Origin of the sequence: Arthrobacter sp. zg.Y820 (assembly GCF_030125555.1) — a bacterium.
Taxonomy (GTDB): Bacteria; Actinomycetota; Actinomycetes; order Actinomycetales; family Micrococcaceae; genus Arthrobacter_B.
In genome coordinates this window covers 1-57,493 of record NZ_JASKLX010000003.1, presented here as the reverse complement: position 1 = coordinate 57,493, position 57,493 = coordinate 1, and the positions used below count along the sequence as shown (strand labels likewise).

48 protein-coding genes, 1 tRNA gene and 1 pseudogene (1 of these 50 cut by a window edge) are annotated in these 57,493 nt (G+C 66.6%); 19 read left to right on the top strand and 31 right to left on the bottom strand.

Going from position 1 to position 57,493, the window contains the following annotated elements:
- From atpA to QNN99_RS04330, 9 genes are all read right to left on the bottom strand, one after another.
- Positions 1-1,394, bottom strand: partial view of a F0F1 ATP synthase subunit alpha gene (gene atpA, locus QNN99_RS04370; protein ID WP_229965212.1) — the 5' portion only. 244 nt of this gene lie to the left of the window's left edge; the window shows 1,394 of its 1,638 coding nt (coding positions 1-1,394); it begins with the start codon at positions 1,392-1,394; its stop codon lies off the left edge, out of view.
- A gap of 101 nt (positions 1,395-1,495) precedes the next feature.
- Positions 1,496-2,311, bottom strand: coding sequence for a F0F1 ATP synthase subunit delta (locus QNN99_RS04365; RefSeq protein ID WP_229965211.1), 816 nt, complete (start codon positions 2,309-2,311; stop codon positions 1,496-1,498).
- Positions 2,311-2,859, bottom strand: coding sequence for a F0F1 ATP synthase subunit B (locus tag QNN99_RS04360; protein ID WP_229965210.1), 549 nt, complete (start codon positions 2,857-2,859; stop codon positions 2,311-2,313). Before QNN99_RS04360 ends, QNN99_RS04365 begins: the two co-directional genes overlap by 1 nt.
- Positions 2,860-2,901: 42 nt before the next feature.
- Positions 2,902-3,111, bottom strand: coding sequence for an ATP synthase subunit C-like protein (locus QNN99_RS04355; protein ID WP_152219239.1), 210 nt, complete (start codon positions 3,109-3,111; stop codon positions 2,902-2,904).
- An 84-nt stretch (positions 3,112-3,195) separates the two neighbouring features.
- Entirely contained in the window at positions 3,196-4,002 is an 807-nt protein-coding gene (gene atpB, locus QNN99_RS04350; RefSeq protein ID WP_229965209.1) for a F0F1 ATP synthase subunit A, read from the bottom strand.
- Positions 4,003-4,081: 79 nt separating this feature from the next.
- Positions 4,082-4,351, bottom strand: a complete 270-nt coding sequence (locus QNN99_RS04345) for an AtpZ/AtpI family protein (protein WP_229965208.1) — start codon at positions 4,349-4,351, stop codon at positions 4,082-4,084.
- A complete protein-coding gene (locus tag QNN99_RS04340) occupies positions 4,344-4,853 on the bottom strand; it encodes a Cg1360 family ATP-synthase-associated protein (protein ID WP_502858644.1) in 510 nt (169 codons plus the stop codon). Before QNN99_RS04340 ends, QNN99_RS04345 begins: the two co-directional genes overlap by 8 nt.
- Before the next feature lie 115 nt (positions 4,854-4,968).
- On the bottom strand, positions 4,969-5,967 hold the full coding sequence (locus QNN99_RS04335; protein ID WP_229965206.1) for an MraY family glycosyltransferase: 999 nt from the start codon (positions 5,965-5,967) through the stop codon (positions 4,969-4,971).
- On the bottom strand, positions 5,967-7,892 hold the full coding sequence (locus QNN99_RS04330; RefSeq protein ID WP_229965205.1) for a polysaccharide biosynthesis protein: 1,926 nt from the start codon (positions 7,890-7,892) through the stop codon (positions 5,967-5,969). The genes QNN99_RS04335 and QNN99_RS04330 overlap by 1 nt, the downstream gene beginning before the upstream one ends.
- A 157-nt stretch (positions 7,893-8,049) precedes the next feature.
- Here QNN99_RS04330 and QNN99_RS04325 point away from each other — a divergent pair, with 157 nt between their 5' ends.
- Genes QNN99_RS04325 through QNN99_RS04315 form a run of 3 tightly spaced genes read left to right on the top strand, consistent with a single transcriptional unit; the run spans position 8,050 to position 10,981 of the window.
- A complete protein-coding gene (locus QNN99_RS04325; protein WP_229965204.1) occupies positions 8,050-8,946 on the top strand; it encodes a glycosyltransferase in 897 nt (298 codons plus the stop codon).
- On the top strand, positions 8,946-9,938 hold the full coding sequence (locus tag QNN99_RS04320; RefSeq protein WP_229965203.1) for a glycosyltransferase: 993 nt from the start codon (positions 8,946-8,948) through the stop codon (positions 9,936-9,938). Before QNN99_RS04325 ends, QNN99_RS04320 begins: the two co-directional genes overlap by 1 nt.
- On the top strand, positions 9,935-10,981 hold the full coding sequence (locus QNN99_RS04315) for an NAD-dependent epimerase/dehydratase family protein (protein ID WP_229965202.1): 1,047 nt from the start codon (positions 9,935-9,937) through the stop codon (positions 10,979-10,981). The genes QNN99_RS04320 and QNN99_RS04315 overlap by 4 nt, the downstream gene beginning before the upstream one ends.
- On the opposite strand, the gene QNN99_RS04310 is transcribed toward QNN99_RS04315, so the two are convergent.
- The 9 genes from QNN99_RS04310 to argS all read right to left on the bottom strand — a co-directional run bounded on the left by QNN99_RS04310 (position 10,978) and on the right by argS (position 23,008).
- Positions 10,978-11,649 carry an L-threonylcarbamoyladenylate synthase gene (locus QNN99_RS04310; protein ID WP_442860475.1) on the bottom strand — a complete coding sequence of 224 codons (672 nt, stop codon included), beginning with the start codon at positions 11,647-11,649 and terminating at the stop codon, positions 10,978-10,980. The two genes, QNN99_RS04315 and QNN99_RS04310, sit on opposite strands and share 4 nt — an antisense overlap.
- A gap of 21 nt (positions 11,650-11,670) precedes the next feature.
- Complete coding sequence (gene prmC / locus QNN99_RS04305; RefSeq protein WP_229965201.1) at positions 11,671-12,543, bottom strand: peptide chain release factor N(5)-glutamine methyltransferase; 873 nt, start codon at positions 12,541-12,543, stop codon at positions 11,671-11,673.
- Positions 12,544-12,551: 8 nt separating this feature from the next.
- Complete coding sequence (gene prfA, locus QNN99_RS04300) at positions 12,552-13,631, bottom strand: peptide chain release factor 1 (RefSeq protein WP_229965200.1); 1,080 nt, start codon at positions 13,629-13,631, stop codon at positions 12,552-12,554.
- 201 nt (positions 13,632-13,832) lie between these two features.
- A complete protein-coding gene (gene rho, locus QNN99_RS04295) occupies positions 13,833-16,088 on the bottom strand; it encodes a transcription termination factor Rho (protein WP_229965199.1) in 2,256 nt (751 codons plus the stop codon).
- 397 nt (positions 16,089-16,485) lie between these two features.
- The gene (gene thrB / locus QNN99_RS04290; protein WP_442860474.1) at positions 16,486-17,463 is read right to left on the bottom strand and encodes a homoserine kinase; all 978 of its coding nucleotides are present in this window, start codon (positions 17,461-17,463) and stop codon (positions 16,486-16,488) included.
- A gap of 6 nt (positions 17,464-17,469) precedes the next feature.
- Positions 17,470-18,585, bottom strand: coding sequence for a threonine synthase (thrC, locus tag QNN99_RS04285; protein ID WP_229965197.1), 1,116 nt, complete (start codon positions 18,583-18,585; stop codon positions 17,470-17,472).
- Between the two features lie 4 nt (positions 18,586-18,589).
- The gene (locus QNN99_RS04280) at positions 18,590-19,888 is read right to left on the bottom strand and encodes a homoserine dehydrogenase (RefSeq protein ID WP_229965196.1); all 1,299 of its coding nucleotides are present in this window, start codon (positions 19,886-19,888) and stop codon (positions 18,590-18,592) included.
- 9 nt (positions 19,889-19,897) lie between these two features.
- On the bottom strand, positions 19,898-21,355 hold the full coding sequence (lysA, locus tag QNN99_RS04275; protein WP_229965195.1) for a diaminopimelate decarboxylase: 1,458 nt from the start codon (positions 21,353-21,355) through the stop codon (positions 19,898-19,900).
- Positions 21,356-21,358: 3 nt separating this feature from the next.
- Complete coding sequence (argS, locus tag QNN99_RS04270) at positions 21,359-23,008, bottom strand: arginine--tRNA ligase (protein ID WP_229965194.1); 1,650 nt, start codon at positions 23,006-23,008, stop codon at positions 21,359-21,361.
- Positions 23,009-23,242: 234 nt separating this feature from the next.
- Here argS and QNN99_RS04265 point away from each other — a divergent pair, with 234 nt between their 5' ends.
- From QNN99_RS04265 to QNN99_RS04245, 5 genes and pseudogenes are all read left to right on the top strand, one after another.
- Positions 23,243-23,722, top strand: a complete 480-nt coding sequence (locus QNN99_RS04265) for an FMN-binding protein (RefSeq protein ID WP_229965193.1) — start codon at positions 23,243-23,245, stop codon at positions 23,720-23,722.
- Positions 23,723-23,734: 12 nt separating this feature from the next.
- Complete coding sequence (locus QNN99_RS04260) at positions 23,735-24,601, top strand: FAD:protein FMN transferase (RefSeq protein WP_229965192.1); 867 nt, start codon at positions 23,735-23,737, stop codon at positions 24,599-24,601.
- On the top strand, positions 24,598-26,124 hold the full coding sequence (locus QNN99_RS04255; protein WP_229965191.1) for a ferredoxin--NADP reductase: 1,527 nt from the start codon (positions 24,598-24,600) through the stop codon (positions 26,122-26,124). The genes QNN99_RS04260 and QNN99_RS04255 overlap by 4 nt, the downstream gene beginning before the upstream one ends.
- A gap of 131 nt (positions 26,125-26,255) precedes the next feature.
- Positions 26,256-26,328, top strand: a tRNA-Arg gene (locus QNN99_RS04250).
- Between the two features lie 136 nt (positions 26,329-26,464).
- Positions 26,465-28,212 (top strand): annotated as a pseudogene (locus QNN99_RS04245) (pyruvate dehydrogenase).
- 4 nt (positions 28,213-28,216) lie between these two features.
- Here the strand turns inward: QNN99_RS04245 and QNN99_RS04240 are convergent.
- From QNN99_RS04240 to QNN99_RS04230, 3 genes are read right to left on the bottom strand one after another with little or no spacing between them, the layout of a single operon-like run.
- Positions 28,217-29,410: an ABC transporter permease gene (locus QNN99_RS04240; protein ID WP_229965190.1), complete on the bottom strand. Its 1,194-nt coding sequence runs from the start codon at positions 29,408-29,410 to the stop codon at positions 28,217-28,219.
- Positions 29,407-30,240, bottom strand: coding sequence for an ABC transporter ATP-binding protein (locus QNN99_RS04235; RefSeq protein WP_331461758.1), 834 nt, complete (start codon positions 30,238-30,240; stop codon positions 29,407-29,409). The genes QNN99_RS04240 and QNN99_RS04235 overlap by 4 nt, the downstream gene beginning before the upstream one ends.
- Entirely contained in the window at positions 30,237-31,391 is a 1,155-nt protein-coding gene (locus QNN99_RS04230; RefSeq protein ID WP_229965189.1) for an efflux RND transporter periplasmic adaptor subunit, read from the bottom strand. The genes QNN99_RS04235 and QNN99_RS04230 overlap by 4 nt, the downstream gene beginning before the upstream one ends.
- Before the next feature lie 360 nt (positions 31,392-31,751).
- On the opposite strand from QNN99_RS04230, the gene QNN99_RS04225 reads away from it, so the two are divergent.
- The 7 genes from QNN99_RS04225 to QNN99_RS04195 all read left to right on the top strand — a co-directional run bounded on the left by QNN99_RS04225 (position 31,752) and on the right by QNN99_RS04195 (position 38,305).
- The gene (locus QNN99_RS04225; RefSeq protein ID WP_229965188.1) at positions 31,752-32,351 is read left to right on the top strand and encodes a TetR/AcrR family transcriptional regulator; all 600 of its coding nucleotides are present in this window, start codon (positions 31,752-31,754) and stop codon (positions 32,349-32,351) included.
- On the top strand, positions 32,348-33,322 hold the full coding sequence (locus tag QNN99_RS04220; protein ID WP_229965187.1) for an NADPH:quinone oxidoreductase family protein: 975 nt from the start codon (positions 32,348-32,350) through the stop codon (positions 33,320-33,322). The genes QNN99_RS04225 and QNN99_RS04220 overlap by 4 nt, the downstream gene beginning before the upstream one ends.
- Positions 33,323-33,446: 124 nt before the next feature.
- On the top strand, positions 33,447-34,241 hold the full coding sequence (locus QNN99_RS04215) for an ABC transporter ATP-binding protein (RefSeq protein ID WP_229965186.1): 795 nt from the start codon (positions 33,447-33,449) through the stop codon (positions 34,239-34,241).
- A complete protein-coding gene (locus QNN99_RS04210) occupies positions 34,238-34,954 on the top strand; it encodes an ABC transporter ATP-binding protein (RefSeq protein ID WP_229965185.1) in 717 nt (238 codons plus the stop codon). The genes QNN99_RS04215 and QNN99_RS04210 overlap by 4 nt, the downstream gene beginning before the upstream one ends.
- On the top strand, positions 34,954-35,832 hold the full coding sequence (locus QNN99_RS04205) for a branched-chain amino acid ABC transporter permease (protein WP_229965184.1): 879 nt from the start codon (positions 34,954-34,956) through the stop codon (positions 35,830-35,832). Before QNN99_RS04210 ends, QNN99_RS04205 begins: the two co-directional genes overlap by 1 nt.
- Entirely contained in the window at positions 35,829-37,034 is a 1,206-nt protein-coding gene (locus tag QNN99_RS04200; RefSeq protein WP_229965183.1) for a branched-chain amino acid ABC transporter permease, read from the top strand. Before QNN99_RS04205 ends, QNN99_RS04200 begins: the two co-directional genes overlap by 4 nt.
- A complete protein-coding gene (locus QNN99_RS04195) occupies positions 37,031-38,305 on the top strand; it encodes an ABC transporter substrate-binding protein (protein WP_229965182.1) in 1,275 nt (424 codons plus the stop codon). Before QNN99_RS04200 ends, QNN99_RS04195 begins: the two co-directional genes overlap by 4 nt.
- A 130-nt stretch (positions 38,306-38,435) precedes the next feature.
- Here the strand turns inward: QNN99_RS04195 and QNN99_RS04190 are convergent, their stop codons facing one another.
- Together QNN99_RS04190 and fabG are read right to left on the bottom strand one after the other, a co-directional pair.
- A complete protein-coding gene (locus QNN99_RS04190) occupies positions 38,436-38,888 on the bottom strand; it encodes a MaoC family dehydratase (RefSeq protein ID WP_229965181.1) in 453 nt (150 codons plus the stop codon).
- 2 nt (positions 38,889-38,890) lie between these two features.
- Positions 38,891-39,664 carry a 3-oxoacyl-ACP reductase FabG gene (gene fabG / locus QNN99_RS04185; RefSeq protein WP_229965180.1) on the bottom strand — a complete coding sequence of 258 codons (774 nt, stop codon included), beginning with the start codon at positions 39,662-39,664 and terminating at the stop codon, positions 38,891-38,893.
- Positions 39,665-39,939: 275 nt separating this feature from the next.
- Between fabG and QNN99_RS04180 the strand changes: the two genes are divergently transcribed.
- The gene (locus tag QNN99_RS04180) at positions 39,940-40,938 is read left to right on the top strand and encodes a helix-turn-helix transcriptional regulator (RefSeq protein ID WP_229965179.1); all 999 of its coding nucleotides are present in this window, start codon (positions 39,940-39,942) and stop codon (positions 40,936-40,938) included.
- A 13-nt stretch (positions 40,939-40,951) separates the two neighbouring features.
- Positions 40,952-44,875, top strand: coding sequence for an ATP-dependent RNA helicase HrpA (gene hrpA / locus QNN99_RS04175; protein WP_229965178.1), 3,924 nt, complete (start codon positions 40,952-40,954; stop codon positions 44,873-44,875).
- A 21-nt stretch (positions 44,876-44,896) separates the two neighbouring features.
- On the opposite strand, the gene QNN99_RS04170 is transcribed toward hrpA, so the two are convergent.
- From QNN99_RS04170 to QNN99_RS04160, 3 genes are all read right to left on the bottom strand, one after another.
- Positions 44,897-45,325: an HIT family protein gene (locus QNN99_RS04170; RefSeq protein WP_229965177.1), complete on the bottom strand. Its 429-nt coding sequence runs from the start codon at positions 45,323-45,325 to the stop codon at positions 44,897-44,899.
- A gap of 114 nt (positions 45,326-45,439) precedes the next feature.
- On the bottom strand, positions 45,440-46,312 hold the full coding sequence (locus tag QNN99_RS04165) for a sulfurtransferase (protein WP_229965176.1): 873 nt from the start codon (positions 46,310-46,312) through the stop codon (positions 45,440-45,442).
- Positions 46,309-46,998, bottom strand: coding sequence for an MBL fold metallo-hydrolase (locus tag QNN99_RS04160; RefSeq protein ID WP_229965175.1), 690 nt, complete (start codon positions 46,996-46,998; stop codon positions 46,309-46,311). The genes QNN99_RS04165 and QNN99_RS04160 overlap by 4 nt, the downstream gene beginning before the upstream one ends.
- Before the next feature lie 207 nt (positions 46,999-47,205).
- On the opposite strand from QNN99_RS04160, the gene QNN99_RS04155 reads away from it, so the two are divergent.
- Positions 47,206-47,640 (top strand): Fur family transcriptional regulator, encoded by a 435-nt coding sequence (locus tag QNN99_RS04155; RefSeq protein ID WP_229965174.1) that lies wholly within the window; start codon positions 47,206-47,208, stop codon positions 47,638-47,640.
- A 23-nt stretch (positions 47,641-47,663) separates the two neighbouring features.
- Here the strand turns inward: QNN99_RS04155 and QNN99_RS04150 are convergent, their stop codons facing one another.
- The 5 genes from QNN99_RS04150 to QNN99_RS04130 form a co-directional block, all read right to left on the bottom strand.
- Complete coding sequence (locus QNN99_RS04150; protein WP_229965173.1) at positions 47,664-48,536, bottom strand: metal ABC transporter permease; 873 nt, start codon at positions 48,534-48,536, stop codon at positions 47,664-47,666.
- On the bottom strand, positions 48,523-49,338 hold the full coding sequence (locus QNN99_RS04145) for a metal ABC transporter ATP-binding protein (protein ID WP_229965172.1): 816 nt from the start codon (positions 49,336-49,338) through the stop codon (positions 48,523-48,525). Before QNN99_RS04145 ends, QNN99_RS04150 begins: the two co-directional genes overlap by 14 nt.
- Positions 49,335-50,339 (bottom strand): metal ABC transporter substrate-binding protein, encoded by a 1,005-nt coding sequence (locus QNN99_RS04140; RefSeq protein ID WP_229965171.1) that lies wholly within the window; start codon positions 50,337-50,339, stop codon positions 49,335-49,337. The genes QNN99_RS04145 and QNN99_RS04140 overlap by 4 nt, the downstream gene beginning before the upstream one ends.
- Positions 50,340-50,485: 146 nt before the next feature.
- The gene (locus tag QNN99_RS04135) at positions 50,486-51,556 is read right to left on the bottom strand and encodes a hemolysin family protein (protein WP_229965170.1); all 1,071 of its coding nucleotides are present in this window, start codon (positions 51,554-51,556) and stop codon (positions 50,486-50,488) included.
- Positions 51,553-53,013: a hemolysin family protein gene (locus tag QNN99_RS04130; protein ID WP_229965169.1), complete on the bottom strand. Its 1,461-nt coding sequence runs from the start codon at positions 53,011-53,013 to the stop codon at positions 51,553-51,555. Before QNN99_RS04130 ends, QNN99_RS04135 begins: the two co-directional genes overlap by 4 nt.
- 557 nt (positions 53,014-53,570) lie before the next feature.
- Between QNN99_RS04130 and QNN99_RS04125 the strand changes: the two genes are divergently transcribed.
- Complete coding sequence (locus QNN99_RS04125; RefSeq protein ID WP_229965168.1) at positions 53,571-57,407, top strand: multifunctional oxoglutarate decarboxylase/oxoglutarate dehydrogenase thiamine pyrophosphate-binding subunit/dihydrolipoyllysine-residue succinyltransferase subunit; 3,837 nt, start codon at positions 53,571-53,573, stop codon at positions 57,405-57,407.
- The last annotated feature ends 86 nt before the right edge of the window (positions 57,408-57,493 follow it).

Genomic DNA, 57,493 nt, shown 5'->3' with positions numbered 1-57,493 from the left:
ACATCTTCCACGGGAACATCGTCCAGGTAGCCGTTGGTGCCGGCCCAGATCGAAACAACCTGCTCTTCAACGGGGTACGGAGCGTACTGACCCTGCTTGAGGAGTTCCATCAGACGCGCACCGCGGGTGAGCTGCTGGCGGGTGGCTGCATCGAGGTCCGAAGCAAACATGGAGAATGCCTGCATGTCGCGGTACTGGGCCAGTTCCAGCTTCAAAGTACCGGAGACCTTCTTCATGGCCTTCTGCTGAGCAGCTCCACCGACGCGCGAGACGGAAATACCGACGTCGACGGCGGGGCGCTGGTTGGCGTTGAAGAGGTCCGACTGCAGGAAGATCTGACCATCGGTGATGGAGATGACGTTGGTCGGGATGTACGCCGACACGTCATTTGCCTTGGTCTCGATGATGGGCAGGCCCGTCATCGAACCGGCACCGAGCTCATCGGAGAGCTTCGCGCAGCGTTCCAGCAGGCGGGAGTGCAAGTAGAACACATCGCCCGGGTAAGCTTCGCGTCCCGGCGGGCGCCGGAGCAGCAGGGATACGGCGCGGTAGGCTTCGGCCTGCTTGGACAGGTCATCAAAGATGATCAGTACATGCTTGCCGCCGTACATCCAGTGCTGGCCAATGGCCGAACCGGCGTAGGGAGCCAGGTACTTGAAACCGGCGGGGTCCGAAGCGGGGGAAGCAACAATGGTGGTGTACTCCATTGCGCCCTTGTCTTCGAGGGTGCGCTTGATTTCAGCAACGGTCGATGCCTTCTGGCCGATGGCTACATAAATGCAGCGCACCTGCTTCTGAACATCTCCGGAGTCCCAGTTCGCCTTCTGGTTAAGGATGGCGTCAACGGCAATGGCGGTCTTACCCGTCTTGCGGTCACCGATGATCAGCTGGCGCTGTCCGCGGCCAATCGGAATCATGGCGTCGATAGCCTTGAGACCGGTCTGAAGCGGTTCGTGTACCGACTTGCGCTGGGTTACGCCCGGCGCCTGAAGTTCCAGTGCGCGGCGTCCCTCGGCCTCGATCGGGCCCAGGTCATCCATCGGCTCGCCCAGCGGGTCGACAACGCGGCCGAGGAAGTTGTCCCCGACAGGTACGGACAGGACTTCACCGGTGCGGTGAACTTCCTGGCCTTCTTCGATCCCGGCGAAGTCGCCGAGTACAACGACACCGATTTCACGGGTGTCAAGGTTCTGGGCGAGGCCCAGTGTGCCGTCCTCGAACCGAAGCAGCTCGTTCGCCATGACGGAGGGCAGGCCCTCCACACGGGCAATGCCGTCGCTGGCGGTTGTTACGCGGCCAACTTCAACGCGCTCTGCGTTTCCGGGTTCGTAGGACGCCGCAAATTCGTTCAACGCATTACGGACGTCGTCGGCGTTGATGGTCAATTCGGCCATCTGCAGTCCCTGCTCTCCTGTGTTGTGATCATCGCTTGGTGCCGATGACCGTGATTAATTCTCAAATGATCTGAACTGGTCTCAACCGTCCCGCGGGACGGCTAGACCGCGAGCTTCCGACGGAGGTCGGACAGACGGGAAACTACTGATGAATCCAGTATCTCGTCTCCCACTGCGATCCGCACGCCGCCGATCAGTGACGGTTCAACGTCGGCGTTGATCTTCAACTCACGGCCGTAGAGTCCATTAAGAGAGGACTGCAGACGCGAAAGCTGCTCTTGGGTCAACGGACGGGCGGCCCGAACCTCGGCAATCCAGCGCTTCTGGCGCCCGGCAACGAGATCCAGGAAGCGTGCCACGAGGGCACTGGGCTTCAGGCCGCGCGGATGCGTGACTGCCTGGCGGATCAGTACCAGTGCTTCGGGGCTTGCCCCGGGCACCAGCTTCTGCGCCAGAATGACCTTTGCCTCAGGCGATGCCTGCGGCTCGGACAAAGCCCGCTGAAGTTCGTGGCTGGAAGCGACTGCCCGGCGGAACCGGATCAGGTCGTCTTCCAAGGCGTCTAGGCCTGCAAGACCCGATCCGCGGTTTTCTGCCGTTGCTGAAACAACAGTGGCAGCCAGTTCCTCGAGCGCATCACCCAAGTCACGCGGAGACCGCCAACGCGAGGAGACCAGATCAGCAACAATGGCCTCGGCGTCTGCCGAAACCTTGCCGCGTACCAGCTGTGCAACCAGCGCCGCCTTGGCATCGCTTTGACGGGCGGGATCGGTCAGCGCACGCCGGATACCGGCGCTGCTGTCGAGAACGCCCAGGATTCCAAAGAGTTCCTCTGCCAGTGACAGCGAAGCAAACGGAAGCTTGGCTTCCAGCTGCTTCTGCGCCACGGCCAGTGATTCGCTCGATACTCCTGCCATTACCTAGCTGCACCTGCGTTCTCGTTTTCCAGTTCCCCAAGGAAACGGTCCACCACGCGTGCGGCGCGGGCGTCATCCTCAAGCGTCTCGCCGATGATGCGTCCGGCCAGCTCGGTTGCCAGTGTGCCGACCTCAGCGCGGAGCGACGTAACAGCCGCCTGCCGCTCTGCAGCGATCTGCACCTGTGCCTGCTCGGTGATCCGTGCGGACTCAGCAGCGGCCTTGGCCTTCAGCTCCGCGAGGATCTGGGCGCCTTCAGCGCGTGCTTCTTCGCGGATGGCGTTGGCTTCTGCCCGGGCATCGGAAAGCTGTGCCTTGTATTCGACCAGCGCTGCGCTGGCTTCTGCCTGGGCCTTTTCGGCCTTGGCAATGTTGCCTTCGATGGCTTCCGTGCGCTCCGCAAACGTCTTCTCGAAGGCCGGCACCACAAACTTGACGACGATGAACATCAGTATGGCGAAACTGATTCCCGTCACCAGGATTTCCCAGATGTTGGGCATCAGGGGGCTGGCGCCTTCAGAGGCTGCCAACATGACTACCTGATCCATAATGCACCCGTCCTATCTGCTTGGTGGGTCAGTCGGTTCGGACTAGACAATGAACGCGAGAACCAGACCAAGGATAGCGAGGGCTTCGGTCAGTGCCAGACCCAGGAATGCGATCGGCTGGAGTACACGCTGTGCCTCCGGCTGGCGTGCAACGCCGCTGATGTAAGCGAAGAAGACGAGGCCCACGCCGATTGCGCCGCCGATTGCGGAGAGGCCATAGCCGATTGCGTTGAGGCTACCTTCGATTTCCATGTGTTTTTTCCTTTCAAGATGCCCTGAAGGGCAGGTTGCTTGGGGTTTCCCCGAGGGGAAGCTTAGGTTTCCCGGAGGGAAAGCTTAGTGATCGTCTGCCAGCGCGCCCTGGATGTAAATGGCGGTCAGCAGAGTGAAAACGTAGGCCTGGAGCACCATGATCAGTGCTTCAAGCATGTACATGGCGATACCGCCGCCTAGAACCAGCACCGAGGAGGCCTGGAGCAGGATGTTGTCCTGGAGGACCAGGAGGTATTCGATGCCGGCGCCGGCGAGCATGATGATCAAGTGTCCGGACATCATGGTGGCGAACAGACGCAGGCTGTGCGTGATCGGCCGGACCAGGAAGTTGGAGATGATCTCGATCGGAACCAGAACGGGGAGGATGTACCACGGCACGCCGGACGGAACCGTCGCCTTCACGAAGTACTTCATACCGTGCTTCTTGATGCCAACACCGATCCACGTCACGTAGACGATTGCTGCCAGCAGGTACGCTCCGCCCGGGTGGGAGAAGCTGGGCAGCTGGATGAACGGAATGGCACCGTAAATGTTGTTGACAACAATAAAGAAGAACAGTGCGAAGAGGAACGGAACGAACTTAAGGAAGTCCCGCTCGCCGATTACGTCCTTGGCGATGCTGTTACGGACGAAGCCGTAACCCCATTCGCCCAGGAACTGCAGGCGTCCCGGCACGAGCTTTCCCTTGCGGGAAGCAAGAATAAAGAACACAGCGATGATGACAACTGAGATGATGACCAGCAGCATCTGCTTGCCAACACCGGTACCGTATTCGGCGCCCCACGGGAAAATCTCAGGGAGGTGCATATCTGAAATGGCCGGCGGAACGAATCCACCTTCATTAGTGGCCGGGAGTGCAAGCGCGATCAACGCGTTTCCTCTCTGCTGTGTCCTTCATCGGGCGTGTGAATCGGGGCAAGGGTAGTTGCCCGGTCTAAAATCTTTGGCATTACTGTTCGGCTTCTTCACGGTCGTGGGCTGGAGGGCCGACGCTGGCTTTCGCAGGTTTGCTTCCGGTCAGGCCGTGCACTTTGGTCAGGTAAAATCCGGCGGCGGCTCCGAAAAGAATGCCGACGAGCACCAACCACTGGGTCTCGAACAGATTGTCCAAAAACCACCCTACCAAACCCCAGGCGACGATCCCGCCAATGATATAGCTGAAGACGCGCATGCCGGAGTCGTACGTGGACTCGGGGTCGAACCCGGGTTTTTCAGACATCCTTTTCCCCTTTTACTGAAGATGGTTCCCGGGCCGGCGCAGGCGTCGGCTGCGGCTCGTCGTCGTAAAGCTGGAAACGAATCCGGGAGAAGGCACGAATTTCCGCGATCTGCCACACCACCACGGTGAGGATGGCGGCGGTGAAGAACCACGTGGCGTCCAGCCACGCGGGCCTGCCGATCATAAACAGCACCGCGGCGAAGAGGACCACTTTGACGATGTAGATCAAAGCGAACATTGCCATGGCGCCGTGCGGATTGTCGCGGCCCACTACATGGACGATCAGGAGGCTGACGCCGCTGAACGCCGCGACGAGCGCCCAGCCGAACAGCACGCTGCCGAGGCCCGTGGTGCCGGCAGCAATTAAGGAAGCCGCGCCGAGAACGACAACCAGCATTCCCGTCCACTTCATTGAGGCTCGGAAGATACCGAGCCAGGGATTCGAAGTGGGTCCGGAGGCGACAAGGGGACGTCCAGTCAGGGCACCGTCTGCGGGGCTCATAACTCTTGGGACATCCTTCGGGCCGGTGCGGGTGGGAGCTGCGGCGCGGGAATCCGCGACAGAAGAAATTCTACAACACATAGAAGTTGCCGCCGGCCGTGCGCGTCATGCAGGCTCACACGCGGGTGCGCTGCCGGTCGAAGATCCGGGGCGACAGCAGGTAAAACACCACCACCGCCAGTGCGAACAGGGTCACGGCGACTTTGAGCACATCGCCGGCGCCGGCCACAACCAGCCCCGCCGTCCCCGTCAGCAGGGTGCACACGGTGACCACGGCCGCCGACTGCAGATGGCTGAGCCCCGCGTCCGTCAGTCGCTGATAGACGTGTTGGCGGTGCGCCGCGTACCAGCGCTCTCCCCGGCTGATGCGCATCAGGAGGGTGGAAAAGGTGTCAGCCAAGTAGATGAGGATCGGGAAGAGCAGATACTCCACGTTGACGCCGGCGAGGAAGGCGGCCACCGCGGTGCCGGCAATCGATGCTCCCAGGAGGTAGCTGCCGACGTCGCCCATGAACACCGATCCGCGGCCCAGGTTCCACGGCAGGAAAGCGGCAAAGGCGGCGGCGGTGACTGCTCCGGCAACTGTCATCCAGACGTGGTCGCTGAGCAGACCGCCGACGGCGTACAGGACTCCCACGGTGATTCCGTGCAGCCCCGAGATGCCGTTGACGCCGTCCATGAAGTTGGCGACGTTGATGTAGGCGGCGATGGCCAGCGCCCCCACGGGCACCCACCAGTAGCTCTGCTCCATGGTCCACACCAGTGCCGTGGTGCCCAGGACTCCGAGCGCCAGCTGCAGTCCGGCGCGCAGCCGGACGGACAGGCCGCGGAAGTCCTCAATCCAGCCGAGCAGGGACGCCGACGCGATGATCACGATCAGGATGAGCACAATCGAGCGGTCAACGGCCACCAGGCCGGTCAACAGGGACAGCATCAGCCCCAGCAGGACGCCTGCGGCGATGGTCACGCCGACGCCGCGGATAATCTCCTTGGTGTGGGAGGAGCGCTCGTTCGGGATGTCCAGGACACCAAGCCGGCGCAGCAGGGGTATGAAGGCGAAGGGAAGCAGCAGGCTCACCAGGAAGGCTGCACCGACACACAGGGCCAGCAGCATCAGCCCGTCCGCCGTTCCGCCGTGCCGCCGTTGAACGGATGCACGCGGGCCCGCTCGGCGGACACTCCCCCGTGCGCTGCCCCGGGCACTCCCCCGATGCCCGTGACCGGGGGCAGGACCTCTCCGTGGGAGTCCACGCCGCACTTGTGCAGCCAGTCCTCGAACCGCAGGTCCGAGGGGTTGAGCTCGTCGACTGCCGTGTGGGAGATCTTCGGGTGCAGCGGACGTGAGTCGTCTTCGCCCGTCCCGACCAGGATTTCGTGCAGCTTTTCACCCTGCCGAAGCCCGGTGAACACAATTTCAATGTCCTTGCCGGACATGTCGATCATCCGCCGGGCGACGTCCAGGATCTTCACGGGCTCGCCCATGTCAAGGATCAGCACTTCACCGCCGCGTCCGATCGCACCCGCCTGGATCACCAGCTGGCAGGCCTCGGGAATGGTCATGAAGAAGCGGGTGACCTCGGGGTCCGTCACGGTCAGCGGCCCGCCCTGGCGGATCTGTTCGGTGAACAGCGGCAGCATGGAGCCACGGCTGCCGATGACGTTGCCGAACCGCACCGACACATAGCGTTCGCCGCTGCTGTCGGCCATCCAGGCGGTGAGCTTCTCGGCCACGCGCTTGGAGTGCCCCAGCACAGTGGTGGGATTCGCCGCCTTGTCGGTGGAGATGTTCACAAAGTATTTGACCTTGGCCTTTTTGGCCGCGCGCAGGACATTCGCGGTTCCCAGCACGTTGGTCTTCCAGGCCTCCTGCGGATACTGCTCCAGGAGCGAGACGTGCTTGAGCGCGGCGGCGTGGAAAACGACGTCGGGCCGGCGGTCGGAGAAGATCTGTTCCAGGGCGTCGGGGTCCCGGATGTCGGCAAGGACGGTGTCCTTGCCGTTGAGCAGTCCGTGGCCGGTGATGGACAGCTGAGTGAGCTGAAGGCCCGTCTCGTCCCGGTCCACCATGATCAGCTCCGCGGGGTCGAAGGCCGTGATCTGGCGGCACAGCTCGGAGCCGATGGAACCGCCGGCACCGGTGACCAGCACCTTGCGGCCGGTCAGGTAGCCGGCAACTTCCTCCACATGGATGTCCACGGGGCGGCGCCCGATGAGGTCCTCGACGGCAACCTCGCGGAAGTCGGTCAGTCCGGCCCCGGCGCCCTTGCTCAGCATGTCCTTCAGCGGCGGCAGCACCAGCACGCGCAGGTCCAGTCCTTCGGCGCGGTCGGTGACCAGCCGCACCTGGCGGGCTTCGACGTCGGCGATCGCGATGATCAGGACGGTGGCACGGGTGCGCTGCACGATTTCGCGCAGGTCTTCGAGTTTTCCAAGCACGGGCACCGTGGACAGGCGCAGGTGCTTCTTGGCCGGATCATCGTCGATCAGCCCCACCGGATAGTAAGGAGATTCCGGGTCCTTCATCATGCGGGTCACGAGGGAACTGCCCAGGAATCCGGCGCCGTACACCAGCGTGCGGGAGGCCTCATCGCCGGGGCGTGCCTTGCCCTCGACGTACATGCGCTTGAGGTAACGCATGGCTGCCATGAACAAGCAGGCGAACGGGAAGGCAATCATTCCGGTGCTTCGCGGGATGTCGATGGCCAGGCCGAAGAGTGCGCTGACCAGGACCAGGATGGCGGCAACCACCAGGGTGACGATGGCAAGCAGGCGCATCTCGTGGAAGCTGCCGAAACTGTAGCGGCCGCGGTACAGCGCGAAGGAATAGCCGACGATCAGCTGGACCAGCACGGCGGCCCCGCAGAAGACGGCGACGCCCCCGGGATTGATCTGGTCCACCGTGAGCTCGTACCGGAGCACCAGCGCCAGGACGATGGCCACGATCCACGCCAGCGAGTCCAGGATGTACTGCGACCACAGCCACAGCGCAGGCTTTTCGTCGCGGATGGGACCGCGCTCGTCCGTGCTTGTCTGCCTCATAATCCTCAACGGGTGGTTCCCCGGTTCTCTTCTCGGTGGTTGAAACACAGTTCGGAAGAATCCGGTGTAATAGACTGGAATCTCATCAGCATTCTAACTGCACACCCTTCTCCGTTCGGCTTGGGCCGCTCATCCGGGTTGCCCCGAAAGGATCATTTTGCCGGACACCGTGGCCGTAGCAGCTGTAACGTTCGACCGTCCCGACGACGTGTCCACCCTGCTGGGCTCACTGGCTGCCCAAAGCGGCAACATTACGTCAGTTTCCTTGGTGGATTCCGGCAAGTCTCCGGTTCAGGATATCGCTGAAGCATCGGCGGCGAACGTCACGTACATCCGCTCCAACACAAATCTGGGCGGTGCCGGCGGTTTTTCGCTGGCCATCCTGTCGGCCATGGCCTCCGGCGCGGACTGGATCTGGATCATGGACGACGACGCCCATCCGGAGGATCCGCACTGCCTGTCGACCCTGCTCGAGGCCGCACGGGAACACAACGTCGATGTTGTCCTGCCCCTGGTGGTCGCTCCGGGACACCCCGACACCCTGTCCTTTCACTTCCGCCTGGACGGCAAGCTCACGCACGACCGCGCTGCGGTGGAGAAACTGGGCTTCATCCCCGACATCGGGCATTTTTTCAACGGTGCGCTGATCCGCACCGACGTGTTCTTCCGTGTCGGCCTGCCGGACCTGCGGCTCTTCATCCGGGGTGACGAAACCGACTTCATGATTCGGCTGCGCCGTGCGGGCGTGCGGTTCGGCACCGTCACCTCCGTCGCGCTGACCCATCCCGCCGCCTGGGCCGAGGTCAAGCCGGTGGCAGGGGAACGGCTGCACGTGCTGGTCCCCGAAAATGCCTTTAAACAGTTCTACTTCTACCGCAACCGCGGCCACCTGACCTGGAAATACAAGCGCCTGCGCTCCTTCGCAGCCGACGCCGCGGGTTATCCCATCCACTTTGCCAAGACGCGCGATCCGCGTGGCTTTGCCGCCTGGTTCCGTGCCTACACCGCGGGCATGCGCGGCCGTTTCGGCCCGCCGTCGGACTTCGGTTTCTGATGAGCGGCTCCGACCTCTCAGTGCCCGGAACCGCCCTGACACTGGTCATCACCACGTTTAACCGGGCCGGTTACCTGCGCGGCCTGCTGGATTCGGTGGCTGCGCTGGATCCGGCGCCGGAGCGGATCATCGTGGTGGACAACGCCAGCACCGATGACACCCAGGCCATCATCAGCGCGGCGGCTTCCCGGCTGCCGATGCCGGTGGTGAACCTCCGGCTGCCGGTCAACGCCGGAGGCGCCGGCGGGTTTTCCGCCGGCGTGGAGCGGGCCCTCGCCGAGGGTGCGTCATGGCTGTGGGTGATGGACGACGACGTCGTGGTCCTTCCCGGTGCGGTGGCCGCCCTCATCAAGTGGACCGGCACGTACCAGTGCATCCACGGCCGGCGCCTGGATGACGCGGGCAGTCCGTTTTTTTGGCAGCACCGCTTCCTGCCGTTCCTTGGCATCCACGTTCCCATCCGCGGCAACGTCTTCCGGGATACGCCGGTTTTCTCCACCAACGTGGGCTGTTTCGAAGGCATGCTGATCTCCGCCGACCTGGTCCGCCGGATCGGGCTGCCGGATGCGCGGTACTTCATCAACGGCGACGACGAAATCTACGGCTGGCTTGCCTCGCGGCTGACGGACGTGGTGTACGTCAACGACTTCGTGCTGCAGAAGGTCCGCCCGCAGAAGCAGATTGACCTGGGCATCCGCCACCTGAACGACTCCAGCGACCTCAGCCGGTTCTACTCCATGCGCAACCGCGGGCACACCGCCCAGTATCTCCTCGCCCACGGCAGGTATTCCCGCGCAGGCTTCGCCCTGGGCACCCTGCTGACCGCCGGCAAGGAGGTGCTGCGGCTGCTTGCCGTGGAGCACCGCATTTCCGGCGTGGGCAGCCTGTGGCGCGGTTGGCGCGAAAGCCGTGCCATCATGCACGATGAATCATGGCAGCCCCTGCCGCCGCTTGAGGACCTTCCCCACCACGATCGGAAACATCAGGTTTGACGCAGCACCTCTCTTCACCGCAGGCATCCGCAGTTCAGCAGCAGGCCGATCCCCCGGCATCCGTTTGGGTGGTGCTGGGCTCCACAGGTTTTATCGGCGCAGCCGTCTGCGCCGGCCTGCGGGAAGCCGGCATCACGGTGCGGACTGTCCAGGCACCGCGGCTGGAGTCATCTGCGCAGGATGCAGCGGGGCTGCTCGCTGAGGCCGCCGCCCTGGAGGCGGTGCGGGCGGAGCTTGCCGCCGCCTTCACGGGCGCCCGGGTGGTTGTCAACGCGGCCGGGCTGGCCACGCCCGGGGGAACGGACTCCCCCGCCCTGCGCGGAGCCAACTCGCTGCTGCCGCTTGTCATCGCCGACGCGGCAGATTCCGCCGGGCTCCGGCGCTTTGTGCACCTCAGCAGTGCCGCCGTCCAGGGCCACCGCCCGTACCTGGACGAAACCGGCTACGTGCAGCCGTTTTCGGCCTACTCCCGGTCCAAGGCGCTGGGCGAGCGTGCCCTCGCGGAACGCACCGGCGGCGGCTGCAGTGCCGTGACGATCCGGGCGACGTCGGTGCAGGGGCTGCAGCGTCCCACCACCGCCAAGCTCGCCCGCCTGGCGGCCTCTCCGCTGGCCTCGGTCGCAGGCGACGGGACCGCCCCGTCCCCGGTCAGCTCCGTGGATGCCCTGGTGGAGTTCATCACGACCGTTGGGTCCTACGCCGGGGATGTCCCCGCCGTCGTCCTGCAGCCGTGGGAACGCTCGACGGTGGCCGGAGTGCTCGAGGCGGCGGGCGGCCGCAAGCCGGTCCGCCTGCCCGCGTGGCTGTGCCGGAGCGCGCTGTGGTGCGGCTACCGGCTCTCCGGCCTCGCCGGTGAGCGGCTGCACGGTCCGCTGCGCCGGCTGGAGATGATGTGGTTCGGCCAGCGGCAGGTTGCGGGCTGGGCCGAGGCCACCGGCAGTGTCCCCGAACCCCGGGTGCAGGAGATCCTGAGCTCGCTGCAGAACAGCGAACCGGCCGGCTACCAGGCTTCGGAGAGACTTCCCGAACGGGTTTCCCGCTAAACGGCGTCCTCTGCCGGTCCCTGAACTCCGGGCACGACCGCCTGGAGCTGCTCCAGGCTGATCGCGCCGGGGCGAACCACGCGGAGGATTTCCGAGGTGGCGTCCACGATGGTCGAGGGCACACCGGAGGCGCCCTGCTCAGGCCGGTGGCCCGCTTCGAGGTAGACCTCCACGGATTCGGCCAGCTGCGTCCGCGCCTCGGCGGCGCTCTGGGCTGCGGGGTTTCCGGTGCGGTTCGCCGAGGAGACTGCCATCGGGCCGGTCAGCGCCAGCAGCTCCAGCGCGATGCGGTCATCGGGCATCCGCAGCGCCACGGTGCCCATCGTGTCTCCCAGGTCCCAGGTCAGGGACGGCTGGGAATGGAAGATCAGGGTCAGCCCGCCGGGCCAGAACGCCTCGGCGAGAGCACGCGCGTCGTCCGAGATGTCCACGGCCAGCCCCTCCATCGTCTGCATCCGGGGAATCAGCACGGGCGGCGGCATTGACCGGCCGCGGCCCTTGGCGGCCAGCAGGGTGGCAACAGCCTGCGGCGAAAAGGCGTCAGCGCCGATCCCGTAGACGGTATCGGTTGGCAGGACCACGCACTGCTTGGCGGCTATGGCCTGCTGGGCCTTGGCCAGGCCCTCGCTCAGGCCGTCCGGGTCAGTGCAGTTATAGGTGGTAGTCACGGGAGAGTTCGTTCCTTCTTCTCAGATGTCGTGTGCCGTCCGCACCGCGGAGGTGGCCCGCGGGCGGCCGTTGAGGTCAGTGTGTGTCGCCACGTCCTGCCAGCACGGCTGCGCTGCCAGCAGGGCAGCAATCCGCTCGGCCTGGACCTCGGCATGTTCCATCACAAAGTATCCGGAGGTGCGCAGCAGCCGGGCAGCGGTGCCGGCGGCGGCCAGCGGCAGTTCCAGTCCGTCCCGGCCGCCGCCGTACAGCGCCATGGCCGGATCGTGCTCGGCGGCCTCGGGCTCATTGGGAACCGCGTCCGCGGGCACATACGGCGGGTTGGAAACCACCACATCGAACGTTCCGTCGGAGTCCGCCAGGGCGGTGCGCAGGTCGTCGTGGAGAAGGTGCACCCCCAGCGGCTCGAGGTTCCGCCGGGCCCAGGCCAACGCCAGCGGGCTCAGTTCGACGGCGTACACCTCGGCTTCCGGAACCTCGGTGGCCAGCGACGCGGCAATGGCACCGGATCCGGTGCCCAGGTCCACTGCCTTGACCGGCGCCTTGCCTTCGGCAGCAATCCGGCGTGCGGCGTCGATGGCGAGCTGCGCCACGGTCTCGGTCTCGGGCCGCGGCACGAAAACACCCGGCCCGACCATCAGCTCGAGATAGCGGAACGAGGCGGTGCCGGTCAGATGCTGCAGCGGGACGCGGGACGCACGTTCGGCGACAAGCTCCGCGAAGCCGGGCGGCACGGGTGCGTCGGTGAAGGCCAGCGCCTTGACCCGGCCGCGGGACTCCCCCAGCAGGTGGGCAGCGAGAAGCTCAGCGTCCACGGCCGGGCTCGGCACGCCGGCACCGGCCAGAATGGCGGCGGCTTCGCGCAGGGCCGCCGCCAGCGTGGTGGATTCCATGTCGAAGGTTAGTTCTCGTCACCGATGGCGTCGAGGCGCGCCTGCTCATCCATTTCGATCGCGGCCTGCACCACTGCTTCGAGGTCGCCGTTCATCACGGTGTCCAGGTTGTAGGCCTTGTAGCCGGTGCGGTGGTCCACAATCCGGTTTTCCGGGTAGTTGTAGGTGCGGATGCGCTCGGAACGGTCCATGGTGCGGATCTGGGACTTGCGGATGTCCGAGTTCGCGGCGTCGATCTCAGCCTGCCGGTGGGCCAGGATGCGGGAGCGGAGCACGCGCATGCCGGCTTCGCGGTTCTGCAGCTGTGACTTCTCATTCTGCATGGCCACCACAATTCCGGTGGGAAGGTGGGTGATGCGCACGGCGGAGTCGGTGGTGTTGACCGACTGGCCGCCCGGGCCCGAGGACCGGTAAACGTCAATCTTCAGGTCGTTCTGGCTGATCTCGACTTCTTCAGGCTCGTCCACTTCGGGAAGCACCAGCACGCCGGCGGCCGAGGTGTGGATCCGGCCCTGGGATTCCGTGACCGGAACACGCTGCACCCGGTGGACGCCGCCCTCGTACTTCAGGCGGGCATAGACGCCTTCGGCCGGGTCGTTGGAGGAACCCTTGATGGCCATGGAGACGTCCTTGTAACCGCCCAGGTCCGACTCCGTGGAGGTGATGATTTCAGTCTTCCAGCCCCGGGTCTCGGCGTAGCGGGTGTACATGCGCAGCAGGTCACCGGCGAACAAGGCAGCTTCGTCGCCGCCTTCACCGCCCTTGACCTCAATGATGACGTCGCGGCCGTCGTTGGGGTCGCGGGGAATCAGCAGCCGGCGCAGCTTCTCCTGGGCCTCGTCGAGCTGCTCCTGAAGGACCGGAACCTCGGCGGCGAATTCGGGATCGTCAGCTGCCATTTCGGAAGCCGCTGCGAGATCGTCTTCGAGGGCGTGCCACTTGTTGTAGGCGTCCACGATGCGGCTGAGTTCGGCGTAGCGCCGTCCGAGCCGCCGGGCGAGGCCCTGGTCCGCGTGCACCGCCGGATCGGAAAGCCGCAGCTGCAGCTCTTCGTGCTCATCCAACAGACCCTGTATGGACTCAAACATGTTTTACGTTCCTCTTTCGACTGTGGACCCTGGCCCGAACTCGGGCCGGATCCTGAAATCTTTCACCACTGCGGAATTCTTAGACTGCCCATCAGCAGTTTATCCGTGACTGGAAGTGCACCTGCGGGTTAACTGCCAAGCCGCCCAGGCTCCGGTCTCCGCGGATGCGGATAGCGGAGCATGAGCGGCTCGGTAAGGCAGCTAGTCGTCCTTGGTGCCCAGGGTGGTCTTCTGGATCTGCATCAGGAATTCGACGTTGGACTGCGTTTCCCGAATCTTGCCGGTCAGCAGTTCCAGCGCAGACTGGGTGTCCAGGCCCGACAGCACACGGCGCAGCTTCCACATGATCTTGACCTCATCAGGGGACAGCAGGTTCTCTTCGCGGCGGGTACCGGACGCGTTGACGTCCACGGCCGGGAAGATGCGCTTGTCCGCAAGGTTGCGGGACAGGCGCAGTTCCATGTTGCCGGTGCCCTTGAATTCCTCGAAGATGACCTCGTCCATCTTGGATCCGGTCTCCACCAGGGCCGTGGCCAGGATGGTCAGCGATCCGCCGTTTTCGATGTTGCGGGCAGCACCGAAGAAACGCTTGGGCGGGTACAGTGCGGACGAATCCACACCACCGGACAGGATGCGGCCCGACGCCGGAGCGGCCAGGTTGTAGGCACGGCCCAGGCGGGTCATGGAGTCCAGGAGAACGACGACGTCGTTGCCCATTTCCACGAGGCGCTTGGCACGCTCGATGGCAAGTTCAGCCACCGTGGTGTGGTCATCGGCGGGACGGTCGAAGGTGGAGGCAATGACCTCGCCCTTGACCGTGCGCTGCATGTCCGTGACTTCTTCGGGGCGCTCGTCCACGAGGACCATCATGAGGTGGACCTCAGGATTGTTGATCGTGATGGCGTTGGCGATTGCCTGCAGGATGAGCGTCTTGCCAGCCTTGGGCGGCGAGACGATCAGGCCGCGCTGGCCCTTGCCGATCGGGGCCACCAGGTCGATGACGCGCGGGCCGATCACCTTGGCGGAGGTCTCCAGGCGCAGGCGCTCGGAGGGGTACAGCGGAACCAGCTTGGAGAACTCCACGCGGTCCTTGTTGTCCTCGGCCGGTTTGCCGTTGACAGTGGTCAGGCGGACCAGCGCGTTGAACTTCTGGCGCTGGTTGCCGCCCTGGTTCTCGCCTTCGCGGGGAGCACGGATGGCACCGACAACGGCGTCGCCCTTGCGCAGGTTGTACTTCTTGACCTGGGCCAGGGAAACGTAGACGTCGTTCGGGCCCGGCAGGTAGCCGGAGGTCCGCACAAACGCGTAGTTCTCGAGGACGTCCAGGATGCCGGCCACGGGCAGCAGGACGTCGTCTTCGGTGACCTCAACGTCGTCAACGTCCGGGTTCTGGTTCCGGTTGCGGCGGCGCTCGTTGCGGTCGCGGAAACGGTCATTCCGGTCGCTGCGGTCGTTGCGGTCGTTCCGGTCGTTCCGCTCACTGCGGTCGTTCCGGTCGCCGCGGTCATTGCGGTCGCTGCGGTTGCGGTTGCGGCGGTTGCGGCCCCGGCCGTTTTCTTCGCTGTCGTCGCGGCTGTCGCGGGCGTTCTCGCGGTCACCGCGGGTGTTCTCGCGGTTGTTGTCCCGGTCGCCGCGGGTGTTGTCCCGGTTTTCGCGGGTGTTCTCGCGGTTCTCGCGGGTGTTTTCGCGGTTGTTCTCACGCTCGGCCCGGGTGTTGTCCCGGTCGCCGCGGGAGTTCTCGCGCTTGTCCCGGCCGTTCTCGCGGCTGCGGTCCTCTGAACCGTTGGCAGCTGCTCCGTTACCGTTCTCCGACGCGTTTGACGGCGCGGACTCGGTGCTCGGCTGCTCGGCCTTGTTGTTGTCCCGGCCGTTCTCAGACCGTGCGGTCTCAGACCGTGTGTTCTCGGACCGGCCGTTGTCCGATGCCTCGCTGTCGGCGCGGCGGCTGCGTGAACGGCGGTTGCCGCGCTCCCGCTGGTTGTCCTCGCGGGGGGTCTCCTCGCGGGCGGTTTCGGCCTGGGCGGCCGGTGCCTCCGCGGCCGGAGCCGGCGCTTCCGCTGCGGGCGCAGTGACGACTCCGTCACTGGCAGCGCGGCGGTTGCGGTTGCGGGTCCGGGCCGGACGCTCCGGAGCCGACTGCTCGGCGGCGGGCGCCTCGGCAGCTGCCGGGGCTGAGCGGTCGGAACCGGCCTTGGCGCCGTCGGCCTGTGCGGCGTCAGTGTTGGCGCCGCGCACCGGGCGGTCGGCAACTGCGCCGCCCCGCTGATGGTTGGAGATGGCTGTTACGAGATCTCCCTTGCGCATGCGGGACCCGCCGGTAATGCCAAGCTGGCCGGCAAGCGCCTGGAGCTGTGCGAGCTTGAGGCCCGCAAGACCGGAGCTTTTTGAAGTCGCTTCGCCGTTGATTCCGGCGGTAGCTGAGTCCACACCTGTTGTCAGGTCAGTGGTGTCTGTCACGAAGGATCCTTCCCCCTCGTCGGGCGGTCCGGCGCAGTGCCGGCCGCGGATGATTTGGCCCTGGTCCCCCTATGGTCAGACATGGGGGTCAGGGTTCGCCGGTTGCCGGTAAGAGCCGGGAATCGGCGAATCTACTGGGTGCCTCTTGGAAAGAAATCCACAGGAGTTTGGTCAGCTTCGCTGCCGAACTATGCGGCATTCATGGGGACTGACCGTTTCTTGGCAGTACCCGGAAGGCTGCACCGAGAATTGCACTTCCGCAACTGAATAACAGTTTCCGACACGGTGTTTGGACACAATGCCCTCAACAAAGAGTTTTCAACAATTCTTCGCCGGCGGTCCAGAAACGGACGGCCTGGATGCAGGAGCACAAGCTGGATGCGGGAACACAAGACGGTTAGTACCGCTGGTGCTCTTCCACTCTAGCACCATCTCGGTCCACACTGAGCCGCAAAACACGCCAAAATTGCGTAGTTCCGGCGGCCGTCAGGTACTCGGTAATCAGCTCTTCCGCGCGGCGTGCCTGATCCGTTCCGTTGGCCAGGGCCATGACGGTGGGCCCGGCGCCGGAGATGACCGCAGCGAGCCCGTTGGCCCTCAGATGGGCCATCAAAGCGGCGCTGGGCGCCATGGCCTCGGCCCGATAATCCTGGTGCAGGAAATCCCGCGTGCCCTCCGGCAGCAGCGCCGGATCGGCGGCCAGGGCATGGACCAGCAGTGCCGCCCGGCCCGAATTGGCCGCTGCCGCGGGATGCGGCACGGCCGCCGGAAGCAGTCCGCGGGCACTTTCCGTGGACAGTTCGTTGGCCGGAACGGCAGCAACCGGAATGATGTCCGGATGCACCGGGGCCGTCACCGACCGGAACGTTCCGGCCTCCTCCCAGGAGATCGCCAGTCCGCCGGCCAGCGCCGGAGCCACGTTGTCCGGATGACCCTCCAGCCGGGAGCACAAATCCAGCAGCCCGGCGGCGTCCAGCCGGTGCTCCGGCGGCAGCAGGGCATTGCCCGCCAGGACGCCGGACACGATGGCCGAGGCGGAGGAGCCCAGGCCGCGGCCGTGCGGAATGACGTTGTCCGCGTCGAGACGCAGCCCCGGCAGCGAGTATCCGGCGGCTTCCACCGTGAGCCGGATGGTCCGGACCACCAGGTGGGTGCCGTCGGTGGGCAGCGTGCCGGCACCTTCGCCGGTGATGCTGACGGCGGTGCCGGGCTCGCCGACGGTGCGCACCCGCACGGTGTCGAACAGGCCAACGGCCAGTCCCAGGCTGTCAAAGCCCGGTCCCAGGTTGGCGCTGGTGGCCGGCACCCGGACCGTGACGTCCTGGCCTTCGGCCACGGCGGTGCGGGAAGGTGCCGCGGAATCGCTCACATGCATCTCGCTCTAGCCCGCGGCCTGTGCTTCCAGGCCCAGCGCGGCAGCCACGGATACGACGTCGAATTCCACCTTGGTGGGCTCCACATCGGAACCGTCGGCAGTGCGCAGCGCCCACTGGGGGTCCTTCAGGCCGTGGCCGGTGACGGTGATGACAATCTTCTTGCCGGTGGGAACCTCGCCGGCGGCATGCTTCTTGAGCAGCCCCGCCACTCCCGCGGCGGAGGCCGGCTCCACGAAGACGCCCTCGCGGGAGGACAGCCAGCGGTGCGCCTCGAGGATTTCAGTGTCGGTGACGGCTTCGATCAGCCCGCCGGACTCGTCCCGGGCGGCGATGGCCTGGTCCCAGGAGGCCGGGTTGCCGATGCGGATGGCAGTGGCAATGGTGTCCGGGTCCGTGACGGGGTGGCCCTGCACCAGGGGCGAGGCCCCCTCGGCCTGGAAGCCCCACATGGCGGGGGTTTTCGTGGCGACCGGTGGCAGCTCGGTTCCGGCGAGGTTGGTGTACGGCGCGGCGTACTCGGTGTAGCCCTTCCAGTACGCGGTGATGTTGCCGGCGTTGCCGACGGGCAGCAGGTGCAGGTCTGGGGCGTCGCCCAGGGCGTCAACCACCTCAAAGGCTGCGGTCTTCTGGCCTTCGATGCGTGCCGGGTTGACCGAGTTGACCAGGAACACCGGGTAGGCCTCGGCGAGCTTGCGGGCCACGTCCAGGCAGTTGTCGAAGTTGCCGTTGACCTGCAGCAGCTCGGCGCCGTGGGCGATGGCCTGGCTGAGCTTGCCCATGGAGATCTTGCCGTCCGGCACCAGGACGGCGCAGGTGATGCCGGCCTGCGTGGCATACGCCGCGGCCGAGGCGGAGGTGTTGCCGGTGGACGCGCAGACCACGGCCTTGGCACCGGACTCGACGGCGGCCGTGATGGCCATCGTCATGCCGCGGTCCTTGAAGGAGCCGGTGGGGTTCATGCCTTCGACCTTGAGGTAGACCTCATTGCCGGTGAGCTCGGACAGCGCCTTCGCCCGGACCAGGGGCGTGCCGCCCTCGCCCAGCGTGATGATCTCGGTGCTGTCGGTTACGGGAAGACGATCGGCGTACTCGCGGATAACGCCGCGCCATTGCTGAGCCACTGTGTTAGACCCCTTCTACCCGCAGGACGGATGTGACGGAAATGATGACGTCCAGGCCCTTGATGGCCTCGACGGTGGCTGCCAGGGCAGCTTCGGAGGCACGGTGCGTCACGAAGCGCAGTTCTGCCGCTGCTCCGGTGCCGTCGCCGTGGATGGTCTGGCGCATCGTTTCGATGGAGACGCCGTGATCGGCGAACACCCGGGCCACGGCTGCCAGCACGCCCGGCTGGTCGGTGACCTGCAGGCCGATGCTGTAGCTGGTGGTAACCATCGGCATCGGCAGGGCCTGAACATGGCCGGTGGGGGTTTCAGCGCCCAGCGGTCCGCCCAGCACGAGGCGGCGGGCGGTGCTGACGACGTCGCCCATCACGGCCGAGGCGGTCGGGGCGCCGCCGGCGCCCTGGCCGTAGAACATCAGCTCTCCGGCGTTTTCGGCTTCCACGAACACGGCGTTGAACGCGCCGTGGACAGCGGCCAGCGGATGGGTGCGCGGCAGCAGCGTGGGGTGCACCCGCACGCTGACGCCGGGTTCGCCGTCGTTCTCCAGCTTTTCGGCGATGGCGAGCAGCTTGATGACGAAGCCGGCATCCTGCGCGGCGGCGATGTCCTCGGCGGTGACCGAGGAAATGCCCTCGCATGACACGTTCGCCAGGTCAAAGGTGGTGTGGAACGCCAGCGAGGCGAGGATCGCGCCCTTGGCGGCGGCGTCGTGGCCCTCCACGTCCGCGGTGGGATCGGCTTCCGCATAGCCCAGGCGCTGGGCTTCGGCGAGGGCGTCGGCGAACTGCGCGCCGGTGGAGTCCATCGCGTCGAGGATGTAGTTGGTGGTGCCGTTGACGATTCCCAGCACGCGGGTGATCCGGTCGCCGGAAAGGCTGTCGCGGATCGGGCGCAGGATGGGGATCGCACCGGCGACGGCTGCCTCGTAGGCCAGCCGGACGCCCGCGGCGTCGGCTTTCTGGAACAGTGCGGCGCCGTCGGCAGCCAGCAGCGCCTTGTTGCCGGTGACCACTGACGCACCGTGGCCGATGGCGTGGAGCATCAGCGTGCGGGCGGGCTCCATGCCGCCCATCAGCTCAATGACGATGTCGGCGTTTTCCACCAGGGCCTCGGCATCGGTGGTGAAGAGGTCCTTCGGCAGGTCAACGTCGCGGGGCGCGTTCGGATTGCGGACGGCGATGCCGGTCAGCTCCAGCCGGGCTCCGGTGCGCGAGGCCAGGTCTTCGGCGTCGTTGATGAGGATCCGGGCCACCTGTGAGCCAACGTTTCCGCATCCCAACAGGGCAACTTTCAGGGTGTTCATGATGTGGGCCTACTCCTTTTGCGTTTCGGTCGGTCGCGCGCTGGACGCGAAAACGTCGCGGGCCAACAGGTCGTCTTCCGTTTCACCGCGGATGATCAGCCGGGCGGCGCCGTCCCGGACGGCGACGACGGGCGGCCGGGCGATGTAGTTGTAGTTGCTGGCCAGCGCCCAACAGTACGCACCGGTTCCGGGAACGGCCAACAGGTCACCGTCAGCCGTATCGGCCGGCAGGTAGACGTCCCGAACCACTATGTCCCCGCTCTCGCAGTGTTTGCCAACCACGCGTGACATAACCGCGTCATCTTCGGAGCTGCGCGAGGCGAGCACTGCCGAGTAGTCGGCGTCGTACAGCACCGGGCGCGCGTTGTCGCTCATCCCGCCGTCCACCGACACGTACCGGCGCGGCGAGGTGCCGCCGTCGGTGTCCACCCGCACCGTCTTGACGGTGCCGGCGCGGTACAGGGTAAAGGTGGTGGGCCCAACGATGGCGCGGCCGGGTTCAATGGAGATCCGGGGAACGGCCAGTCCCAGCTCCTCGCAGGTGGAGCCGACGACGGCGGCCATCGCGCGGGCAATTTCGGCCGGCGGGCGCGGGGTGTCGGCCTCGGTGTAGGCGATGCCGTAGCCGCCGCCGAGGTCCAGCTCGGGCAGCTCGACGCCGTGCTCGGCCTTCACCTGGGCCAGGAACCCGAGCAGCCGCCGTGCGGCCAGCTCGAAGCCTTCGGGCTCGAAGATCTGGGATCCGATGTGGCAGTGCAGGCCCAGCAGGCGGATGCCCTCGTGGTCCAGCGCCGCGGCAACGGCCGCGGCGGCGGGCGAGATTCCGCCGGCCTCGGGGTCCGGTGCCATGGAGAGTCCGAACTTCTGGTCCTCGTGCGCGGTGGCGATGAACTCATGCGTGTGGGCATGGACGCCGGGCGTCAGGCGCAGCATGACGTTGGCCTGCTCGCCGCGGGAGGACGCCAGTGCGCCCAGGCGCACCAGTTCCGCCATGCTGTCCACGACGATCCGGCCCAGGCCCATGTCCAGGGCCCGGGTGAGTTCGGCGTCCGACTTGTTGTTGCCGTGCAGGCCCAGGTCGGCGCCGGGGATTCCGGCGCGGCGGGCCACTGCCAGTTCCCCGCCGGAGCAGGTGTCCAGGCGCAGGCCTTCGGAGGCCACCCAGCGGGCCACCTCGGTGCAGAGGAAGGCCTTGCCGGCGTAATACACGTCCACTCCCCCGCACAGGTCGGCGAACGCGGCGTCAAAGGAGTCCTTGAAGTCCCGGGCGCGGGCCCGGAAGTCGGCCTCCGACACCACGAACAGCGGCGTGCCGAACTCCTTCGCCAGCGCGGACACCGCCACGCCGGCAACTTCGAGTTCGCCGGAGCCGTTGCGGCTCACGTCGCGGGCCCACATCAGGGGGCGCAGGGCATTGGCGTCCGCCGGATGGCTGAGCCACTCGGGGGCGAGCGGGGAAACAGTCACGGTTTACATCCGTTCCGGTGCTGAGACTCCCAGCAGGCCCAGGCCGTTGGCCAGGACCTGGCGGGCGGCGAGGTTCAGCCACAGGCGGGTGCGGTTGACGTCGGTGATCTCCTCGTCGCCCTGCGGGGCGATGCGGCAGGCGTCGTACCAGCGGTGGTAGGTTCCGGCGATGACTTCCAGGTGGCGGGCCACGCGGTGCGGTTCGCGGAAGGCGCTGGCCTGCGCGACGACGCCGGGATACTGTCCCAGCGCTGCCAGCAGTTCGCCTTCGGTCGGGTGCGTGAGCAGGGAAGCGTCGAATGCAGAATCGTCGACGCCGGCCGCCTCGGCGTTGCGGGCCAGGGCGTAGGTGCGGGCGTGGGCGTACTGGACGTAGAACACCGGGTTCTCGTTGCTGCGCTTGGTCAGCAGGTCCAGGTCGACGTCGATGTTGGAGTCGGCGGAGAAGCGGGCCAGCGTGTAGCGGGCGGCGTCCACGCCCACGGCGTCGACCAGGTCCTCGAGGGTCACCACGGTGCCGGCTCGCTTGGACATGCGCACCGGCTTGCCGTCCTTGACCAGGTTCACCATCTGGCCGATCAGCACCTCAACGCAGGCCGGGTCGTGGCCCAGTGCTGCGGCCGCGGCCTTGAGCCGGACGACGTAGCCGTGGTGGTCGGCGCCGAGCATGTAGAAGTTGAGGTCGAAGCCGCGGTCGCGCTTGTTCTGGATGTACGCGATGTCACCGGCGATGTACGCCGCCTTGCCGTCGGACTTGATGACCACGCGGTCCTTGTCGTCGCCGAACTCGGTGGAGTTCAGCCACCAGGCGCCGTCCTTCTCGTACAGGTTCTTCGAGCCCTTGAGCTGCTCCAGGAGCTTGTCCACCTGGCCGTTTTCGTGCAGCGAGTCCTCGTGGAAGAAGACGTCGAAGTCCACGCCGAAGTTGTGCAGCGATTCCTTGATGTCGGTGAACATGAAGTCCACCCCCACGGCGCGGAAACGCTCCTGGGCCTCGGCCTCGGGCAGGCTCATGATGTTCGGTTCCGCGGCGAGCACCCGGTTGGCGATGTCTTCGATGTAGGCACCGGCGTAGCCGTCCTCCGGGGCCGGTTCGCCCTTGGCGGAGGCCAGCAGGGAGCGGGCGAAGCGGTCGATCTGCGCGCCGTGGTCATTGAAGTAGTACTCGCGGGTGACCTCGGCGCCCTGCGACTGGAAGACCCGGGCCAGGGCGTCGCCGACGGCGGCCCAGCGGGTTCCGCCGAGGTGGATCGGTCCGGTGGGGTTGGCGGAGACGAACTCCAGGTTGATCCGGGTGCCCTTCAGGACCTCCGAGGTGCCGTACGAGTCGCCGGCGGCCACAATGGTCTTCACCAGTTCACCGGCGGCACCGGCGGCGAGGGTGATGTTCAGGAAGCCCGGTCCGGCGATGTCCACTTTGGCGACGCCGTCGATCTTCTCGAGGCGGTTCTTGAGGATTTCAGCAAACTGGCGCGGGTTCATCCCGGCCTGCTTGGACAGCTGCAGGGCGATGTTGGTGGCCCAGTCACCGTGGTCCCGGTTCTTCGGACGCTCCACACGCACCTCCCGGGGCACGTCGATGCTGAAGTCACCGGCATCGATGGCGTCTTGGAGGCAGGCAGTTACGGCGGAGGAAAGTTCTTCAGGAGTCACCGGTTAAGCATAGCCGCCGGGCAGGTGCTGTTCCGCGAACCGTTACGTCGCCGGAGACTTCCCCGTGGCTTCCCCCATGACTTCCCCCGTGGCCAACCCAACAGCACGTTTCCAGGCATGGGTCACCCGATAGGCATGGTTCATCCGGATACGTTGTAATGGATACGGACACGGGACCGAAACTTGCGAGCGCCGGCCCGGTGCCCGCCTGCTGCCCCATCTCCAGGAGACACATTGAACCCCACACGCAAGACCCTGCTGTTCACCGCCGCTTCCCTGACCCTGGTCTCCACCGCCTGTTCGGGACAGGCATCGGACGAGGCTCCGGCCGCCGAGCCCTCCACCGCTGCCTCGGCCGCACCGCAGTCGGCGGCACCGCAGAGTGCCGCACCTCAGTCGGGGGAACCGGCCGGCAGCTACGCCGACGGCGAGTACTCGGCACAGGGAACCTACACGCCGCCGTCGAACACTACCGAGGAAGTGGACGTCACCCTGACGCTCGAAGGCGGCGTGGTGACGGCCCTGGAGGTCACCGCCTCGGGCAACCACCCCACTTCCAAGCAGTACCAGCGGGAGTTCACCTCCGGGGTCCAGGAAGAGGTGGTGGGCAAGAACCTCGACGAACTCGACGTCGACAAGATTGCCGGCTCCTCGCTGACCAGCAGCGGCTTCAACAAGGCCCTGGAGTCCATCCGCACCGAAGCCGCGAACTGATCCCCTGCCCCCATGCCGGACCTGACCTTCGACGCCATCGGCACCGCCTGGACCATCACCACTGATGAGCCGCTGAGCGGGCAGCAGCGCGATGACGTTGCGGACCTGGTGGCCGGATACGACCGGACCTATTCCCGGTTTCGCCGCGATTCAGTGATCGCTCCGCTGGCGCAGGAGGCCGGGACGGTGCAGCTTCCGCCCTCCGCTGTCCCGCTGCTGCGGCTTTTCGACACCCTGCACCGATTCACCGGCGGCGCGGTGAATCCCCTGGTGGGGCACTCGCTGGAAAAGCTCGGGTATGACGCCGCCTACTCGTTCTCCAGCTCCGGCCCCTCCGCTGCGCCCGACTGGACCCTGACCGCCCATTGGCGGCAGGCGGAAGACGGGACGCAGCTGAGCACCACGGCGCCGGTCACCTTCGACATCGGTGCGGCCGGCAAGGGCCAGCTCGTTGACCTGGTCTTTGGCCTGCTGCGTGCCGCCGGGCATCGGAATCTCACTGTCGACGCCGGTTCGGACCTGCGGCACGCCGGCGAACGCGGGCTGCGGGTGGCCCTGGAACATCCCTATGACGCCACCCGGGCCATCGGTGTCGTACCGCTGCGGAACCGCGCCCTCTGCGCGTCCGCCGCGAACCGCCGCGCCTGGGGCGAAGGACTGCACCACATTGTGGACGCCGGAACCGGCCGGCCCGTCGAGGCAGTGGCAGCCACCTGGGTGCTGGCCGAGGACGCCATGACCGCCGACGGCCTGGCCACCGCCCTGTTTTTCACCGACCCGGACCTGCTCGCCGAGGAATTCGCCTTTGACTATGTGCGGATGTTCTCGGACGGGCGGGCCACCTATTCAGATGCCATGGCTGGAGTCCTGTTTTCATGAGCCTTTCCCTGCCCGCTCCAACCCGCCGGCTGGACGCCTTCACCGGCCGCTGGACGATGTACCGCCTCACCGTGTTCCTGCTGCTGGCGATCACGGCCTGGTCATTTGTGCTCTCCTTCGCCGGGCAGCTGTTCTTTACGCCGGCGGAGCTGGCGGCCACCGCCGTCACCGCCGTCGTTGCCTCGCTGGTCGCCAGCCGGGTGATGGGCCTGCTGTTCCGCACCCGGCCGCAGACCGACTCCTCGCTGATCACCGGGCTGCTGCTCTTTTTCCTGCTGTGGCCCACGACGGACGGAGCCGGGCTGCTGACCGTGGCACTGGCGGCCGGCATCGCCACCGCCTCGAAGTACCTGCTGGCCTGGCGCGGCCGCCATATCTTCAACCCGGCAGCCCTGGGTGCAGCGGTCCTGGCGCTGACCGGGCTGGGCAGCGCCGTCTGGTGGGTGGCGGCGCCGCTGATGCTGGTGGCGGTGCTCCCCGCGGCGGCCCTGGTCCTGTACCGGAACCGGCTGCTGCCCATGGCCGGCGTGTTCCTGCTCGTCTCGGGGCTCATCATCGTTGTGCGGCTCAGCGCCGCCGGGGAACCGCTGACGGGAGCCTTCGGCACGCTTCTGGCCTCCTATCCGGTGCTGTTCTTCGCCGGGTTCATGCTGTCCGAACCGCTGACCCTGCCGCCGCGGCGCCCGCAGCGGCTGCTGGAAGCCGCCGTCGTCGGCGTCCTGTTCGCCGTCCCGCTCAACGTTGGACCGGTTTTCATGTCCCCTGAGCTGGCCCTGCTGGTTGGCAACCTGCTGGCCTTTGCGCTGGCGCCGCGTGCCGGGATCCGGCTGCGGCTGCGTGAGAACCGGGCCCTGACGCCCACCGCGCGGGAGCTGGTGTTTGAACCGGTGCGTCCGCTGCGGTTCCAGCCGGGCCAGTATGTCGAGCTGAGCCTCCCGCACGGCAGCGCCGATGCCCGCGGAACCCGGCGGATCTTCAGCCTCGCCACGGCGCCGGAAGACTCCGCCAGCGTGGCCGTGGGCCTGCGTGCCACCGAACCTGCCAGTTCGTTCAAGACCGCGCTGCTGAAGCTGAAGCCGGGCGCCGTGGTGTCCGCCACGTCAGTGGCCGGAGACTTCCTGCTCCCCCGCGATCCTGCGGCGCCGCTGCTGCTGATCGCTTCCGGCATCGGCATCACTCCGTTCATGAGCCAGCTGCGTTCCCTCGCTGCCGACGGTTCCGTAACCCGCGACGTCGTCCTGGTGTACGCCGCATCCTCGGTGGACGAGCTGGCGTATGCCCCTGAGCTGCACGGCTTGGGCATCCGCGTCCTGGTCTGCACGCCGACCGATCCGCAGATCAGCGGATGGACGCATCTTGGCCCCGGCCTGCCGGATGGACAGGCCCTTGCTTCGGCTGTTCCGGATGTGGCGCAGCGTGCCGCGTACGTGTCCGGGTCACCGGCTGCCGTGGCGGCGGCGCGTGCCGCGGTCCGGGCTGCCGGCGGCCGTTCCGTGCGGACGGATGCTTTCCTGGGCTACTGACGTTTTTGCCCGGGGAAAGCGCGCCCCGGGCGGCCGGTTCCGCTGCCGGATTCGGGGACGTTTTCACACGGCGCGCCGGACCTGCTAAGCTTCTTGAGTCCCACAGGACCTGCCGGTTTACCGGCGTCCTTGCCCTCGTAGCTCAGGGGATAGAGCGGTTGCCTCCGGAGCAACAGGCCGTAGGTTCGAATCCTATCGAGGGCACTTTGAATGGGGAGCACCCCGGTCTTCGGACCGGGGTGTTTTCTTTTGCCCGAATCGGGCAGGGCACTGCCGGGCCTGCCGCATCCGGCTCAGCGGGCCTAGCATGAGAGCCACCGTCGGCACACCGGGAGTTCTCATGGCTAAAACGCTTGCGACCCAACTCATCGACCAGCTGCGCGCCGCGGGCGTCGAACGCATCTACGGGATTGTCGGGGACAGCCTCATCCGATCGTGGATGCCGTGCGCCGGACGGGAGGAGCCAAAAAGGGCGGCATCGACTGGATTCATGTCCGGCACGAGGAAACGGCGAGCTTCGCCGCCTCCGCCGAGGCCCAGCTGACCGGCCGGCTGGCAGTCTGCGCCGGGTCCTGCGGTCCCGGCAACCTGCACCTCATCAACGGACTGTATGACGCGAACCGCTCCGGGGCTCCCGTGCTGGCCATCGCCTCGCACATACCGACGGTGCAGATCGGCAGCGGATTCTTCCAGGAAACACATCCGGACCGAATCTTCAACGAGTGTTCGGTCTATTCCGAGTTGATCAGCTCCACCGACCAGGCACCGCGGGTGATGCAGAGCGCCATCCAGCACGCCCTCGCAAAAAGCGGAGTTTCAGTGATCACCCTCCCCGGCGATGTTGCCGGGCAGGATGCCTCCGCGCCGACCCCTGCGCCGGCGCACTTTGTCCCTGCCACGGTGGTGCCGGCGCCGGAGAGCGTGCGGGAACTGGCGGATGCGGTGAACAAGGCCCGGAAGGTGGCCCTGTTCGTGGGGATTGGAGTCCAGGGAGCGCACGACGCCGTGACCGGATTCGCCGCGAAGGTCCATGCCCCGGTGGGGCATTCCCTGCGGGGAAAGGACTTCATCCAATATGAGAATCCGTACGACGTCGGGATGACCGGGCTCCTGGGTTACGGCGCCGCGGCGGAGGGGATCAAGGATGCGGAACTCTTGATTCTCCTGGGCACGGATTTCCCCTATAACCAGTTCCTGCCCGGCACCAAGACCGCCCAGGTTGACCGGGCCGCGGAGCGGCTGGGCCGCCGCACCGACGTCGACATCGCGGTTCACGGCGATGTGTCCGCCACGCTGCAGGCACTTCTGCCGCTGGTGGAACAGAAACAGGACGACTCTTTCCTGAGGGACATGCTGGCCAAGCACGACCGGCTGATGAACAAGGCGGTTGGGGCCTACACGCACAACGTCGAGCGGATGCGGCCCATCCATCCCGAATATGCCGCTTCCCTCCTGGACCAGGCAGCCGCAGAGGATGCGGTTTTCACGGCGGACACCGGGATGTGCAACGTCTGGACTGCCCGGTACATCAACCCGCTGGGCACCCGGCGGCTCATCGGCTCCTATCTGCACGGGTCCATGGCCAACGCCCTTCCCCACGCTGTGGGCGCCCAGCTCGCCTACCCCGGCCGGCAGGTCATCTCGGTCAGCGGCGACGGCGGCCTGGGCATGCTGCTGGGCGAACTGCTGACGGCGCGCATGTACGACCTGCCGTTGAACGTGGTGGTGTTCAATAATTCAACCCTTGGCATGGTCAAGCTGGAAATGCTTGTGGACGGGCTGCCCGACTTCGCCGTGGACGTCAGGGACGTGCACTACGCGGACATTGCCGCGGCCATGGGCTTTCACGCGGTGCGGGTCACCGACCCCGGCGACATCACGCAGGCCTACCGGGACGCATTTGCCAATCCCGGGCCGTCGCTGGTGGAGCTGATCACTGATCCGAATGCCCTGTCCATTCCACCCAAAATCACCACCGAGCAGGTCCTCGGCTTTGCCACTGCCCTGTCCAGGGTCGTCCTGAACCGGGGTGCCGGGGAGGCCGTCAGCATGGCGCGAAGCAATCTGCGGAACCTGCCCCGCTCCTGACCGGTCAGTAGCGGATGGCGTCGATGACCTTCACCCGCACCGCCACCAGCGCCGGAATCAGTCCGGCCAGCGCCCCCACAGCGGTGGCGGCCCCCAGGCCAATCAGTGCCGCCTCCAGCGGAAACGGCGGCAGCTCGCTGATCCCGGAGGCCACGGCGCGCTGGATCACCGGCAGCTTGACCACGGCGACGGCGGCCATGACCCCCAGTACTCCGGCCACGAAGGTCGCCACCACGGATTCCAGCATCACGCCGAAGAAGATGCGGCCCGACGTCGCCCCGAAGCTGCGGCGGATACCGATCTCCCGAACGCGGTACTTCACCGTGACCATGGAAATGTTCAACAGCCCCACGGCGCCGAGCAGCATCACCAGCGCGGCGATCCCGGCCACTGCCCACTGCAGCCCGCCGAACGGATCTCCCCAGGCGGCATAGTCGGACCGGTGCGCGTCAACCTGCATTCCGGGAAACTGCGCCTGCAGATCGGCGGTGACGGCGGCCCGCAGCGGGTCGCTGAGTTCCTCTGGAATCCACAGTTCCAAGTCGGGGATTCCCATCGGCAGCCCGAGCCTGGCGTACGCGTCGGAGAGCATCATCGCCTGGGGATACTCCCCTGCGTACTGTTCCCGCGTCACGCCCACGATCACGGCATCGACCGGTTGCCCCGCAGAAATGGGAATCACCGGGTCCACGGCGAGGTCGGGACGCCCGATTGCTGCGTAGAGGGCCTCGTTGACGACGACGGCGGGGGCCAGCCGTTCGGCGTCGGCCGCGGTGAACCAGGCGCCCTCCACCATCGGCACCCGCCGCATCACCCTGTAGTCCGGTTCGACCACCACCGTGGTCGCCTGCGTCACGCCGTTCGGCAGCTGAAAGGGCACAGCTCCCGTGGAAATCGTGGATGAATACTCAATGGAGTAGCGTTCCGCCAGTTCCCGGAAAGCAACCGCAGCCGCTGCGGGATCGGGGCTGGTTCCGTCGTTGCTGTACATCGTCAGGGACAGGGTCGCGGGCCTGCCGGACTGCGCCTCGTTGCCCTGGGCAATCGATTCCCGGACCATGTTGCCCAGGCCCACCACTGTTGTCAGCGCGGCCACAGACAGAGCCACGCCGATCAGCGCCAGCAGCACCCTTGTCTTGTGGATGCGCAGCTCGGCCCACGCCTCCACCAGGGGGCCCACGATTCCGGAGAGGCTCACGCCGCCACCGCCAGCCCCGGCACCAGCCGGCCCTCCTGCAGCAGGAAGTGCTCCTGCGCCAGGGCCGCAACGTGTGGATCATGCGTGATGGTCACCAGTGCAGCGCCGGATTCCGCGGCCACCTCGGCCAGCAGGGCCATCACTGACTGCCCGGTGGCGATGTCCAGGGCGCCGGTCGGCTCATCCGCCAGGATCAGCCGGGGCGAGCGGACCAGGGCGCGGGCAATTGCCACGCGCTGCTGCTCCCCGCCGGAGAGCTTCCGGGGCCGGTCCTGCAGGCGGTTGCCCAGCCCCACCCTCTCCAGCATCCGGGCAGCGAGGCGCTCGCGCTGCCAGAACTGCCGACCGCGCGCATACAGCAGAGGGGTCATGACGTTTTCCAGGGCCGTGCGCTCCGCCAGCAGGTTGAACTGCTGAAAGATGAAGCCGACGGCGGCTCCCCGGGCGAGCGCGCGGCGCTTCTCGTTCATCCGTTCCACGGGAACACCGTCAAAGGTCATGGTTCCCGAGGTGGGCACGTCCAGCAGGCCCAGAATGTTCAGAAGAGTTGATTTGCCCGAACCGGAGCGGCCCACGATGGAGAGGTGGTCCCCGGGGTACACGGTGAGGTCCACACCGGAGAGGATCTGCAGGATTTCATGGTCGGGCAGGCCGACTGCACGGGTGACCTGCGACAGTACCACCAGCGGTTCCTGCTGTGCCTGAGGTTCCTGCTGTATCTGCTCTGTCTGCCCGGCGTGCCCTGCCTGCTCTGCCTGCTGTGCCTGCTCTGCCTGCCCGGCGTGCTCTGCCTGCTCTGTCTGCCGGGGTTCCCCGGCCGGCAGACTCATCCGCCCATCACCCCGGGCATGCCGTTCATCGGATCGCCCTCCGCGGGGGCGCCGGGAACAAACTGGAGGACCATTTCGCCTTCCACCAGCCCGGAGGTGATTTCCACCAGCTGTCCGTCGTTCAGCCCCAGCGTGACTTCCCGTTCCACGGCCTCCGCGCCGCCCATGGCCGCACCTTCGGCCCCCGGGTCCGCAACGGCCCCGCCGTCGACTGCGCCTTCCGCTTCCGGCGCCGGAGCGCCGCCGGGCATGACCCAGACAAGGCCGGTCTGCACCGCTCCCTGCACCGCCGTCGTCGGCACCGTAATCACCCCTTCAGCCTGCCCGGCGGTGATGTCAATGGCCGCGCCGAGTCCGGAAAAGACCGGAACGTCCGCCGGAATGCTGCAGCTCACGCTGCCGGCTGCCGGAGCTTCCAGCTCCGCCGGCTGTCCCGGCCCGGCCTGCTGTGCCTGAGTGCTGATGCCAGGCTCCGCTGCCGGGGTCCTGCCCATGGTGACATCGCTGCACGGGAAGGGAGCCGGCCCTCCGTTGACGGTGACCATGGCGGTGTTGGCCCGGCCCAGGATGCGGAACTGCTGATCGGAGGTGAGTGTTCCCGAGACGGAAAAAGTCCCCGGATCCACAGTGGCAACGTCAGTGCCAACCGAGAGCTGCTGCTTGGGCAGCACCGACAGCTGCGCAACGGTTCCGTCAGCGGTGGCGAGCACATCGGCATAGGAATACACCGGCGCCGGCGGAGAGTCGGCGGACCGGCCCGGGGACTCGTCGGCGGACGAACCGGCGTCGGAGGGATCCTCGCCGGCTGCCGGCACCTCCGGCTCCACGAGGGTTTTCACCTGGAACAGGGGCGCACCCGCGATGACTTCATCGCCGGCCTGCACATAGATGAAGTCCACTGTTCCGTCGCTGGTGCTTTTCACCGTGACCGCCGGATCGCTCACCACTGATCCCTGCACCTGGACAAGGTTGGTCACCGTTCCCAGGGCTGCCGGAACAAGCGGAGTGCTGAGTTGGGCGCTCGCCTGTTCACCCCCGCCGGCGGCATCGGCCTTCAGGCCGTCGATGAACGCGAGCTTGAAGAGGGCCGCTGCTATCACGGCAAAAACCACCAGCCACAGGACTGGAAAGACATAGCGGCGCACAAGCATCGGTTCCCCCGTCGAAGCAATCTCCCCCGGCAGTAAGCAGCACCGATTGCAACGGGACGCTACCAGCCCGCTTCCCCGCGGCGGTTACATGACACGGCAGCGCGGCGACAGGACACGGCAGCGGACCCGCCGGCGGAAAAGCGCAGAAGATTCCGATGGTCGAAGGCGGCTCTTTCTTCGGAGCTCTCCTCACTTCTGCGGGGATCTCCTCGGAAGCCCGGGAATTCTTTCGGCAAAACCCTTGCGGACAACGGGTGCGCTGACGGTATGATCCCACATACCAACCGGTCGGTTCCCGCCGTCGTCCCAGGCGGCGCACCGCCCGGTACGAGACTCCACGAGAAACACGGAACACCGCGCATGAAGACCATGAACATCAAGGAAGAACTGGCCCGCGTCTCCGTCGAGCTCTTTTCCAGCCAAGGCTACGCCAAGACCAGCGTGCAGCAGATCGTCGACGCCGCCGGCGTCACCAAGGGCGCGCTCTACCACTACTTCAATTCCAAAGACGACCTGCTGTTCGACATTTACGACCGGATCCTTACCCTGCAGCACCGCAACCTCGACGAGATTATCGCCCGTGGCCTTCCGGTGGAGCAGACGGTCCGCCTGGTCTGCGAAGACGTCATCGTCACCTCGATTGAATGGATCCGCGAGGGGTCCGTCTTCTTCCGCTCCCAGCACATGCTCAGCCCCGACCGGATGGAGGCGGTGAAAATCCGACGGCGCCAGTACGGCGAGGTTTTCGGTTCACTGATCACCCGCGGCCGGGAGGAGGGCACCTTCCGGAACGACATTCCCACCGCAGTCCTCGTTGCCAACTTCTTCGCCAACCCGCACTACCTCTCGTTCTGGTACCAGCCCTCCGGGGCGCTGTCCAAACACCAGGTCGCAAAACAGCTGACCGACCTGTACCTCGCCGGGCTGCGGCCTGCCCCACCGGAAGGATCCGTCGAATGAAGGCCTGGAACGTAGTTACCAATGCCGAGCCGCGCGAGGCCCTGCGCCTGACCGAACAGCCCTCGCCGGTCGCGGCACCGGGCTGCCTGGTGCTGTCCACCCTGGCAGTGGCACTGAATTTTCCCGACGTGCTGCTGTGCCGCGGGGAATACCAGGAAAAGCCGCCGCTGCCTTTCGTTCCGGGCATTGAGCTGTGCGGCACCGTCACGGGGATCGGCGACGGCGTCACGGGCTTCCATCTGGGCGACCGCGTCATTGCCTCGCATCTGGGCGTCATGGCCGAGGAGGTGCAGGTCCCGGCAGCCTCGGCGTTTCCCGCACCGGCCTCCCTCTCCGACGCCGAGGCCGCAGCCCTGTGCATTGGTTATCAAACCGGATACTTCGGCCTCCACCGCCGGGCACGGATCGCTCCCGGCGAGACCCTGCTGGTGCATGCTGCAGCAGGCGGAGTCGGCACGGCAGCGGTCCAGCTCGGCAAGGCGGCGGGAGCCACCGTGATCGGCGTCGTCGGCAACGAGGCCAAGCGCCTGGTGGCACAAGAAGCCGGAGCGGATCTGGTGGTCAACCGCACCACCGAAGATTTCGTGGAGGTGGTCAAGAGCGCCACCGGCGGGCGGGGCGCTGACGTAATCTACGACCCCGTGGGCGGCGAGACCTTCGAGCGGTCCACCCGCTGCATCGCCTTTGAAGGCCGGATTGTCGTGGTTGGTTTTGCCGGAGGCACCCTGCAGTCGGCCCGCATGAACCACGCCCTGGTCAAAAACTACTCCCTGCTGGGCCTGCACTGGGCGCTCTATGCGAAGAATGCGCCGCAGCTGGTCGCCGAAGCGCATGAGCAGCTCACGCTGCTGGCGGACAAGGGCCTGATCCGTCCGCTGGTCACCGAAATTGTTCCGTTCGAGTCAGCGCCCGACGCCGTGCAGCGCCTCGGCGACGGCCTCACCGCCGGGCGGGTGGTGCTGACCCGGTAGCCGCTCCGTCCACCGTCCCCTGCCGTCCCCTGTCCGCCGACCACCGTATACCGACCCCGGGTCCTGCCCCACACGCCAAGCGTCGCCGAGTACCGCACCTCTTCACCGAGACAATGGAGTCCGCATGAACGAGCTACATACCGACCAGTCGGTTTTACCGCCCCGCCTGCGCTTCAACGAGGTCAGCGTGCGCTTCGGCGGCCTCACGGCGCTGGACGCGGTGTCCCTCGAGGTTCCGGCCGGCACCGTGGTCGGCATCATCGGCCCCAACGGAGCCGGGAAAACAACGCTGTTCAATGTGGTCTGCGGTTTCAACACGCCCGCTGCAGGTTCCCTGGAGCTCGACGGCGAGGCCTTCCGCCCCAAGCACCACCGTCTTGTCCACCACGGGGTCTCCCGAACCCTGCAGGGGCTGGGGCTGTTTCCCGGCCTCACCGTGCTGGAGAACGTGATGCTCGGCCTGGAAGTCACCGCGCGGCACAACGCCCTGCAGGATGCCCTGCTCCTGCCGCGGTCCCGGCACGGCGAGGCGCAGCTGCGGGACCGCGGACTCCGGGCGCTGGATGACCTGGGCATCGTAAACCGGGCGACCGCCCTCCCGGACACGCTGCCGTACGGAATCCGCAAGAAGGTGGCGCTGGCACGGGCGCTGGCGGGCGCGCCCCGGCTCCTGCTCCTGGACGAACCCGCCGGCGGGCTCGCCCACGAGGACATCGAGGAGCTGGCGGAGATCATCCGCAGGATTCCGCAGACCGGCTGCTCAGTGGTGCTTGTGGAACACCATGTGGACCTGGTGATGAGTGTCTGCGAGCGCATTGCGGTCCTGGATTTCGGCAAGCTGATCGCCGAGGGAACACCGGCGGAGATCGGCGCCAATCCGGCGGTCACCGACGCTTATCTGGGGGTGGATCCGGCATGAGCGATTTGCTGGTCCTGGACTCGGTGAGCGCCGGCTACGGCCCCATTCCCGTGCTGCACGGCGTCAGCCTCACGGTGGCGGCGGGAAGCATCACCGCCGTCGTCGGCGCCAACGGCGCGGGCAAGACCACCCTGCTGCGCACCGTTGTCGGCCAGCTGCGGCCCACGGGCGGCAGCATTCACTTCGACGGCGCGGATCTCGCCGCCGTCAAAGTGGAGGACATGGTTCGGCGCGGCATCGCGCTGGTGCCGGAGGGACGCGGAGTCATTACCGAGCTCAGCGTGGACGAGAACCTGCGCCTGGGCGGGCTGTGGCGCCGCGACCGGGCCGCCGCCTCCGCCCTGCGTGCCCGGATGTATGAACTCTTCGAGCCGCTGGACCGCCGCCGCAAGGCTGCCGGGCACCAGCTGTCCGGCGGCGAACGCCAGATGCTCGCCCTCGGCCGGGCACTCATGGCCGGACCCCGCCTGCTGCTGCTCGATGAACCGTCCCTTGGCCTGGCGCCGCGGATCACGGCCCAGATCCTGGGCCTGCTGCGCAGCTTGCGCGAGGACACCGGCCTGACCGTCCTCCTGATCGAGCAGAACGTCCGCAGCGCGCTCGCTGTGGCCGACGACGGCGTCGTCCTCAACCTGGGCAGTGTTGTCGCCTCCCGCCCCGCTGCCGACCTGGCCGCGGATACCGACCTTCGCCACACCTATCTGGGGTTCTGATGGACAGATTTCTCTTCCTCACCGTCGACGGCCTGGCGCGCGGCGCCGTGCTGGCTGCCTTCGCGCTCTCCCTCGTCATCATCTGGCGCGCCGCCCGCATCGTGAACTTCGCGCAGGGTGCCATGGCGGTGGCCACCACCTACGTCGCCTTCACCGTCACCAGCGCCACCGGCAGCTATTGGCTGGGTCTGGCATCCGCCGTCGTGGCGGGACTGGTCCTGGGCGCCCTGGTCGAGCGGACCGTTATGCGCTTCGTGGGGAACACCTCCCCGTTGAACTCGGTGATCGCCGGACTGGGGCTGCTGCTGGTGATCCAGGCCGTCCTGGGCATGATCTTCGGAAACGGCTACAAATCGATGGCCACGCCGTTCAGCACCTCACCGATCTCCCTGGGCGGCGTCAGCGCCGTCTCCCCCTACGATCTGTTCATCTTCGCCTGCATAGCGGCGATCATGGCGGGCCTGGCCCTGCTCTTCACGAGGACTTCCCTGGGGCTGCGGCTGCGCGCGGCCGCCTTCGCCCCGGAACTGGCCCGGCTGCTCGGGGTGCGGTCCTCCCGCATGCTGACCCTGGGCTGGGCGTTGTCCTCCGCGGTCGGAGCACTGGCGGCCCTGCTGATCATCCCCACCGAACTGGGGCTGAACCCGCACGCGGTCGACACCGTCTTTGTCTATGCCTTCACCGTCGCCGTGGTGGGCGGGCTGGATTCCGCCGGAGGTGCTGTCGCCGGAGGCCTCGCCGTCGGCGTGGTGCTCAGCTGGGTCAGCGGCTATCTCGGCGCCACCCTGGCCCCGATCGCCGTGCTGGTGCTTCTTCTGGCCGTGCTGCTCCTGCGCCCTGCCGGACTGTTCTCGATGACTAAGGAGCGCACGGTATGAACCCTTTCCGCACCCTGCTGATTGCCGCGGCAGCCGCCGGCCTGCTGATTGGGCTGACCTTTGTGGTGGAACCGTACACGTCCTACCAGCTGGCCACGGTGTGCGCCTATCTGTGCGCGGTGGCCGGCCTGACCGTACTTACCGGCACCGGCGGCCAGCTCTCCCTGGGGCAGGCGGCGCTGATGGCCGCCGGCGCGTACGCCTATGCCCTCTCCGCCAACGCCCTGGCCGAGGCCGGGATCGAAGGCCCGCTCCTGCTGCTGGCCCCGCTCGTTGCCGCCGTGCTGGGCGCCGCGGTGCTGGGCCTGATCATCGGCTGCGCCGCCGGGCGGCTGCACGGTCCCTATCTGGCCGGCTTCACCATGGCGCTGGTCGTGGCCATTCCGGCGGTCACCAGCACCTTTTCCGGCGTGCTCGGCGGAGATCAGGGACTGTGGATCACGGTGGAAAAGCGCCCGGCTTCGCTGCGCGGCATCGTCAGCAACGAGCAGTGGCAGTCCTGGCTGGCGATTATCTGCGCCGTCGCCGTCATGGTTGTCCTGAACAACCTGCTGCGCGGACGCTTCGGGCGCCAGCTGCGGGCGGTGCGCGACAACGACGCAGCCGCTTCCCTCTCCGGCGTCAACGTTGCCCGAACCAAGATCGCGTCCTTCACCGTCAGCGCCGCCGCCGCCGGACTGGGCGGCGGCCTGCTCGCCTACATCACGCAAAGTGCCAGCCCGGGAGCGTATTCGCTGGTCCTGTCCCTGTACCTGCTGATGGCGGCTGTCATCGGCGGGATCGGCTCGCTCACCGGCGCCGTCTGGGGCGCCCTGATCCTGGTGTTCCTGCCCTACTCCATCAATTCCCTCACCGCAGACCTTCCGGTCTCCGCCGACGTCGCCCAGCGGCTGGACGGAAACCTGGCCATCGCGGTGTTCGGGACTGTCCTGGTGCTGGTGATCCTGCTCGCCCCGCGCGGCCTTCAGGGGCTGCTCTCCGCAGCCGCCCGCAGGATTCGCGGCCGGCGCTCCCCCGCCGCCGGGCGGCCGTCGTCGTCATCCGCGGCGTCGGCGTCGGCGGGCTTCCCGCACCCCGCCGACGGCGAAGCTGCTCCCGAAACTTCCGGTGAAGCCTCTTCCGATGTCTCCGGCGCTGCCGGTTCGGCATCGGGTTCCCCTCCCCTGCCAGTGAATCTATCCACCACGAAAGGCCAGCAATGACCAGAACCAAGTACACAGTCCTTGCCGCCGCCGTCACGGCGGCCCTCGCCCTGGGCTCCTGCGGGTCCTCAGGGGGCGGTGAATCCGCCGAGGCCGAAGACGTGCCCGGCATCACCGACACCACCGTCAAGGTGGGAACCCACCAGCCCCTCACCGGCCCCGCCGCCGCCGGCTATGCCTCCATCTCGCCGGCAACGAAGGCCTACTTCGACTACGTCAACGCCAACGGCGGCGTGCACGGCCGCACCATCGAATACAGCGTCAAGGACGACGGCTACAACCCCGCGAACACGCAGAGCGTGGTGCGGGAGCTGGTGCTCCAGGACGAAGTGTTCGCCCTGGTCGGCGGCCTGGGCACACCGCCGCACAGCTCCGTGCTGGATTTCCTGAACGACAACGAGGTTCCGGACCTCTTTGTCGCCTCGGGCAGCCCGACGTGGAACCAGCCCGAGGAATATCCGTACACCTACGGCTTCATGCAGGACTACGACACCGAAGCCAAAGTCCTGGCCACCTACGTGCAGGAGGAGTTTCCGGACGGCACGTACTGCCTCTTCGGGCAGGACGACGATTTCGGCGCCGATTTCAAGACCGGGCTCGAGTCGGCGCTGGGCAGTGACGGGCTGGCCAGCTCGCAGGTCTACTCCACGGCAAACACCGACGTCGCCGCGCAGATCAGCGCCCTGCAGGCGGCCGGCTGCGACGTGAACTTCCTGGCCTCGATCAACGGATTCAGCGCCCAGGCCATCGGGACCGCCGCCAAGCTGGGCTACTTTCCGAAGTGGGCAGCGTCTTCCGCCGGCGGCGACTACAACACCCTGGCCAGCTACCTCGGAGAAAACACCGACAAGCTCCTGGAGGGCTTCATCAGCGCCAACTATCTTCCGGCCTACTCCGACGAGACGGACGAGTGGACGGCGAAGTTCTCCGAAATCAACGAGGAATACAACCCCGGGGCGGAGTTCGACGGCAACACCATCTTCGGCATGTCAGTGGGCTACCTCTTTGTTGAGGCCTTGAAGGAAGCCGGTGAGAACCCCACCCGGGAGTCGCTGCTGGAGGCGCTCGAATCCGGCAACGTCAAGGGCAACGGGCACGTGCCGCTGGGCTTCAGCGCGGACAGCCACGCCGGCTACACCGGCGGAATGATCACGCTCGTCTCCGGCGGCGTGCAGTCCTACACCGGCACCCCGTACGCGGTTGACGGCGATTCGGTCAGCCCCTACACCGAGGAGCGCCCCGCCATGCCGGCGAACGGCATCCCGCAGTGACCGGATCCCTCAGTAACCGAATCCCGAAGTAGTTAGACCCCGACGCAAGGCTCGGCAACCGCCAAGGGCCCTGCACATCAACTGATGTGCAGGGCCCTTTCGGGCTGATCGAACCCCTTCGCCGGCGGCGTCAGGCCATGACGTACAGGGAAATGGACTCGGCAACCGCTGCCGGCTTGTCCGCCCCCTCCAGCTCCACGGTGACGTTGGAGATGACTCGGACACCCGCAGGGGTGATGTCCACCTTGGCCAGCTCGGACACCGTCCGCACCCGGCTGTTCACGCGCACCGGATGGGGAAAGCGCACGCGGTCCAGCCCGTAGTTGATGCCCATGACCGTCCCGTCCACGCTCATCCGGCCGGAGGCGAGCGCCGGCAGCAGCGAGAGGATCAGGAAGCCGTGCGCGATGGTGGCCCCGAAGGGCCCCGCCGCGGCGCGCTCGGGATCGGTGTGGATCCACTGATGGTCATCGGTTGCGTCGGCGAACCGGTCGATGCGGTCCTGGTCGATGGTGATCCAGTCGCTGGTCTCCCGCGATCCAACCGCGGCTTCCAGCTCATCCACAGAAGCAAAGTGTGCCATGGTCAGCCCCTCGGTCCGCCGGCGACGTACAACACCTGTCCGGAGACAAAGGATGCTTCCTCCCGGATGAAGAACGACGCCGCCGCGGCGATGTCGGCGGGCCGGCCCGCCCGCCCCACGGGAATGTCGGCGGCTGCCTGCCGGATGAACTCCTCATAGGGAACACCGACGCGGTCCGCCGTAGCCCGGGTCATGGCGGTTTCGATCAGCCCGGGGGCGATGGCGTTGACCGTCACGTTGTAGCGGCCCAGTTCGACGGCGAGGGTCTTGGTGAACCCCTGCAGCCCCGCCTTGGCGGCGGCGTAGTTGGCCTGGCCGCGGTTGCCCAGCGCCGAGGTGCTGGACAGGTTGACGATGCGGCCCCATTTTTCCCGCACCTGGTGGACCTGCACCGCACGGCTCATCAGGAATGCCCCGCGCAGGTGCACGCTCATGACCGCATCCCAGTCCGTGTCGGTCATTTTGAACAGCAGGTTGTCCCGCAGGATCCCCGCGTTGTTGACCAGGATGGTGGGTGCGCCCAGCTCCTCGGCGATGCGCGCCACCGCGGAGTCCACGGCGGCGGCATCGGAAACGTCGGCTCCCACCCCCACCGCCTTGCCGCCGGAGTTGTTAATGGCCTCAACCGTGCCCGCGGTGTCCTCTTCGCGGAGGTCAAGGACGGCAACGCGGTGGCCGTCGGCGGCGAGCCGGGACGCGATGGCGGCGCCGATGCCGCGGCCCGCTCCCGTGACGACGGCGGTGCGCTGTTCAGGTGGTGCCGGAAACTCGGTCATGGCTCTCCTTCGAGCTGAAGCTGGATTCTGTCGTCCGCCGAGCGTACCGACCGGGCGGTACGGGCGCAATGAAATCCGCAACCGGACCGGCTAGCCTGCGGCCGCGGAACCCCGGAAGGCCCGGCGGTACGCAGCGGGGCTGGCGCCGACGTCGCGGTGGAAATTCGTACCTTCCGCCGATCCGCCGAACGGCGCTGCAGGCATATGGCCGCCGAGCCCCGAACAATTGCAGATCAGGACAGCTTCTGTCCTCGGGCGGGAGTAACTTGGTGACCATGTTGGAAACCTCAGCACGCCTGCTGCACCTGCTGTCGCTGCTGCAAATGAGGCGGGAGTGGACCGGCGCCGCGCTGGCGGAACGGATGACGGTCACCGAACGGACGGTCCGCCGCGACATCAGCAAGCTGCGCAGCCTGGGCTATCCGATCTCGGCGTCCCCGGGCATTGCCGGCGGCTATCAGCTCGGGTCCGGAGCCCAGCTGCCGCCGCTGCTGCTCGACGACGACGAAGCGCTCGCCGTCGCCCTCGGACTGGCCGCCGTCGCCACCGGCCCGGTCGCCGGCATCGGCGAAGCTTCGGTCCGTGCCCTGGCCAAGCTGGAACAGGTGCTGCCGGGCCGCCTGCGGCCCAAGTTTTCCGCGCTCCGCCAGTCAGTCAGCGTCCTCGCCGGGAACGCCGCGAGTGTTGATCCGCAAACCCTCACGGCCCTCTCCGGAGCCATCGCCGAACAGCGGGTGGTCGCCTTCCGCTACACCGCCGTCGGCGCCGCCCCGGGACGGCGCCTGGTGGAACCGTACAAGCTGGTCAGCACCGGCCGGCGGTGGTACCTGGCCGCCTGGGACCTGGAACGGCAGGACTGGCGGACCTTCCGCATGGACCGCTGCCAGAGCATCCCGGCCGTCCGCGAGCGCTTCTTCCCCCGGCCCCTGCCGGCTAGGGACATGGCCGCCTACGTGCAGGATTCGATTACCCGCTTTCCGTCCCGGTACGACGTCGTCCTGCGGTTGGCGGCGCCGCTCGCCGATCTGCGGGACCGGATCCCGCCCGAAGCCGCCACGCTGGAAGCCGACGGTCCGGAATCGACGATCCTGCGGGGCGGCTGGGACTCGCTGGACCTGCCCCTGATGTATCTGGCCGGATTGGGCGTCGACTTCGAGATCCTGGCGCCTGCCGAAATGCGGGAACAGGCCAGTGCCGCCGCTTCCCTGCTCCTCCGGGCCGCCGCCGTCCAGCCGTCGGCGGAATCCGGGAAAGCTGCCGGTTCCAGCCACTAGACTGGGATCAATCATGGCACTGACTATTTCCTATCCCGCCCAGCTGCCCGTTTCGGAGCGCCGCGAAGACATCATGGCTGCGATCGCCGCCAACCAGGTGACGATCATCGCGGGCGAAACCGGTTCCGGCAAGACCACGCAGATCCCCAAAATGTGCCTGGAACTCGGGCTGGCAGAGACGGGTCTCATCGGACACACCCAGCCGCGCCGGCTCGCTGCCCGGACGGTGGCCGAGCGCATCGCCGAGGAGCTCGACGTCGAGCTCGGCGCCGAGGTGGGCTACCAGGTGCGGTTCACCGGCGAAACCAGCCGGCAGACCAAGGTCAAGCTGATGACCGACGGCATCCTGCTGGCCGAGATCCAGCACGACCGCAAGCTGAAGAAGTACAGCACCATCATCATTGATGAGGCCCACGAGCGCAGCCTGAACATCGACTTCATCCTGGGCTACCTGCGCCGGCTGCTGCCGGAACGCCCGGACCTGAAGGTCATCATCACCTCGGCCACTATCGATCCCGGGCGCTTCGCCGAGCACTTCGCCGCTGACGGCAAGCCCGCGCCCATCATCGAGGTGTCCGGCCGGACCTTTCCCGTGGAGATCCGGTACCGGCCGCTGAACCAGCCCGCGGACGGCGGCTCCGACGACGAGGACTCCGACGACGAGCTCGAGGAAGACCGCGACCCGGTGGACGCCGTGTGCGACGCCGTCGAGGAACTCTCCCGCGAGGCTCCGGGCGACATCCTGATCTTCTTCTCCGGCGAACGCGAGATCCGCGACGCCGCCGACGCGCTGCGCTCCTCGGTGCAGCGGGTTCCCCGGCTGCAGGGCACCGAAATCCTGCCCCTGTTCGCCCGGCTGTCGATGGCTGACCAGCACAAGGTCTTCCACCCCGGCAAGCACCGGCGCATCATCCTGGCCACCAACGTCGCCGAGACGTCGCTGACCGTGCCCGGGATCAAGTACGTCATCGACACCGGCACGGCCCGCATCTCCCGCTACTCGCACCGCACCAAGGTGCAGCGGCTGCCGATCGAGCGCATTTCCCAGGCCTCGGCCAACCAGCGCTCGGGACGCTGCGGGCGCGTCTCCGACGGCATCGCCATCCGGCTGTACTCGCAGGAGGACTTCGAGGCCCGGCCGGAATTCACCGATCCGGAAATCCTGCGCACCAACCTGGCGGCCGTCATCCTGCAGATGTCAGCCATGGGCGTTGCCAAGGGCCCCAAGGACGTCGCTGATTTTCCGTTTGTGCAGCCGCCGGATTCCAAGGCCATCAACGACGGCGCCACCCTGCTCAAAGAGCTCGGCGCACTCGAAGCCTCCGGCGCCATCACTCCGGTGGGCCGCAAGCTCTCGCAGCTGCCGGTGGACCCCCGGATGGGCCGGATGATCGTGGAGGCCGGCGCCCGCGGCTGCGCCAAGGAAGTCATGGTGCTCACCGCCGCCCTGACCATCCAGGATCCGCGCGAACGGCCGAACAAGGACGACGCCGCCCGGGCCCAGAAGGCCGCCGAACTGCACAAGCGGTTCGTGGATGAGAACTCCGACTTCACCGGCTACCTGAACCTCTGGCGCTACCTGCAGGACAAGCAGAAGGAACTCTCCTCCTCCGCGTTCCGGCGGATGTGCAAAAACGAGTTCCTGAACTACGTCCGCATCCGGGAATGGCAGGACCTGTTTGCGCAGCTGCGCCAGATCGCCAAGCCGCTGGGCATCACGCTCAGCCCGGATCCGGTGGACCCGGTGGCGCACGACAAGGAGATCCACATGAGCCTGCTCGCCGGCCTGCTCAGCCATATCGGCCTGTACGACCAGCGCAAGCGGGAGTACGCCGGCGCCCGCGGCACCCGGTTCGCCGTCTTCCCCGGCTCCGCCCTGTTCAAGAAGACCCCGGACTGGGTGATGGCCGCCGAGCTGGTGGAGACCTCCCGGCTCTGGGCCCGCGTCGCGGCGAAGTTCGATCCGCTCTGGGTCGAGGAGGTGGCCCCGCACCTGATCAAGCGCAGCTACAGCGAACCGCACTGGTCCAAGAGCCGCGGTTCGGTGATGGCCTACGAGAAGGTCACGCTCTACGGCGTGCCGGTCATTCCGCAGCGCAGCATCAACTACGGCCGGGTCGATCCGGAGCTGTCCCGCGAGATGTTCATCCGCCATGCCCTGGTGGAGGGCGACTGGCGCACGCACCACAAGTTCTTCCACCGCAACCAGGCGCTGCTGGCCGAGGTGGAGGAACTGGAGAACCGGGTCCGCCGCCGCGGCCTGCGGGTGGACGATGAGACCCTGTTCGAGTTCTACGACGAGCGCGTCGGCAAGGAAGTGGTCTCCGAACGGCACTTCGACAAGTGGTGGAAGGGCGCGCGGCACGAGAACCCGGCGCTGCTGGACTTCGATCCCGAGGCGCTGCGCACCGACGACGCCGCCGGCCTGGATGAGAACGACTTCCCGAAGATCTTCACCTACGGCGATTTCCAGCTGCCGATGACCTACGAGTTCTCCCCGGGCGTCGCGGGAGCCGGCGACGGCGTGAGCGTCGAGGTGCCCGTGCTGTTCCTGAACCAGCTGGATCCCGAGCCGTTCAAGTGGCAGATTCCCGGTCTGCGCGCCGAACTGATCACCGCGCTGATCAAGTCCCTGCCCAAGGCTGTCCGCAAGAACTTCATCCCGGCGCCGGACGTGGCCCGGGCAGCCGCCGCGGCGCTGGCCGAGAACTTCGACCCCGCCTCCGACGCCCTGGAACCGTCCCTGGAACTGGCCCTGCGCCGGCTCAAGGGGCACATCATTCCGCCCGGTTCCTGGAACTGGGAAGCCGTCCCCGAACACCTGCGGATGAGCTTCTCGGTGGTGGACGGTTCCGGAAAGGTCCTCGACGAAGGCAAGGACCTCGCTGCCCTGCAGGAATCCCTGGCCCCTGCCACCCGCCGTGCCATTGCCGAGTCGCTGGGCGCCACCCCGAAAACGGTGACGTCCAAGGGACCCGGCCAGCGGGCCGGAAAGGGCAAGGGGGCCGGAGCCGCCGGCAGCGCCGGGCAGCGGCAGCCGGAAACCGCCGGAGCCGGGCCGTCGCTGGCCGAGAAATCGGGGCTGACCGAGTGGAGCGTCGGCACCGTGGACAGGCAGGTGCAGCGCCTCGTGGCGGGGCACATGGTCACCGGCTATCCGGCACTGGTCGATGAGGGGAAAACCGTCGGCCTGCGGATGTTCCAAAATGCCGGGGAACAGGCAGTCGCCATGCGCGGCGGCGTCATCCGGCTGCTGGTGCTGCGCGTTCCCAGCCCGGCCAAATACGTGCTGGAGCACCTGAGCAACACCGAGAAGCTGACTTTCAGCCAGAATCCGCACGGTTCAGTGGCGGCCCTGATTGAGGACTGCACGCTGGCGGCGGTGGACAAGCTCACTCCCGAGGCGCTCCCCTGGACCCGCACCGAATTCGATGAACTGTATGAGAAGGTCCGTGCCGAGCTGATCGACACGGTCTTCACGGTAACCGCCACGGTGGAGAAGATTCTCTCCAGCACCCGCCGGATCACCAAGGCGCTGAAGGGCACGCAGTCCCTGGCCCTGATCAGCGCCCTCAATGACATCCGCGCCCAGCTGGATTCACTGGTCTACCCCGGGTTTGTCGCCCGCACCGGGTACGCCCAGCTGACGCACCTGCCGCGGTATCTGGCCGGCATCGAGCGCCGTCTGGAGAAGCTGCCCACCAATGTCCAGCGCGACGCGCAGCAGATGGCGGTGGTGCAGGCACTGGAAGACGACTACGACGACGCCGTGGCGGCGCTGCTGCCCGGAGCCGGCACCCCGCCCGCGCTCACCGAGGTCCGCTGGATGATCGAGGAGCTGCGGATCAGTTTCTTTGCGCAGGAGCTGGGCACGGTGCGGTCCGTGTCGGAAAAGCGCATCCGGACCGCGCTGAACGCTGCACTCGCCCCGGCCTAGTCCGGCCGGGGCGGGTCCCGCTTACTGCGCCGGTACGACGTCGCCGTGTCCGGCCGCCCGCAGCGCTTCCCGGAGCTTGTCCGCGCTGGCAGCCATCCGCTCGGGGTCCGGGTTGGACTCCGCCTTGCTGAAGTCGAAGTCCTGCAGGGAGTTGGTGGGCCAGACGTGCAGGTGCAGGTGGTCGACCTCAAACCCGGCGATGCTGAGGCCGGCCCGCTCGGAGCCGAAAGCCGCGATCTGGGCCCGGCCGATGGCCTGCGCCACTGACGTCAGTTTTTGCAGCAGCTCCGGCGGGGCGTCGGTCCATTTGTCGATCTCCTGCCGCGGAACCACCAGGGTGTGTCCGTCGCTGAGCGGACCGATGCTCAGGAACGCCACCACGTCATCGTCCTTCCAGACGAACCGGCCGGGAATTTCGCCGTTGATGATCTTGGTGAAGAGGGTGGGCATGGTTGCTCCTTCGGAAGGGGTGGCGGAGGCTGGTGCGCTGCCGGACGGCACAGCATCAGGCACCACCAGGTGCAGCGGCGGGGGTACGGGACGGCCTCTCATCATGATTAGACGCTATCGCCTTTGCCCGGTTCCGGGCCATTCGCCCGGTTTCTGCCCCACGGCCACCGGAGATCCCTTCGTGGAGGACCACTGCGACCAGGATCCGGGGTAGAGCGCTGCCCGGTAGCCGGCAAGTTCCAGCGCCGCCACCTCATGGGCGGCCGTAACGCCGGAGCCGCAGTACACGCCCACCGGGGCATCCGGGCGCACCCCCAGAGCCTCAAAGGATGCCCGCAGCTCTTCGGGTGAGCGGAACGTTCCCTCGGCAGTCAGGTTCCCCGCCGACGGCGCGCTGACCGCCCCGGGAATGTGCCCGGCAAGCGGGTCCACGGGCTCGCGGTCGCCGCGGTAGCGTTCCCGGGCCCGCGCGTCGAGCAGCTTTCCGCCGCTTATCAGCGCGGGGACGTCCCACATTTCCAGGACCGGCATCTTCCCCCAGGTCAGCTCCGCATCACCGGGCTTCGGCACCACTGTCCCGCCTTCCAGGGCCAAACCGGCACGGTGCCAGGCCACGACTCCCCCGTCGAGCAGGTACACGGAGTCCAGCCCGGCGTGCCGCAACAGCCACCAGGCCCGGGCGGCCGAGGTGCCGCCGACGGCGTCGTAAGCCACCACGGTGTCGCCCTGCGAGATTCCCCAGCCCCGGGCAATCTCTGCGAATTCCTGCGGATCGGGCAGCGGATGCCGGCCCGCGGCGCCCTTTCCTGGCGGTGCGGCCAGTTCCTTTTCCAGGTCCACATACACGGCGCCGGGGATGTGGCCGCGCTGGTACTGCTTGTTTCCGTCGGTGCTGCCCAGCGCCCACCGCACATCCAGCAGGACCACTGATTGCCCTGATGCCAACAGTTCCTGCAGGCCCGGAACATCAATGAGCGGCCCGCTCATACCTCGACCGACTCGCCCGCGGACAGGTGCCGGTAGACGGTCCCGTACAGTTCCCCGAACCGGGTGACGTGCCCTTCGGCGACGTTCAGTCCGTTTTCGTTGAGCAGTGCGTCGTGGATGGGGTAGGCCCGTTCCGCGCCGCAGGCAATGACAAAGTCGATGACTTCCCCGACCTTGGACCACGGCGCGTGGATGGGCACCAGCAGGGTCCGGACGGTGAGTCCGTTGGGCACCACGAAGGAGTCCCCCGGATGGTAGAGCGTTCCGTCAATCAGGTAGCCCACGTTGGCTACCACCGGGACCAGGGAATGGATCAGGGCATGCTGCCCGCCGAAGGACTGCACCTCGAAGCCGGCAACGGAAAAGGTGCTGTTCGGCTCCACGTCGAGGATTCGGCCTGCCGGGCCCTCGGCGTCGCTGCCGCTGCCGCTGCTGTCTCCGGCCGCCGCCGCGCGCAGTCCGGCGGCCAGCGCCGCCGGCGCGTACAGCACCAGGGACGTGTTCGCGCGGAGCTGCGCCAAGACCCGGTCCCGGTCCAAATGATCGGCGTGTTCATGGGTGATCAGGACGGCATGCGCGCCGGTGAGGGCCTCCTCCACTTCCGAAAAAGTGCCGGGGTCCAGCACCAGGACATTGCCGTCGCGCTCCAGGCGCACGCAGGAGTGGGTGTACTTGGTCAGTTTCATACGGTCAGAGTACCCCTCGGTTCTCTTGACCGGACCCGTAGCGGCGGGCAAGCCGGGCAGCGGATGGGCGGCCCGGGGCCCTGCCCTGTCCGGTGCGATAATCTGTAAGTTGCGCCGGCCCCGGTCGGTGAGTTCAGTTCAGCTGCCGGTGCAGCTTCCGGATTATCCGGCCCGCCGGCCCGGGCATCACCGTTCCAAGGAGTGAGCATGTCATCCGAGACGTCCCAGCCCGCCAAGCGCGGCCCGGAGCAGCGGGTCACACGCCAGCGCCTGGCGGTGGGCCGAACCCTGGATGAGCTCGATGACTTCATCAGCACGCAGGAGCTTTACCGCCTGCTGCACGAGCGCGGCGACAGCATTTCCTTGGCCACGACCTACCGCATTCTCCAGTCCATGGCCGAGGACAACCAGGTGGACGTGCTCCGCAACGGCGAGGGCGAGGCGCTCTACCGCCGCTGCGCCGTCGAGCACCACCATCATCACCTGGTGTGCCGCAGCTGCGGCAAAGCGGTGGAAGTCGAGGCACCGGCCGTGGAGGCCTGGGCCGCGGGCCTGGGTGCCCAGTACGGCTTCACCGAGGTTGCCCACACAGTGGAGATCTTCGGACTCTGCCCTGAATGTTCGGAAGCGTCAGGGTCCTAGGCGCGGATTCTTCAGCGTTGCCGCTAGGCGGCGGCCGCGCCCGTCCGGACCCGCCCCCTGGTGCGGCTGCGCTTGATGAGCCGGCAAGCCAGGTAGATCAGGAACGAGATCGTCGTGATGTACGGGCTGATCGAAATCCGTCCGCCCAGCGCCAGCAGGATGCCGCCCACGGATGAGGCCACGGCAAACAGCACGCTGAGCAGCACCACCAGCCGCGGGGAGGACGTCACCAGCAGCGCGGCCGCCGAGGGCGTGATCAGCAGCGACAGCACGAGCAGGGCGCCGACAACCTGGATCGACAGGGCAACCGACAGCCCCAGCAGGATCATGAAGACAATGGACAGCACGCGCACCGGGACGCCTCGTGCTTCGGCCAGTTCCGGGTCGGCGCTGGCGAAGGTCAGCGGCCGCCAGATCAGGACAAGACCGGCCATGACGACGACGGCGGTGCCGGCCAGCAGGTTCAGCTGCACGGTGTCCACGGCAACGATCTGCCCGGTCAGCAGCCCGAATTTGTTGGCCGACCGGCCCTCGTAGAGGCCAAGGAACAGGATCCCCAGGCCGAGGCCGAACGGCATGATGACGCCCGTCACCGAGTTGCGGTCCCGCGCTTTCAGCCCCATCACGGCCAGCAGGAGCGCGGCGGCCACGGAACCGATGAGGGAACCAAGGACCACGTTGGCGCCGATCAGCAGCGCAAAAGCTGCACCGGCGAAGGACAGTTCGGCGATCCCGTGCACTGCGAAGGCAAGATCGCGCATCAGGACAAAGGTGCCGATCAGCCCGCCCACGAGCCCAAGGATCGCGGCAGCCCAGATGGAATTGGTGACCAGCGGCAGCAGCTGCCCGTAGTCGCTGAAGTCGAAGACGGCGGAGAAGAATTCACGCAAGTCCATGCTCGTCCTCGCTTTCTCCGTGTACGTGGGTGGTGGCGTCGGGGATGCCGAGGACAACGATCCGGCCGTGGCTGCGGAGCACTTCCACCCGGCTGCCGTACATTTCGGACAGCACATCCGAACGGAGCACTTCCGCCGGCGTGCCGGTGCGGAAGGTGCCGCCGGCCAGGTACAGGACGCGGTCCACGTAGTCGATCACGGGATTGATCTCGTGGGTCACAAACACCACGGCGGAACCCTGCTCGTGGCACCTCCGGTCGATCAGCGCACTGATGGCCTGCTGGTGGTGCAGATCCAGGGACAGCAGCGGCTCGTCGCACAGCAGCAGGTCGGGGTCAGTGGCCAGCGCCTGGGCAGCGCGCAGCCGTTGAACCTCGCCGCCCGAGAGCAGGCCCACCGGCTCATTGGCGTATCTGGTGGCTCCGACCTGTTCCAGCAGCTGGTCAACGCGGCGCCGAACGGGTGCCCGCTTCAGGCGCAGCCCCCACTTGTTGCCGTCCACGCCCAGGCCCACGAGGTCCCGGGCCCGCAGCGGGGTTCCCGGTCCAAAGGCTTTCTGCTGGGGGATGTAGCCGATGTCGGGGCTGCCGCGCCTGGCTGGCTGCCCATTGATCTCCACTGAGCCCTGGGTGAGCTCCTGCAGCCCCAGCAGGACTTTGAGGAAACTGGTCTTGCCGGACCCATTGGGCCCCAGCACGGCGAGGAATTCACCGGCCCTGATGTCCAGGTCCAGTCCGTCCCACAGGGTCCGGCGCCCGAAGGACAGCCCCGCGTTCCGCAGGCGTACTACCGGACCGGTCACCGCAGCACGTCGTCGATGGAAGCCACGTTTTCGCCCATCCAGGTCAGGTAGTCCGAGCCTTCGGGAAGGGTTTCGGAGAAGTCCAGGACCGGGACGCCGGCCTCTTCCGCCGTGGTGCGGACAGCTTCGGTTTGTGACGTTGCAGTCTGGGTGTTGAAGGCCAGGAAGGCAATCGAACCGGAACGCAGCAGTTCCTGCAGCTCGTTCAGCACGGCCGGGGGGACGTCGGAGCCCGCCTCGACGGCCGACGTGAAGTCGGCCGGAGTGACGTTGTGCAGGCCGGCGGCTTCGAAGAGATACTCGGGAACGGGTTCGGTGACGGCCACATTCCGCCCGCCCGCTGCCGCCTTGTCTTCGGCCAGGTCAGCAGTGAGGTCCGTTATGCCGTCCTCAAATTCAGCGGCGTTGTCGCGGTAGGCGGATGCATTGTCCGGGTCCAGGACTGCCAGGCGTTCCGCTGCGGCTTCGGCGAGCAGCCCCATCGCTTCGGGGCTGTACCAGACGTGTTCGTTGAAGGACCCGTGCTCGTGCCCGCCATGGTCATGGTCATGGTCATCGCCCTCCGATTCGGCTGAGGCATCCGGGGACGCGCCGGCGCCGTCGTCGTGGGTTTCGGCGTCCTCCAGTCCGGAGATTTCGACCGGGTTGAGGACGTCGGCGCTGTCGATGCCGGCGTCGGCAACCAGCTGTTCCATGAAGGTGTCGAATCCTCCGCCGTTAAGCACCACCAGGTCGGCATCGGTGACGGCCAGCTTGTCGCGGGCCGAGGCCTCGTAGGAGTGCGGATCCTGGCTCGGCCGGTCGATGATCGACGTGACGTTGACGGCGTCCCCGCCCACGGTCTCCATGATGTTGCCGTACACGTTGGTGGAGGCAACGATGTCAAGTGTGTCCTCCCCCGTGCCGGCGGAATCGGAGTCCGGGCTTGCCGAACAGCCGGTCAGGGCAAGGGCTCCGCCGGTCAGGAGGACCCCGGCAAGACGGACGGAGAAGCGTTGCATAAGTGTTGGTGTCCCTGTTCCGGCGTGGATGGTGAAGATTAAAAGAGTCTGGCGGGAGCCCTGCGCTGCAGAACTCCCACCAGCATAACCTAAACGCGAATCATTCGCATCAAAGCCTGCGTTGTTGCCGCGGGCCCGCCCGGGACCTATTCCGAGTAGCTTTCTCCGGACCGGCGGAAGCCCTGCGCCTGGGTGGCATCCCGGATCTCGCCCACCAGCTGCTCAATGATGTCCTCCAGGAAGAGCACTCCGCGCGTCTGGTTGTCCGGGCCCAAAACACGCGCCAGGTGGGAACCGGTGCGCTGCATGGTGGCCAGGGCGTGCTCGATTTCGTCGTCCAGCCGAAGGTTCGCCAGGGTCCGCACCTTGTTCTCGGTCAGCGGCCGGTCGTAGGCATCGGCCGGAATGGCCATGATGTCCTTCAGGTGCATGTAGCCCGTCAGGTTTCCCTGCTCGTCCATGAGGACAAACCGGGAGAACCCGGTGCGTCCCACCGCCTTCTCGAACTCCGCCGGAGTGGTGTCCGTGCGCAGCGTGACGAGCTCGTCGAGCGGAACCATGACGGTGCCCGCCGACTGCCCGGAAAACTCCAGGGCACCGGAGATGACTCCGGAGTCATCGGCAACTGTCCCGTGCTTGGTGGATTCCTCCACGATCGACTGCATCTCCTCCAGCGTGAACGCCGAGGCAACCTCGTCCTTGGGCGTGATGCCCATGGCCCGCAGTGCGTGGTTCGCCAGCCAGTTCAGGCTGAAGATGATCGGCCGCACCACCCGGGAAATGAGCACCAGCGGGGGCGCCAGCAGGAGCGCCGCCCGGTCTGCCACGGACACGGAAATGTTCTTCGGAACCATCTCCCCGAAGGTCACGTGCAGGAAGGTAACGATCAGCAGGGCCACCAGGAACCCGGCGCCGTCGGCGATTTCCACCGGCAGCCCAATGGCCTCCAGCGGAGCAGCCAGCAGATGGTGGATTGCCGGTTCGGCCACGGAGAGGATCAGCAGCGAGCACACGGTGATGCCCAGCTGCGCGCAAGCGAGCATCAGGGACACATGTTCCATGGCCCAGAGCGTGGTCTTTGCCCGCTTGGAGCCGGCGTCGGCCAGCGGTTCTATCTGGCTGCGGCGGGCCGACATCACGGCAAACTCGCTGCCCACGAAGAAGGCGTTGCCGATCAGCAGCACCACCAGCCAGAAAATGCCCATCAGGTCACTCATCGCTGGTCCCCCTTGCCGGCGGCATCCTTCGCCGCTGATCTTTTCGCTGCGGCATCCTGAACTGCGGCTTCCCGAGCTGCGGCCTGCCGCGCAGCGGACTGTGTGCCGGACTCCTGCCCGGGTGGCTGCACGCTTTCATCGGCTGCGGCGGGATCGTCCTCGTTTTCCTGCGGAACGAAACTGACGCGGTCGATCCGGCGCCCGTCCATGCGCTCGACCTCCAGCAGGCCGCCGTCGACCTCCACGTGGTCACCCGCCCGGCCAATCCGTCCGAGCTCGGCCATGATGTATCCGCCCACGGTCTCGTAACCGGCTTCGTCCGGGATGTTCAGCAGCGGCACCAGCCGGGAGACTTCATCAGGCCGCATGATGCCGGGGAAATACCAGGCGCCCGCCGCACTTTGCAGCACCCCGGGCTTGATCTTGTCGTGTTCGTCGGAGACTTCTCCGACAATCTCCTCCACGAGGTCTTCCAGCGTGGCGACGCCGGCGGTTCCGCCCCACTCGTCGAGGACGACGGCGAGCTGGAGGTTGGCTCCGCGCAGTTCGGAAAGCAGGCTGTCCAGGTGAACCGTCTCCGGCACGCGCAGCACCTCGCTCATGATGGCGCCGGCGGGGAGGTGGTCCCGCCGGCTGCGCGGCACGGCCACCGCCTTCTTGACGTGGACCACGCCGCGGATGTCATCCGGGGAATCCCCGAGGACGGGAAAGCGGGAATAGCCGGTTCGTCGGGCGGCCTCGATGACATCGGCCACCGACTGCTCGGAATCAATGGTCTCCAGCCGGATGCGGGGCGTCATGACATCCGCAGCCGTACGCTCCGCAAACGAAAAGGTGCGGGACAGGAAGTTTGCGGTGCCCTGGTCCAGAGTGCCCATTTCGGCCGAGCGGCGGACCATGGAGGACAACTCGGCGGGCGTACGCGCGCCGGTCACCTCTTCCTTGGCCTCCAAGCCGAAGAGGTGCAGCACCTTGTTGGAGAATCCGTTCAGCAGCAGGATGGCCGGCTTGAACAGCACGGTGAACGCCAGCTGAGGACGGGCCAGGGCCCGTCCCATGCGGAAGGGCAGCGAAATGGACATGTTCTTGGGGATGAGCTCACCCAGCAGCATGGACAGGAAGGTCGCGAGAATCATGGCGGCCACTACCGAGACGGAGTCCACGGCGACGGGCGGCAGTCCCAGACCGGCCAGCGGAGGCTGCAGCAGCCTGCCCACCGAGGGCTCCATGACAAATCCGGTGAGCAGCGTCGTCAGGGTAATGCCCAGCTGGCAGCTGGAGAGCTGGGTGGACAGGGAAGTCAGGCAGCGCAGCAGCGGCTCTGCCGCCTTGTCGCCGTTTTCCACCGCGCGGCGGACCGTCGGCTGGTCCAGTGCCACCAGGGAAAACTCGACTGCCACAAAAAAACCGGTGCCGAGAATCAGCACCAGGCCAAAGGCTAGATACAGCCATTCCATATTAGGCCTCCACCGCAACTGGGCGGCGGAACAGTTCCGCGGCCGGATCGGTTCCGGAAGTTCCGGGGAAACGAAGGGTTGGAGAATTATCGCTGCGCGGTGCAGGCGGAGGATGATCGGCCGAGGCCGGTCTGGAAGGCTCCGATGCGGCAGGAGGGGTTCGGTGCGTCTGGGTTCGGGCGTGGCCGGCTCTGTGCGAGCGGTCCGCAGGAGCTGCGGACCGGGTTGCAGGCCGGCGCCTAGAGAAACTGTCCATAGATTTTCCAGTTTACAGGTTTGAATTTTCGCCGCCACAGGCCGCCACAAGTACACACATTGCAGACACCGGCGCCCCTGCGCTTCGGAGCGGCCGTTGTTCGGGGCCGGGGGCCGGCGGAGCAGGAACGTGATGGATGTCAAACGGGAATTGGCCAGTTGTCCCGAAATGTCACTAGACTGGCATGAAGTCTCGGTCACTGCTCACCGGCCGAGCCGCACCAGTGAGCTTTGTGGGTTTCAGCCCTCAGACATGGTGCCAATCAGGGCAAAAGGCAACTCATGGAAGAGGCGTATTAACAGTGCCAGACCAATCCAACCACCGGCTGCCGGAAGAATTCGGCGGCAACGAGTGGCTTGTCGATGAACTCTACGAGCAGTACCTGAAGGATAAAAACTCGGTTGACAAGAAGTGGTGGAGCATCTTCGACTCCTTCAAGGACGGCGAGGCGCAGGGCTCCGGCACCGCCGGAAACGGCTCCGCTGCCAACGGCTCCGCCCCTCGGGAACAGTCGGCCGCCAACCCGGCCACGCGCCAGCTTCCGGTAGTGCAGGCTGAAGCGGCCAAGCCGAAGGCCTCCGGGGAATCCCCTGCTTCGACCCAGCAGTCCGGCAAGCCCCCGGTCGCCAAGGAAACGGCAGCACCGAATTCCGCTGCCAAGGATTCCAAGCCCGCCGAGGCGAAAGCCGAAGCTGAGAGCAAGACTCCTCCGATTCCGGCCCAGCTGCCCAAGACCCAGCCCAACAAAGCGGCGACTGAGGATGACAAGGTCAGTGTCCTGCGCGGCCCGGCCAAGGCCATCGCCACCAACATGGACCTCAGCCTGAGCGTTCCCACGGCCACCACGGTCCGTGCCGTTCCGGCCAAGCTGCTGATTGACAACCGGATCGTCATCAACAGCCATCTTGAGCGCGCCCGCGGCGGCAAGGTGTCCTTCACCCACCTGCTTGGCTACGCCATCATCCGTGCGGCCGCCATGTTCCCGTCCCAGAACGTGTATTACGACGTCGTGGACGGCAAGCCCGTTGCTGTCCAGCCTGCGCACGTAAACTTCGGCCTGGCCATTGACATGCCCAAGCCGGACGGCACCCGTCTCCTCGTGGTCCCGAACATCAAGAAGGCCGAGACCCTGAACTTCTCGGAGTTCTGGCATGCCTACGAAGAGCTCGTGAAGAAGGCCCGCAACGGCAAGCTCACGGCTGACGATTACAAGGGCACCACCATTTCTCTGACCAACCCGGGCGGCATCGGAACGGTCCACTCCGTGCCGCGCCTCTCCAAGGGCCAGGCCTGCATCATCGGCGCCGGCGCCCTTGACTATCCGGCAGAGTTCCAGGGGTCCAGCGAGAAGATCCTGGCGCGCAACGCCATTTCCAAGATCATCACCCTGACCTCCACCTATGACCACCGCGTCATTCAGGGTGCCGGCAGCGGAGAGTTCCTGCGCATTATTCACCAGCTGCTCCTCGGCGAGCAGGGCTTCTATGACGAGATCTTCGAATCGCTGCGCATCCCGTACGAGCCGGTCCGCTGGAGCCCTGACATCCAGGTCAACCCGGAAGAGCAGATCAACAAGGTTGCGCGCATCCAGCAGCTGATCCACTCCTACCGCGTCCGCGGCCACCTGATGGCCGATACCAACCCGCTGGAATATGTTCAGCGCCGCCACGCCGACCTGGACATCCTGAACCACGGCCTGACGCTGTGGGACCTGGACCGCGAGTGGCCCACCGGCGGTTTCGGCGGCAAGCCGATGCTGAAGCTGCGCAAGATCCTCGGCGTGCTCCGCGATGCCTACTGCCGCACCGCGGGCATCGAGTACATGCACATCCAGGACCCGGCCGAGCGCGAGTGGTTCCAGGACCGCCTGGAGACCAAGTACAGCAAGCCGACCCGCGAAGAGCAGCTGCGCATCCTGAGCAAGCTCAACGCGGCCGAGGCCTTCGAGACGTTCTTGCAGACGAAGTTCGTCGGCCAGAAGCGCTTCTCGCTTGAAGGCGGCGAATCCCTGATTCCGCTCCTGGACACCGTGATTTCAGGCGCGGCCGACGACGGCATGTCCGAAGTCGGCATCGGCATGGCCCACCGCGGCCGGCTGAACGTGCTGACCAACATCGCCGGCAAGACCTATGCCCAGGTCTTCCGCGAATTCGAAGGCACCCAGGACCCGCGCAGCGTGCAGGGCTCCGGTGACGTCAAGTACCACCTCGGCACCGAAGGCACCTTCACCTCCGACAACGGCAACCAGACCAAGGTCTATCTGGCCGCCAACCCCTCGCACCTCGAAGCCGGGGACTCCGTCCTCGAAGGCATCGTGCGGGCCAAGCAGGACCGGCTGGACAAGGGCGACGAATTCCCCGTCCTGCCGATCCTCATCCACGGCGACGCGGCCTTCGCCGGCCAGGGCGTGGTTGCGGAAACCCTGAACCTGTCCCAGCTGCGCGGCTACCGCACCGGCGGAACCATCCACATTGTGGTGAACAACCAGGTCGGCTTCACCACCTCCCCCACGTCATCTCGGTCCTCGGTGTACTCCACCGATGTCGCCAAGATGGTTCAGGCACCGATCTTCCATGTGAACGGTGACGATCCGGAGCAGGTGGTGCGCATTGCTCAGCTGGCCTACGACTACCGGCAGCGCTTCAACAAGGATGTCGTCATCGACATGGTTTGCTACCGCCGCCGCGGCCACAACGAGGGTGATGATCCCTCGATGACGCAGCCCATGATGTACAGCCTGATCGAGGCGAAGCGCTCGGTGCGCAAGCTGTACACCGAGTCCCTGATCGGACGCGGTGACATCAGCCAGGAAGAGGCCGAACAGGCACTGCGTGACTACCAGGGCCGGCTGGAACGGGTCTTTGCTGAAACGCACGCCGCCCAGACCTCTCCCCTGCCGGTCATCACCAAGGACACCGAAGCCGTTTCCGATCTGGAGCGCCCCGCGTCCCAGCAGGAAGGCAGCACCATCGTGTCGCCGGCCTCCACGGCCATCTCCGCCGAGGTCCTGGCGCACATCGGCAAGGCCCACATCGCCGTGCCCGAAGGCTTCACCGTCCATCCGAAGCTCAAGGCCCTGCTGGAGAAGCGCGAGCAGATGTCGCGTGAAGGCGGCATCGACTGGGGCTTCGCCGAAATTGCCGCGTTCGGCTCCCTGGTCATGGAAGGCGTGCCCGTACGCCTGGCAGGACAGGACTCGCGCCGCGGCACGTTCACCCAGCGCCATGCCACCTTCCACGACCGCGCCACCGGCGCCGAGTGGACGCCCCTGGCCGAGCTTGACCCGAACCAGGCAAAGCTGTGGATCTACGATTCGCTGCTTTCGGAATTCGCCGCCATGGGCTTCGAATACGGTTACTCGGTGGAGCGCCCGGACGCCCTCGTGCTGTGGGAGGCTCAGTTCGGCGACTTCGTCAACGGCGCCCAGACCATCATCGACGAGTTCATTTCCTCCGCCGAGCAGAAGTGGGGCCAGCGCTCGTCGCTGGTGCTGATGCTGCCGCACGGCTACGAGGGACAGGGCCCGGACCATTCCTCGGCCCGGATCGAGCGTTTCCTGCAGATGTGCGCCGAGGACAACATGATTGTTGCCAACCCCACCACGGGAGCCTCGCACTTCCATCTGCTGCGGCGCCAGGCCTACAGCCGTCCGCGCAAGCCGCTGATCATCTTCACGCCGAAGCAGCTGCTTCGCCTCAAGGCGGCGGCAACCTCGGTTGAGGACTTCACCCAGGGTTCGTTCCAGCCGGTCATTCCGGAACACGCGGACCTTGACGCGAACGCCGTCGAACGCGTGCTCCTGGTCTCCGGCCGCCTGTACTACGATCTGCTGGCCAACCGCCAGAAGACCGGCGACGAGAAGACGGCGATCGTCCGCGTCGAGCAGCTTTACCCGTTGCCCGCAGCGGAGATCCAAGCCGCGATCTCCAAGTACCCGAACGCCGACGTCGTCTGGGCACAGGACGAACCCGCCAACCAGGGTCCGTGGCCGTTCATCGGCCTGAACCTGCCGGCACAGCTGGACCGGCCGCTGCGCCTGGTCTCGCGTCCGGCATCGGCGTCCACGGCGACCGGCTCGGCCAAGCGCCACGCCGTCGAGCAGGACATCCTTGTCAAGAAGGCCTTCGAACGCCAGTAGGCTAAGTTGGGGTGGGGGGGCGGGGGGGCCCCCCCCCCATTTTTTTTTCCGGAGGATGTGTATATTTGTTCAAACCCAAAAAAGGC

What these genes read in the sequence shown, in the direction of transcription:
- prfA (WP_229965200.1), bottom strand. Translation starts at nt 13,631, where the DNA reads ATGTTTGAGTCCATACAGGGTCTGTTGGATGAGCACGAAGAGCTGCAG.
- QNN99_RS04235 (WP_331461758.1), bottom strand. Translation starts at nt 30,240, where the DNA reads ATGAGTCTGCCGGCCGGGGAACCCCGGCAGACAGAGCAGGCAGAGCAC.
- QNN99_RS04225 (WP_229965188.1), top strand. Translation starts at nt 31,752, where the DNA reads ATGAAGACCATGAACATCAAGGAAGAACTGGCCCGCGTCTCCGTCGAG.
- QNN99_RS04340 (WP_502858644.1), bottom strand. Translation starts at nt 4,853, where the DNA reads ATGAGCCCCGCAGACGGTGCCCTGACTGGACGTCCCCTTGTCGCCTCC.
- QNN99_RS04140 (WP_229965171.1), bottom strand. Translation starts at nt 50,339, where the DNA reads ATGCAACGCTTCTCCGTCCGTCTTGCCGGGGTCCTCCTGACCGGCGGA.
- QNN99_RS04345 (WP_229965208.1), bottom strand. Translation starts at nt 4,351, where the DNA reads ATGTCTGAAAAACCCGGGTTCGACCCCGAGTCCACGTACGACTCCGGC.
- QNN99_RS04195 (WP_229965182.1), top strand. Translation starts at nt 37,031, where the DNA reads ATGACCAGAACCAAGTACACAGTCCTTGCCGCCGCCGTCACGGCGGCC.
- prmC (WP_229965201.1), bottom strand. Translation starts at nt 12,543, where the DNA reads ATGGAATCCACCACGCTGGCGGCGGCCCTGCGCGAAGCCGCCGCCATT.
- QNN99_RS04150 (WP_229965173.1), bottom strand. Translation starts at nt 48,536, where the DNA reads ATGGACTTGCGTGAATTCTTCTCCGCCGTCTTCGACTTCAGCGACTAC.
- fabG (WP_229965180.1), bottom strand. Translation starts at nt 39,664, where the DNA reads ATGACCGAGTTTCCGGCACCACCTGAACAGCGCACCGCCGTCGTCACG.
- QNN99_RS04335 (WP_229965206.1), bottom strand. Translation starts at nt 5,967, where the DNA reads ATGCTGCTGGCCCTGTGTGTCGGTGCAGCCTTCCTGGTGAGCCTGCTG.
- QNN99_RS04230 (WP_229965189.1), bottom strand. Translation starts at nt 31,391, where the DNA reads ATGCTTGTGCGCCGCTATGTCTTTCCAGTCCTGTGGCTGGTGGTTTTT.
- QNN99_RS04360 (WP_229965210.1), bottom strand. Translation starts at nt 2,859, where the DNA reads ATGGATCAGGTAGTCATGTTGGCAGCCTCTGAAGGCGCCAGCCCCCTG.
- QNN99_RS04190 (WP_229965181.1), bottom strand. Translation starts at nt 38,888, where the DNA reads ATGGCACACTTTGCTTCTGTGGATGAGCTGGAAGCCGCGGTTGGATCG.
- QNN99_RS04260 (WP_229965192.1), top strand. Translation starts at nt 23,735, where the DNA reads ATGCCGGACCTGACCTTCGACGCCATCGGCACCGCCTGGACCATCACC.
- QNN99_RS04155 (WP_229965174.1), top strand. Translation starts at nt 47,206, where the DNA reads ATGTCATCCGAGACGTCCCAGCCCGCCAAGCGCGGCCCGGAGCAGCGG.
- QNN99_RS04220 (WP_229965187.1), top strand. Translation starts at nt 32,348, where the DNA reads ATGAAGGCCTGGAACGTAGTTACCAATGCCGAGCCGCGCGAGGCCCTG.
- QNN99_RS04200 (WP_229965183.1), top strand. Translation starts at nt 35,829, where the DNA reads ATGAACCCTTTCCGCACCCTGCTGATTGCCGCGGCAGCCGCCGGCCTG.
- QNN99_RS04205 (WP_229965184.1), top strand. Translation starts at nt 34,954, where the DNA reads ATGGACAGATTTCTCTTCCTCACCGTCGACGGCCTGGCGCGCGGCGCC.
- QNN99_RS04365 (WP_229965211.1), bottom strand. Translation starts at nt 2,311, where the DNA reads ATGGCAGGAGTATCGAGCGAATCACTGGCCGTGGCGCAGAAGCAGCTG.
- QNN99_RS04320 (WP_229965203.1), top strand. Translation starts at nt 8,946, where the DNA reads ATGAGCGGCTCCGACCTCTCAGTGCCCGGAACCGCCCTGACACTGGTC.
- QNN99_RS04215 (WP_229965186.1), top strand. Translation starts at nt 33,447, where the DNA reads ATGAACGAGCTACATACCGACCAGTCGGTTTTACCGCCCCGCCTGCGC.
- QNN99_RS04355 (WP_152219239.1), bottom strand. Translation starts at nt 3,111, where the DNA reads ATGGAAATCGAAGGTAGCCTCAACGCAATCGGCTATGGCCTCTCCGCA.
- QNN99_RS04130 (WP_229965169.1), bottom strand. Translation starts at nt 53,013, where the DNA reads ATGGAATGGCTGTATCTAGCCTTTGGCCTGGTGCTGATTCTCGGCACC.
- QNN99_RS04160 (WP_229965175.1), bottom strand. Translation starts at nt 46,998, where the DNA reads ATGAAACTGACCAAGTACACCCACTCCTGCGTGCGCCTGGAGCGCGAC.
- QNN99_RS04280 (WP_229965196.1), bottom strand. Translation starts at nt 19,888, where the DNA reads ATGAACACCCTGAAAGTTGCCCTGTTGGGATGCGGAAACGTTGGCTCA.
- QNN99_RS04170 (WP_229965177.1), bottom strand. Translation starts at nt 45,325, where the DNA reads ATGCCCACCCTCTTCACCAAGATCATCAACGGCGAAATTCCCGGCCGG.
- thrB (WP_442860474.1), bottom strand. Translation starts at nt 17,463, where the DNA reads ATGCATGTGAGCGATTCCGCGGCACCTTCCCGCACCGCCGTGGCCGAA.
- QNN99_RS04165 (WP_229965176.1), bottom strand. Translation starts at nt 46,312, where the DNA reads ATGAGCGGGCCGCTCATTGATGTTCCGGGCCTGCAGGAACTGTTGGCA.
- QNN99_RS04255 (WP_229965191.1), top strand. Translation starts at nt 24,598, where the DNA reads ATGAGCCTTTCCCTGCCCGCTCCAACCCGCCGGCTGGACGCCTTCACC.
- hrpA (WP_229965178.1), top strand. Translation starts at nt 40,952, where the DNA reads ATGGCACTGACTATTTCCTATCCCGCCCAGCTGCCCGTTTCGGAGCGC.
- QNN99_RS04180 (WP_229965179.1), top strand. Translation starts at nt 39,940, where the DNA reads ATGTTGGAAACCTCAGCACGCCTGCTGCACCTGCTGTCGCTGCTGCAA.
- QNN99_RS04135 (WP_229965170.1), bottom strand. Translation starts at nt 51,556, where the DNA reads ATGAGTGACCTGATGGGCATTTTCTGGCTGGTGGTGCTGCTGATCGGC.
- QNN99_RS04210 (WP_229965185.1), top strand. Translation starts at nt 34,238, where the DNA reads ATGAGCGATTTGCTGGTCCTGGACTCGGTGAGCGCCGGCTACGGCCCC.
- QNN99_RS04330 (WP_229965205.1), bottom strand. Translation starts at nt 7,892, where the DNA reads ATGAGGCAGACAAGCACGGACGAGCGCGGTCCCATCCGCGACGAAAAG.